Raw genomic sequence first — 47,373 nt, forward strand, 5'->3', positions numbered from 1 at the left:
CATGACGATTCCCGACAGCGCCGACCCGTCGCTCCGGACCTTCCGGGTGGTTCGGCACGAGCGGGCTATCGGCTGACCCGCTCGGGACACCCCTTCGGGTAGGTGGTTGAGCGTCCCGCCTTCGTCTCCTTGGAGGAACGATGTTCAAGCGCGTCGACTACCCGCAGTTCCAGGCCAAGCCGGAGAAGCCGGACGCCATCTCGCCGCCGAACACCAGGAGCTGGTCGGCCGGCCGAAGCCACCGCGCGACACCTACCACGCGCCCGACCAGAGCCACTTCCCCTGCCTCACGGCCGGGCGGCAATGCCGCCCGGTCGTAGCTGCCTTTCCTCGGAACTCGGGCTCGCCGATGATGGGCGGCATGCAACCCAACCGTGGAGCCGATCGTCATCGGGGTGTGAGACGAGACAGAGACGAGCAGTTCCACGATTTCGTGGTGAGCCGGCGACCTCGCCTTCTCCATACGGCGACCCTGCTCACCGCGGGTGACACCCACCTGGCCGAGGATCTGGTCCAGGCGACGCTGACGAAACTGTACGTCGCTTGGCCGGCTTTCCAGCGGGCGGACAACCCCGACGGGTATGTGCGCCGCGTGCTGGTCAACGCGTTGATCGACGAGAAGCGGCGGGTCTGGCGGCACCGGGAGCGCAGTATGGCCGAACTCCCTGACGTCGCCGGTGACGCGCCGGGCGGGGCCGGAGCCGCGGGGGAGGCCGTCAAACAGGCACTGCGTGAGCTTCCGCCCCGGATGCGGGCGGCCGTCGTCTTCCGCTACTTCTACGACCTCGACGTGGCAGCGACGGCGGACGCGCTCAGCTGCTCGGAGGGCAACGTCAAGAGCCAGACAGCGCGCGGTCTGGATCGTCTCCGAGCCGCCCTGCACGGCAGCGCCCGACCCACCTTTCTCAGCCAGGGAGCCACCCCATGAACGACCTGCGTGACCACTTCCAGGAGATCGCCGGTCCGATCTCCGCCCCCTCGAACGACCAGATCGAGGCCGACCTCACCCGCGGCCGTCGCGCCCTGCGCCGCCGCCGGGTCGTCCAGGCCTGCACCGGTTCCGCCTTCGGCGTGGCCGCCCTGGCCGCCGCCATCGCCGTCGCCACCAGCACCAGCGCCCCCACGGCTCCGGAAGACCGCGTCGTCGCCGGCGCCGCAGCCGTCCAGCTCGTCGCCTACAAGGGCGAACAGCCCAAGGGCTTCACCGTCGACAAGGTGCCGGACGGCTGGTTCGTCCAGGCCAGCGAGCTCGGCTACGTGACGATCGCCCCCGACAAGGCCAAGAACCCCGGCCCCGGCGTGAACCCGTCGACCGACCCGGTCTACGACAAGGACTCGTTCGCCGACAAGATCGTCGTCATGCTCGAGTCCAAGGACCAGAGCGGCCCGTCCCGCGACGGCAAGACAGTCAAGGTCGGCGACCACGAGGGCGTGCTGCTCAAGAGCCTTCGCGGCGAAACCCCCGACGGCCCCGCCCCGACCGCCCCCGGCGGCGACACCGGCTGGGAGCTCTGGATCAAGCAGCCCTCCGGCATCAACCTGATCGTCCAGGTCTGGCAGGGCCTCGGCCTTACCGAAGCCCAGATCGTCGAACTCGGCGCCGGCGTCCACGTCCACAAGGACGCCGTCCAGGGCGTCGGCTGACTTTCCTCCCCCGCCGAACGGCCCGCGACCGGTAGGTCGCGGGCCGTTCTGGTCAGCCACCGAGTAGCAGGCGCAGGTTGGTCAGGCTGGTGACCAGCGCGCTCGTGTACCCCATGATCCGGCCTGCCCACTTGACCACGGCCGAGGCGATCTGAGCCGCCACGACCGGAATCGTCACGACCAAAAGCGCTTCGGCGGTCCAGACAATGGCCCGGGCGACCAGATCGGCGATCAGATCACGCACGATGTCGCGGGTGAACTGCACCAGATTTCCCGCTGCCCGAGTAGCAGCCGCCATCGTGGAGGCGAGCACGCTCAGCCCGCCCACACCATCGACGTTGTTCGCCATCAACTGCTGGTAGGAATCGGCAGTCGTGCCCTGCCAGCCCGGCAGATCAGTCGCCAGATCGGCCTGCAGGTCGGAGGCCAGCGCCTGCAGCTCAGAGGCCATGGTGGACCACGTCCCGGCATTCGCCGTGACCTGGTCGGGAATTCCGGCCAGCCGGTCCAGCACCTCGCGCAGCGGTTCGAAGTACTCCATGGCCCAGCTCAGCCCACTGGACAGCAGCGCGCTGAAGGGATCGAGCACGGTCGCCGCCGCCTCGAGTGCGAAGGCGCCACCGGCCAGGGCGCCATCGACCCAGTCTCCGCTCCGCACCGCGTGGTTCAGGCCTTGGAAGCTTTCCGCCAGGCCCACCCCCGCGGTTCCGGTACGAGTCGAGACGACGCTCGCGACCAGAGAGCTGTCCGTCATGGCGAGTCCTCCATGCGCCCGGCGCGGCGGATGCGCCGAGCCGCGGTGTCGTCGGTCTCCGCGTACTCCTGAGTTGTTCGTGTCAGCGCCTCGGCGGCCCGGGCCAGATTCCGCTCGACGTCGGCGAACAGCTGGTTCTGCCGCTGGTGCCGGCGCTCCAGGATCTCGGCCATCCAGGCACACAGGACGCCGTAGGCAGCCTCGTTGTTGCTGATGCTCGCGCTCGCCGACCTGATGGCCGCAGCCCGCTGCCGCAAGGCCTGCAGCTTCGCCGCGTGCGCGCGTATCTCCTCGATGTCGACCGCGAACCCTTCGGGCATCTATCAGGTCACCCCCTCAGTGCCTGAAGCGTGGCGAGCGTCTGGGGGTAGGAGTGGAAATGCACCCCGCTTCGACCGGCGCGTTCGGCGAGGGTGAAGACCAGGCCTCGTACGCGTGGAAGGGCGCCCACGATTTCGCGCACGTTCCCGGGCGTGAAGTCGAACCCGACCAGGAGCGGATGACGGCCGGCGAGCTCGTCGAGGTCGGCGATCTGAAATTCCTCCTCGTACTCGGGTGCGCGGTCGCGCAGAAAGGTCCAGGAGTCGCGGTACTCGGGCAGCACGTCGGCCTGAAAAAAGGAGGCCTCCAGGCCCGGCTCGTCGAGGTAATCGCTGAGAACCCAGGCCGGGTCGTCGTCGTGGGCGATCTCGATACCGCCGTAGACGATGCCGACGCCGGCGTCGTTCAGCCGTGCTCGCACGTCAGCCGGCGGAACCATGCGCCGCACCGGTTGGACCATTCGGGAATGCATGGCGTGGACGATCCGCAGGATTCGATCGGGATCACCCGCGAGATCGAGGACCGGCACCAATGTCGCCCGGGCCAGAGCGCCGTCCATCGCGGTGGCCTGCTCGAGTGAGACCGTTCGGCCGTCGTCGAAGCGCGGATCCGGTGTGAGGTCGACTCCGAGCAGGTCGGCCCCCAGCTTCTCGAGCGTGACGGCCTCCTCGACCGAGCGCACCCGATCCACCTTGATCAACTCATTCGTCATAGCGCACCACGTTTCCGCCCAGCTCGTCAGCGCCTCGGAAGTCCCTCGGGACGACCCAGGTCTTTCCCTGCGTACTCGTGGAGATCTTCCAGTACGGCGAACCCTCCGGCGTGTGCCGCCCGCCGCCGGGATGTACCTGGATGTTGGTGATCTCGGGATGCCCTTGGACGCGTACCTGCTGCGCCCGCTGCGAAGTGCCCCTGCGGGTGCTCTGCTCTACATTCGCCCGGTAGCCCGCCGCGGTGAACTGATCGGCGATGTCCTGCGCCGATCTTCCGGCGACCGACCGCGGATCGCCGACGATGTTGTCAACGAAAGTGTGGGCGCCGTCTGCGTCGGCCCGGGTCGCGCTGAGGGTGACATCGGCGCTGTCACCGGCGGGGCTGTCACCGGCGGGGCTGTTGCTGGTGCCTCGTTCGCCGGCCAGCCCGTCCTGAAGCCGAGCCGCGGCCGCGTTTTCCTGGGCGGCCGCGTTGTCGCCGCCCGATCGAGGCCGGGGCGATGGCGGTGACCCCTCGTCACCTCCGCCGCCCCCGCGCGACCCTCGACGGCGCCATGAGATCCTCCGCCAAGAGATGATCACTGTCGATGTCTCATCGTATTGCCCCATCGCCACCGTTCCCGGGCGCGACATGTTCGAGCTACATTCCGGCCCTATGACGACTGGGGCGGAGCAGCGGGCCGGCGAGATGGTGGCGGCGGTCCGCGACGATCCCGCGCGGCGGTTGGGGCTGGCTGCTGCCTTCTATGAAAGGCCGGACATCCGGTCGTACCGGAGGGCCGAGGTCGCCTTCATGAAATGGCAGATCCGATGTGGAGTGCTTCGGGCGGACGGCGGCAGCCCGTGGTGGCGGGCGGTGAACGAATCCTTGCTGCGGGACGCGGCCGAGGCGGATCTGCTTTTCCGGGGCTCTACCGGCGCGGGCAGTAACCGCAGCGTCGATCCCTGGCTGGCCTTTCTGCGGGCGCCGGGGCCCGAGCGCTGGTATCGCGCGCACAATTCGAGCATCGTCGGCGGCTATCTGCGCCATCGGGATCTGGTCGCGGGTGAGGGCTCGCTCGAGCGGTTCTTCATGGATGTGGCTCTGCTCCGGGTGCTTTATGCCCACTGCCTTCTCGTACGGCCGAAGCTCGCGCTCGGAAGGCTGGCGGTGTTCGGCCGTCTGCTCGGCGACCCCCGCCGTCGCGGCGCCGACCTGTTTCTCTCGCTCAAGGATGTGCTGCCCGACGCGTACCCGTTGGAAAATGTCGGTATCGACAAGGTCTTGGCGGCAGAGAACTACCTGTCGCGCATCGTGGATTACGGCGTCATCGTGCCGCGGATTCCGCAGCTGTACGCCCACGCCGCCGAGGATCTGGGCGAGCCGGAACTGGCGGGGTTGTGCCGCGACGAATTCCCGGTCTACGCGTGGCCCTACGAGGAGCGGCATGTCTGGCGTACGGCTGAATCGCCGTTCGCCATCGCCTTGGCCCGCACGATGACCCGCTCAGATCTCGCGCGATTACCAACTCAGATCTCGCACGATTACCAGCTCAGATCTCGCACGATTGCCAGCTCAGATCGAGTCATGTGCGACGCGCAGGGCGGCCGTACGCGCCCGGTCGGCGCCGGCCCGCCACCTGCCGATCTCTCTGATCGCCGCCTCCAATTGCTGTTGTGATTCGCGCAGTTGCCGATCTCCGGTTCCGCGTACGTCGTCGATCGATGGCGGAGGTTCGCCGACGGCCAGGGCGGCGCGCTCGATCGTCCGGCGCAGCCCCGGCCCTCGCGTGCGCACCTCCTGGATCAGCTCATCGCGCTGACGACGGGCGAATTCGGCCTTGTGCCAGGCGATGCGGTCGTCCTTGGCCCGTCCCACGTCGGGTTTGAGGATGCTTGCGATACCCCTTCGCATCTCTTCGCAGGCGCGCAGAGCCTTGTCGCAGGCCCGCACCGTTTCCACCAGCACCCGGAACTCGGGGTCGTCCCGGACCAGCAACGGGCCGAGCATTCCGTCGACGCGCTCGGCATATCCGGCGTACCTGGATTCGGCTTCCGCCAGCGCTTTCCGCGCGGTTCTGTGCTCGTCGCGGGCCCGCCGATAACGCTGCGTCCGCCCGTCGTCGGCGCTGAACAAACCACCCAGCAGCCGGTCGCGCCAGTCCGTGCCGCCGGCCGATTCGGTCAGCCCCTGCTCGGCCACCTCGAATCTCCGCCGAGCGGTCGCCAGCTCTTTCCGAGCGGCCCGCAACAGCGCGACGTGGGGCGCCAGAAGAGTGCGATCCCGATCGCTCAGCACCCCCTCACGGTATGTCGTATCGTGCCCACGAACCAGGAGGTGTCATGGGTGCCAAGACTGCGCTGCTGGCTTTCACCGACGGCGATCTGAGGCCGGCGTTGCGGGGCGCCACCCGATCCGATCCGAGCGAAGCTGAGGCTCTGGTCCGTCGGGTTCTTCCCGGCTATGACGTCGCGCTGGTCGGCGACAGCAGTCTCTTTCAGACGTATCCGCCCGAAGACATCGCCCATGTGACTGTGCTGCCCGGCGCTGAGCTCGTGTGCGATCAGCGGCTGGTCCTGGATCGTCCATCGGAACTGCCGGAACATCTGCTCCGGGCCGGGGCCGGTCGGCGGATCGTCATGCACGGCATGCATTCGGTGGTGGATTGGCTCTGCTTCGCGGTCTGGGAGGACGGGAAGCTGGTTCGTTCTCTGAGCCTCTCCCCGGGCAGCGGCATCATCGAGAGCATCGGCGAGCCGTACGGGTTCGAGCGCCCGTTCTGGAACGGCCGGCACCCGGTCGAACCGGTTCCCGGCTGGGAGGACCGAGAGCCGTACCCGTTGCCTTTCCACCCGTTGGAACTGGGTGAGGTGGCTCTGAGCGCCTTGTTCGGCTTCGTCATCGAAGGAGACCCCGCTCCGGACGACATCGACGCCGAAGACGTTCCCGTGCACGTCTTCCGCGTCGGCGACCCGTCAGGTCAGGAACAGGCAGCACGCGAGGCGGCGCACGAGCGGGCAAAGCGCGACCTGGGCCCGTTCACGATGTACGAGATGGGTCCGGACGGCACGATGCGGGAGGCCAGCTGGGAAGAGTTCGAGAAGGCCCATCCACCCTTCTCCGACTGATTTCCCGGCACTGGGAAAGCCGGACGGAACCGTGAGCGATCACAACCACTCGGTCTCCTCCCAGGCAGCAGACCCACCGCCGGGCTTCGTCCTGGCAGGCCCGCCTGGCCGTGAGGACGCCGCGTAGCCGGTGAGTTGGCGGCGATGGGCTCGGTGATTCAGCGCGCGCGGCGGTAGTGCATGGCCACCGCGCCGTTGCGGAGCGGCTGCGCCGAGAGCAGCTCGAGCCGGCGCGTGGCAGGCAGCCCGCCCTGGTACAGCGTCGGGCCGTGGCCGGCGATCCTGGGATGGACGAGCAGCTTGTACTCGTCGATCAGGTCCAGCCGGTCGAGTTCGGTCGCGAGCTTGCCGCTTCCGAGAAGGACCCCGTCCGGGGTCGCGTCCTTGAGCTTCTGCACGCCCTCGCGCAGATCGCCCGCGATGTGGTGGCTGTTGGCCCACGGGAAGTCATCGCGCGTCGACGACACCACGTATTTGGGCTTGGCCTGCAGCTTGACCGCCCACTCGCGTACGGCCGGCGGCGCCGCTTCGTCACCGCGAGCGACGGACGGCCAGTAGCTCTCCATCATCTCGTAGGTCACGCGACCCCACAGCATCGCTCCGCCCTCGTCCATGAGACGCGTGAAGAAGACATGCGTCTCGTCGTCGGCGATCCCCTCCTGGTGGTCGACGCAACCGTCCAGGGTGAGGTTCAGGCTGAAGATGAGCGCTCCCATGGCCGCGGAGTCTAACGCCGTTACGGCATCGGCCCAGGCAGGCGGCACGTACACAAGTGAACAAGTCTTCGGCTCGCCGAGAGCGTTCGAGGTCGGCCGAGACCCGCCGAGAATGCGCAGATCTCGCGCGACCAGCGACATCGAGCCGCCTCGCTGCGCACGGGTGCCAATCGGACCAGGCCTATAAAACAAGGCCACAGCACAGAACTGATGGTGCCCCCGGCAGGAGCCGGAACGAATCTGCGACGCGGCATACGCCTGACACGCCGCGTCAGCATTGCCTGATCGGCGGGGAAACCGACAAATTCCGTGTCGAAATTGCCTGGACAACAGCGCTGACTGCCAAAAGGGTTGTTTGGGCAGGTCAGCGTTCGGTACGTGATGTCGGTTGATGACCGTTCAACGCCGTTCACGTCCGTTGAATGCACCCACCAACCGGCCGCGCCGATAGCCAGGTACAGGGAGCATCTAGGAGCGGCAGGACGCCAATGGGCGGAACCAGCATCTTGCGCTCGCCAAGTCCGGCTGCTGCAGGGTCGCCGCCCGACCTGCGAACCCAGGCGCGATCGCTGGTGGTCCCGAACGACCTTCAATGAGCCTTTCCGCGCAACGTGTCGAAGAGCGCGGCCGGGCGGACACCCGCCTGCTGAGCACGGTCAGGGAGGACCACCAGCGAGCCCTGCTGACGGTTCGAACCCTCGGCGCGCTGGTCGAGGCCTCGCTGTGGAGCGAGGCGTGGGATCTCGTCGCCCGGATCGACCCGCACCGTCTCTCGCACAACCTGCGCGAACGCCTGCGCGAGCTGGTCGACCGGCACGACCCGGCGCAGCCGATGTCGCCGCCGCTCCGAGCGATGCTGCCGCGTCTGGGACGGCTCGGCTGACGGGCACCCGATCCGTTGGGCGTGCTGCTGCCGCTCGCCGGGGTGTTTCCCGAGGAGACGCTCGCCCCTGTGCGAGCAGGTGTTGCTGATGGTGACCGGCCCTCGGTACCGGCGCCCGGCCGACCTGATCGGTGCAACTCGCGTCACCTGTTATCGGCTGTGCGAGGTGCCCGCCTCAAGCGGCGCAAGCATCCACCTGGGGCCTGCTGGCGTGTCCTCCACGGCGACGCCGGCGGCGTGCAGGCGTTGCCGGATCCGGTCGGCCTCGGCGTAGTCGTTGCGCTCGCGCGCCCGGCTCCGCTCGTCGAGCATGAGGTCGACCAGCGAGCCGATGACGCTCTCCGAGCGTGAGCCGTCGGATGCGTCGCGGGACCAGATCGTCGAGTGTGGGTCCAGGCCGAGGACGTCGAGCATGGCCTGGACCGAGCTCAGCGCCGCGCCGGCGGTGGTGGCGTCGCCGTCGGCAAGGGCCGCGTTGCCGACCCGGACGACGTCATGCAGCACCGCCATTGCCCGCGGTGTGGCGAGGTCGTCGTTCATGGCGGCGACGAACTCGGGCGGCAGTCGGCGCTCGGCGCGCTCCCGGAGTCCGCCCTGCTCGTGGGCCCGCAGCACGAAGTTCTCCACCCGGCGGAAGGCGACGGCCGCCTCGAGCAGCGCGTCCTCGGTGTATTCGATCACCGATCGGTAGTGCGGGAAGGCCAGGTAGTACCGCAGCTCGATCGGCCGGACCAGGCTGAGGATGTGCGGCAGCCCGATCACGTTGCCTAGCGACTTGCTCATCTTGGACTCGTCGAGGTTCAACAGGCCGTTGTGAACCCAGTAGCGGGCGAACGGTCGGCCGGCCGCGCGGGACTGCGCAATCTCGTTCTCGTGGTGGGGGAAGATGAGCTCGGTCCCGCCGCCGTGGATGTCGAACTCGGCGCCCAGGTAGCGATCCACCATCGCTGAGCACTCCAGATGCCAGCCGGGCCGACCCGGCCCCCACGGGGTGGACCAGGACGCTGCCGCCCCCTCGTCCGGCTTGTGCCGCTTCCAGAGGGCGAAGTCGCGCGGATCCCGCTTCAGCTTGTCGTCCGCGTCGTTCGCGGACTGCATGTCGTCGAGCCGCTGGCCCGACAACGCGCCATACTCCGGGAACGTGCTGACAGCAAAGTAAACATCGCCGCCGGCTGCGTAGGCGTGGCCGCGGTCGATCAGCTCGCGCATCAGCTCGATCATGTCCGGAACGTGTCCGGTCGCGCGCGGGGCCGCGGTCGGCGGCAGGCACCCCAGGGTGTCGTACGCCTGGGCGAAGGCCCGCTCGTTGGCGTAGGCCAGGGCCCACCACGCCTCGCCAACAGCGGGGGCAGCGGCCAGAATCTTGTCGTCGATATCGGTGACATTGCGGACAAGCGTGACGCTGTACTCCGATTTGACCAGCCAGCGTCGCAGCACGTCGAAGTTCACACCAGATCGCATGTGGCCGACGTGCGGGGCCGACTGCACGGTGGCGCCACAGACGTAGATACGGCAGGCACCTGCGGTGACTGGAACAAAGGTTCGGATGGTGCCCGCGAGCGTATCATGCAGCTTGAGTGTCACGTCGCGTGACTATACAGGTCGAGGTCGGTCGCCTAGTTCGTGGCGATGGCCGACCGTACCATGCGGCGAGGGGATGGCTCAGATATAGACAGTAATCACCGTCAGCGTTACGCTCGTCCCCACCATTTGAAGAGGCTGGGGGTCCTCGATGGGTGCCAATGTTGCGGCATACCGCAAACAAGGTTTTCTCCTCCTTGAGGGGTTGTTCGGTTCGGGGGAATTGTCGGCGGCAACGGCGTGGCTCGACGGGGTGGAGTCGTTTCGCGGCCCGCAGGTCGGGGTAACGGACGGCGGCGAGGTCCAGTCGGTTTACGGGGTCCACGAGCTGGAGCCGCGGGTCCTGGACCTGGTGCGCTCCGAGAAGCTGCGCCCGGTTTTGACCGAGCTGCTCGGCGGATCTTTCTATCTGTATCAGTCGCAGCTGCATCTGAAGCCGGCTTCGAGTTCGACCCTGGACTGGCATCAGGACTTCCGGGCATATCACGACTATGACGGGTTGCCGCGGCCCGACGGCGCGATCGTCGGTATTTTTCTGGATCCGATTTCTGAAGACATGGCGCCCGTTCGGGTGATTCCCCGTTCGCACCGGTTCGGTCTTCTCGAAGCCGAGCTCGCCACTCCGGTGCCGCAGCGCGGCCCGACCGGAGTCGCGGCGGCCGGCGATCGCGAGCCGAAGATGGCCTACCGGATTCCCGAGCCCGCGATGCGGACCCTGTTCCAGGAGGATTCGATCGTGCCGCTCGTCGGCGCCGCCGGCACGGTGTTCATCTGCGACATGTGCCTGGTCCACTCCTCCGACCTCAATCATACGGGCCGGCGGCGCGGCATTCTCTACACCAACGTCGCCCGGGTCGGTGTGACGCCGAGCAAGCTCGACCGGCCGCCGTTCGTGGTCGCGCGTGACTACGACGAGCTGTAGGCCCGCGCGATGATGACCGGTCTCAGCGGGAGCGTGGTCGTGGTGACCGGCGCCGGCGGGCTCATCGGCTCGGCCGTCTGCTCGGCGCTGCTGCGGGAAGGGGCGACCGTGGTGGCCCAGTACCGCAACCGGCCGCCGGCCGTGCCGACCCACGTCAGTATTCAGGCCGATCTGACCGATGAGGACCAGGTGCGCAAGATCTTCGCAGAGGCAAGATCGACGGTGGGCGCCCCCGACGGTTGTATCGCCGCGGCCGCCACGTGGCCGCCGAACCGGACGGCGATCGTCGACATGACAACCGCTGAGTGGCACGAACATTTCACGGCCAACGCACTGATGACCTTCCTGACCGTGCGTGAGTTTCTGGCGGATGTCCGGTCCCGCGGTACCGGGTCGCTGGTGCTGATGGGTGCCGCGGCGGCGACCTACGGCCACCCGGGCCGCGCGCACTTCGCCGCCAGCAAATCAGCCGTCACCTTCGGACTGTTGCAGAGTCTGGTGGACGAGATGACCGCACTGGCGCCGCGGGCCAGGGTCAACCTCGTGGCCCCCGGATCGGTCGGCACCGGCGAACCGCCGGTCGTCGACGCCGATGACGACACGGCCCCGCAGTCGTTCCTGGCGCTGCCCGATCCGCCGTCGGCCGACGACGTCGCCAGCGCCGTCGTGTGGCTGCTGTCGCCGCGGCTGTCCGGCGCGGTGACGGGACAGGTCGTGCGGGTCGACGCCGGGCTGGCGGGCCGGTTCCGCCGGAAGGTCGTCCGCGATTCGGACCTCGCCGCGGCCGCTGCCGACGGGACGGCCCGGTCATGACGGCGCGATGCGTGGTCGTCGGGGTCGACGGGTTTACGTTTCGCCACATCCAGCCGCTGCTCGGCCGGGGGCTGATGCCGAACATGGCGTCCCTACTGCGGGGCGGGGCGAGCGCCCGGCTGGTCTCGTCGACGCCATGGCAGACGCCGGTAGGCTGGACCACCTACGCGACTGGGGTCAACCCCGGCCAGCACGGCATCTACGGTTGGTGGTCACCCGACCTGTCGTCGGGCGAGCTGCGGCCGTCCAGCGGGGCGACGGTCGGCAACGCCCGGATCTGGGAGATCCTGTCCGGCGCCGGCCTGCGGGTCGGCGTGGTCAACGTGCCGATGACCTATCCGGCCAGGCCGCTCGACGGTTTCCTCCTCGCCGGCCTGGACTCCCCGTTCGCCACGCCCGAGGTGGACAGCCTGTTCGCATATCCGCGCGGCCTGCGCGAGGAGCTGCTGGCCGAAGGGCTCGACTACCGGGTCACGCCGGACCTGTCGCCCGCCGTGCCCATCGCCGAGATGGCCGCCCGGTGGGCTGAGGTCGAGCGGGCCCGGGTCGGCGCGAGCGAGCTGCTCTACGAGCGGTTCCAGCCCGACTTCCTGCAGGTGAACCTGTTCCTGACCGACTACATCGCGCACCGGAGCCGGCCGGCCGAAGCGAGCTTCGAGACGGCCTACCGGACCGGCGACGAGCTGATCGGGCGGCTGCGTCGGCTGGCCGGGCCGGAGACCACGTTCATCATCGTGTCCGACCACGGCTCGCTGGAGATCGACAAGTTCATCATGATCCACAACGTCCTGCGCGACTGCGGCCTGCTGCACTTCGGCCCATGGCTGGCCGACGAGCACGTGCCGGGGATCCTTGGCCTGCCGGCGTCCGCGCCTCAGGTCCGGTCCATGGTGGAGATGCTGCGCAGCAAGGGAGTCGAGTACCGCGAGTCGGCCTACCGGGATGTGCAGGCCGAGCACGCGGGCGCGAACATCGGCTTCAGCACCATCGACTGGGACCGCACGAAGGCGTTCTGCACCTCCGACTACGGCCAGGTGACCGTGAACCGCAGCCGGGGCCGCGCGGCCGTCACCAGCGCCGACGAGGCCGCGCGGGTGCTGGTCCAGGTCCGGGCCGCGCTCCTCGCGCTCGACGACGGCCAGGGTCCACTGGTGAGCCACATTATCGACCGCGACGGCCTCTACTGGGGGCACCAGGCACCCAAGGGCCCCGACCTGACCCCGGTGCTGGCCGACCACAGGTACTACTTCTGCCAGGTCTACAGCTTCTACCGGCACCCGGAGAGCCGTCTGATCGCGCCGGTGGCTGACGTCGTCGATCCCGTCGCGACCGGCTGTGTCGGCGACCACGACCCCTACGGCGTCCTGGTCATGGCCGGCCCCGACGTGCCGGCGGGGGTCAGACTGCCGGACGCGTCTATTGTGGACCTGGCCCCGACGATCCTGCAGCGGTACGGGCTCGATCCGTTGCCTGAGTTCGACGGCGTCGCGCTGCTGGACTTCCTCGGTGGGGTCCGGCCGGCCTCGGCGAGCGCGTCCCCGGCCGAGCCTGCGGACGCGTCGGGCCTGGCTCAGCGCCTGCGCGACCTCGGCTACCGGATCTGAGCGTCACTCCTTCAGCGGCGGCAGCGGCTTCCCGCCGACCTCAAGGCTCCCGCGCGCGGCGGCGTAGAAGTCGTCTCCGGCCTGGGCGGCCTCGGCAACGGCGAGCTCCCACCCGTTTGGATCGGCCTCGTGCCGGGCGATCAAGCTGCATCTGCCAGATGGCCTCGCGCCGGGCCGCCGCCACCGTGGCCGCGTCGCTCAGGAGCAGCACGGACTCCCACGCAAGGGCGCGCTCGACGTCGGCCTCCACGAGCAGCTTCAGGCCCGGCCTCCCGCTCGATGGGGTGCGTCGCGGCGCCCGGCCGGTCCTCGGCCGAGATACCCGCGGCCAGATAGCGGAGCCGCTTGATCGCGCGCGCATAGTCGGCGTAAGCCTCCGCGCGCCGGGCATCCCAGCGTGCGTCGCGCTCCCGTCGCCACCGCGCCCGGTCCGTCACGACCGCGGTCAGCAGCGTCCCTGCCGTGCCTATGGCCATGCCGACCAGGGCGGGCAACTGATCCGACACGGCGGACACGCCGCCAGTACGCGGCAGCGGTGCGGACCCGGTCGGATCCGGCGATCATTCAGCGGGTTCGAGTGGCCAGCCGGGAACGTCCGAGTCGTCGTAGCGGATCGAGACCCGGGTCAGGCGCGTGCAGCCCTCGATCGCGGTCTCCCCGGAACCGCTGCCCAGGCCGCTGTGCTTGTGTCCCTCGAACGGGAATGCCGGGTGGTAGACGCGGGTCGTGTTGCCCCAGACCGTGCCGACCTGCAGCTGGCTCGCCATGCGCAGCATCCGACCTGTGTCGTGCGTCCAGACGGTCGCGGTCAGCCCGAGGTCGACGTCGTTGGCCAGCGCGACCGCTTCCTCCTCCGTATCGAAGGTCAGCACCGCCAGCACGGGCCCGAATATCTCCTCCCGCGCGATGGTCGCGGTCGGCTCCACGCCGGTGAACACGGTGGGCTCGACGAAGTATCCGCGCCCGTCGACGTCGGCTGGCCGCCCGCCGCCGGCCACGAGCGTTGCCTCGGACCGTCCGGTCGCGATGTAGCCGCAGACGCGGTCGTACTGCACCCGGGACGCAATTGGTCCTATATGGACGGACGAGTTCAGGGGATCGCCGGCCCGCACGCGACCCGCCAGCTCGGCCACGCGGGCGGTGAACTCGTCGGCGATACGCGCGTCGACTAGCAGCCGGGTGCCGGCACTGCAGGCCTGGCCGGTGTTGGCGAACACGCTCCACACCGACGCGCGCAGTGCCCGGTCGAGATCGGCGTCGGCAAAGATGATGTTCGGCGACTTGCCGCCCATCTCCAGGACGACCTTCTTGAAGGTTTCCGATGCTGCCACGTTGACGCGTCGGCCGGTGGCGACGCTGCCGGTGAACGAAATGGCGCCGACACCGGGATGGCGGGCCAGGGCGTCGCCCACCGCGCCGTCGCCGGTCACCACGTTGATCAGCCCGCGCGGCAGGCCTGCGTGGTCGGCCAGCTCGGCCAGCCGCAGCGCCGAGTGCGGCGAGACCTCCGAGGGCTTCACGACCGCAGCGTTCCCGCCGGCGAGCGCGACCGCGACCGCCCCGACGAACGACGGCAGCGGGTCGTTCCACGGCAGGATGACGCCGGCCACACCGACCGGCTGCCGGACCGTGTAGGACAGGTGGCCGGGGAGCGCCGGGATCTGCTGCCCCCACAACCGGGTCGCCACCCCGCTCCAGTACCGCAGGCACCCCACCGCTCCGGGCACCTGAGCCCGCGACTCCCGAACCGGCCGTCCCATGTCGACAGTGTCGTGCAACGCCAACTGCTCGACGTCCTGCGCGATGAGCCGGCCCCACTGCTCCAGCCCGGCGGCCCGATCGTCCGGCGCCATCCGCCACCACGCCCGCTGCGCGTCCGCAGCCGCAGCGACGGCCGCGTCCACCTGCCGGGCGTCCGCCTGGACGACGTCGGCCACCGGCTCTTCGGTGGCGGGATTAACGGTGGTAAATACGCTGGCGCCTGACGTGTCCGCTCGACCGGCGATAAACGGGTAAGTTGCCCGACGGGTGGCCATCTGCCGTCCTCCCGCGTGGCCACGCATCCACCCCGCGGCCCCAACAAAACGATGAACATCACTTTATCACGAGTGCCGGGATCGGCCGTCCCGTGGCGCTACAACACTACGCTCACCATGCGACCGGCGACAACGATGACCTTCTTCGGCTCCCGGCCCCCCAGGGCGTCGGCCACCTCGGCCAGCGCCGCGGCGCGGACCTCTTCCTCACCCGCTTCGACGGCGACCTCGATCCGGCCGCGGACCTTCCCGCCCACCTGCACCGGGTAGGTCACGGACTCCGCGACCAGCAGCGCGGCATCGGCCACCGGAAAGTCCGCATAGGTCAGTGACTCGCGGTGGCCCAGGCGCTCCCAGAGCTCCTCGGCAAGGTGCGGGGCAAACGGGGCGAGCATCAGGATCAGCGACTCCGCGAGGACGCGCGGGGTGCTGTCGGCCGCGATGGCGGTCGCCCAGTTCGTCAGTTCGATCAGCTTCGCGATCGCGGTGTTGAAGCGCAGGCCCTCCAAGTCGGACCGCACGCCGTCGATGGTGCGGTGCAACAGCCGCTCGGTCTCGGCGTCCAGGCCGGCGTCAACGACCCGGGTGGCACCGGTCTCCTCGTCGATGACCAGCCGCCACACCCGCCGCAGGAACCGCTGCGATCCGACCACGGCCCGGGTCTCCCACGGCCGGGACATGTCCAGCGGGCCCATCGACATCTCGTAGACCCGGAACGTGTCGGCGCCGTACATGGCGCACATGTCGTCGGGCGTCACCACGTTCTTGAGCGACTTGCCCATCTTGCCGTACTCCCGGTTGACCTGCTCGTCGCCGAGCCAGAAGGTGCCGTCGCGCTGGACGACCTCCTCGGCCGGCACGTAGAAGCCACGGCTGTCGGTGTAGGCGTACGCCTGGATGTAGCCCTGGTTGTAGAGGCGCCGGAACGGTTCGAACGAGGACACGTGGCCGAGGTCGTAGAGGACCTTGTGCCAGAACCGGGCGTACAGCAGGTGCAGCACGGCGTGCTCGACGCCGCCGACGTACAGGTCCACCCCGCCGGAGTCGCCGTCGTGCTTAGGGCCCATCCAGTACCGCTCGTTGGCCGGGTCGACCATCACCTCGTCGTTGCCCGGATCGAGGTACCGCAGCTCGTACCAGCAGGAGCCCGCCCACTGCGGCATCGTGTTGGTCTCCCGGTGGTACCGCTTCGGGCCGTCGCCCAGGTCCAGCGTCACCTCGACCCAGTCCTGCGCCCGCGACAGCGGCGCCTCCGGCTCGCTGTCCGCGTCCTCGGGATCGAACGTGCGCGGCGAAAAGTCGTCGATCTCGGGCAGTTCGAGCGGCAGCATGGACTCGGGGAGCGCCACCGGGAGCCCGGCCTCGTCGTAGAGGATCGGAAAGGGCTCGCCCCAGTAGCGCTGCCGGCTGAACAACCAGTCGCGCAGCCGATAGGTCACGGTGCGCTCGCCGTAGCCCTCGGCGATCAGCCACTCGATGGTCTTCGCCTTGGCGTCGCTGACGTTCAGCCCGTCCAGGCTGAACCCCGTCTCAGGGTTGGCGGAGTTGACGGCGGGCCCGTCCGCCGTGTATGCCTTGCCGTCGAAGTCCGCCGTCGGCCGGACGGTCCGGACGATCGGCAGGTCGAACACCTCGGCGAAGTCCCAGTCCCGCTCGTCCTGCCCGGGCACAGCCATGATCGCGCCGGTGCCGTAGGTAGCCAGGACGTAGTCGGCGACGAAGATCGGGATTCTGGCCCCGTTGGCTGGGTTGGTCGCGTAGGCGCCGATGAAGACCCCGGTCTTCGTCCGGGACTCGGCGGTGCGTTGCGCCTCCGTCTCGCGGGCCACGGCCGCCCGGTATGCGCTCACCGCATCGGCTGGCGTGCGGTGGCCCCCGGTCCACTGCGGCTTGGCACCCTCCGGCCAGGCGGCCGGCACCAGCTTGTCGACGATCGCGTGCTCCGGGGCGACCACCAGGTAGGTAGCGCCGAAGATGGTGTCCGGCCTGGTGGTGAAGACCCGCACGGCGCGGTCGCCGACCGGAAAGCCGATGTATGCGCCGGTGGACCGGCCGATCCAGTGCCGCTGCATCTGCTTGACCGACTCCGGCCAGTCCAGCGCGTCCAGATCCTCCAGTAGCCGGTCCCCGTAGGCGGTGATCCGCAGCATCCACTGCTTCAAGGTGCGCGAGTACACCGGGAAGTTGCCGCGCTCGCTGCGCCCGTCGGACGTGACCTCCTCGTTGGCCAGCACCGTGCCCAGGCCGGGGCACCAGTTCACCGGCGCCTCGGAGATAAACGCCAACCGGTGGTTGTCGACGATCTGTCGCCGCTGCGCCGTGGAGAGCTCCGCCCACGGCCGGCCTGCCGGGGTGGGCCGCTCGTTGCGCTCGTATTCGGTGATCAGCTCGGCGATCGGCCGGGCCCGGCGCTGTTCGGAGTCGAACCAGGAGTTGAAGATCTGCAGGAAGATCCACTGGGTCCAACGGTAGAAGCTCACGTCGGTGGTGGCGACCGAGCGCCGAGTGTCGTAGGCCAGCCCCAGCCGGCGCATCTGCAGCCGGTAACGCTCGACGTTCTCCTCGGTGGTCACCCGCGGGTATTTTCCTGTCTGTACCGCGTATTGCTCCGCCGGCAGCCCGAACGCGTCGAAGCCCATAGCGTGCAGCACGTTTCGGCCGATCATCCGCTGGAAGCGGCCGTAGCAGTCGGTCCCGATGTAGCCCAGCGGATGCCCGACGTGCAGCCCGGCGCCGGAGGGGTAGGGGAACATGTCCAGCACGAACAGCTTCTCCGCGCCCGCCCGGGGGTGCTTCGGGTCGGCCAGCGCACCGACGGGGTTGGCCGCATAGAAGGTGCCGTCCTCGTCCCAGCGGTCCTGCCACCGCTCCTCGATCTCGTTCGCCATGGCAGCGGTGTAGCGGTGCGGCGGAATGTCCCCCGCGGGCGCATCGCTAGCTTCCGGCGTCGCCGAAGCGTTCACCTTGTTCATGGGTTACCTCACCTTGCCGGTGCTGGTGTCTGTGGGCGTGCAAAATCCAAAGAAGCAAGCTCTCCGGGCACGCTGGGCATTTTACTGCCTCGGTATGGGCCGAATGGCCGCCGCATTGCCAATCGGGCCCGCGGCCCGCGGCTGGTCAACCGAAGAGTTCACCCGATAGGGCACGCGATACGAAGCCGTCGGGCCCGACGGGCAAATCCCCAACCAGGGTGATCCGCTCGACCACCCGGTCGACCTGCCAGCCTTCGAGATCGACCGGACCGACGTGGGCCGTGGCGCGATTGTCCCAGAAGGCCACGCTGTGTGGTTCCCACCGGAAACGCACGGTGCAGTCCGGGCGGAACGCAACATGGTACAGAAGATTGAGGATCTCCTGGCTTTCGTGGTTGGACAGCCCGGCGATGTGCGTCGTGAAGTAGGGGTTGACGAAGAGCGCCCGCTCACCTGTCTCCGGATGGACCCGCACCACCGGGTGCACGGCCGTGCGCGGCGACTCGACCGCGGGGCGGCCCGCGTCGCCCGAGAACCCCCGCCAGCGGTGCACGGCCTGCAGTCCGTCCACCAGCCGCCGGACCGGCGGGGAGAGGGCCTCGTAGGCCGCGACCACGTTGCTGAACATGGTGTCCCCGCCATATGGCGGGACCGTGATCGCACGGAGGATCGAGGCCATCGGCGGGTTGGGCAGGAAGGTGAGATCGGTGTGCCAGCGCCTGGTCAGGTCCAGAGATTCCGATGTGGATGCATTGAGGTTGCCGGACCCGGACGGCGGGGCCGCAACCTCGTGCTCGAGCCGGAGGATCTCGCGGTGGCCGTGCGCGCCGTCGGGCGCGACCACCGGGTGGGCCGGCGTCACGGCGCCGAACCGCCGGCCGAACTCGAGCTGCTGCTCGGGAGTGAGGCGCTGGTCGCGGAAGAACACTACCTTCCACCGCAGCAGCGCGGCTCGGATCTCCGCGACAGTGGCGGTGTCCAGCGGGGCCGACAGATCGGCGCCGACGACCTCGGCGCCCACGACCGTGGTCATGGGCACCACCCGGAGCATCGATGCCGACGAGGACATATCCCACGTCTTCTCTCTGTCTCGCAATTGCCCGCCCGAACGGCTGAGTATACGGCATCGCCACGTATCATGGACAACCGCCGATGCCTCACGGTAGAGTCCACGCACAGGAGCCTCGATGAGGTGGGGGCCGAATGAACGCTCGGGATGTGGCTCGTCTTCCGAACATTCTCTTCGTCTCGCTCGATACGGTGCGGGCCGACGTCGCTTTCTCGGGAAAGCTCCCCGGTGTCGAACGATTGCGACAGCAAGGCACCACGTTTCGGGAGGCCGTGTCCTCGTGCCCGTTGACACCGGTGAGCCACGCGACCGTCTTCACCGGCCTCCAACCGACCCGGCACGGCGTGCGCCACCTGTTCCGCGAGCAGCTGCGGACCGATGTCCCGACGCTTGCCGAGTGTCTGCGCGCGGCTGGCTATGCGACGGGCGCGGTCGTGTCCTGCCCCGGTCTCGATGCGTGGTACGGCATCAACCGCGGCTTCGACCTCTACGACTACGAGATCCCGCTGCTGCCCGACGGCCGGGATCCGCTGCGGGTCAACGACGTCAAGCTGCGCGGCCTGGCGCTGAAGCGGGCGCCGGTCGTGGTCGAGCGGGCGAGCGCCTGGCTCGCCGAGCAGACGCGGCCGTTCTTTCTCTTCGCCCATTTCTTCGATGCGCACTGGCCGTACGAGCCGCCGGAGGACGTCGGCGTCCCGGTCGACAATCCCTATGAGGGCGAGGTCGCGTACAGCGACTTCTACCTGCAGCGCCTGCTGGACACCGTGCAGGGCATGGGGACGTCACCCGACTCTTTGCTGACCGTGTGTTTCTCGGATCACGGCGAAGATCTTGGCGGTTGGTACCCCAACGACCACGCCAACGGACGGGGTTATCCCTACGAGGAGGGCCACGGCTGCCTGCTGTTCGATGCGACGCAGCACGTGCCGCTCATCATGAGCGGGCACGGCGTGCCGGTCGGTCGCGAGGTGCACCAGCAGGTGCGCCTCGTCGACATCCTGCCCACCGTGCTCGACCTGCTCGGCCTGGACACGCCGGCAAGCGACGGAGCCTCCCTGACCGAGTTTTTCGGCGGCGGCGGCCGGTCGCGCCCGGCGTACTCGGAGACGCATTTCCCGGAGGAGCTGGCTGCTTCCTCGGGGTACAGCGGGCTGAGCCCGCTCGCGTCGGTGCGGATGCGGGACGACGCTGGGGCCCGCACCAAGCTCGTGTGGCAGCTCGGCGGTTCCGGTGTCACGTTCTACGATCTCGCGGCGGACCCCAATGAGGAGCACGGCGTTCCGATGACCGGGTGTCCGGCGACCTCGCCGGTCGACACCGTCGTCAGAACCGAGCCCACAGTTGCCGCTGCGCCGGGTCCAACCGAATAAGACCGCCGTAGGGCAGGCAGATCTGCGGGTCGGTGTGCCCGAAGTCGACGTTCTGGACCACCGGCACCGTGGGGTTGTACTGGCGAATCGTGTGCAGGGTCGTCCGCCGCTGCTCGGCCCGGTATGCCCGGCGGGCATCGGCGTCGCGCTGGTTGTCGAACTCCCACGCCTTCGGCCGGCCGACCACAACGGCCCGCACTTGGGCCAGGATGCCACGCTCGCCAAGCGCCCGGTAGACGCGGTGCACGACCGGCGCGGGCGGAAGGTCCTCCGAGGTCTCCGTGACCAGGACGATGGACGCGAACTCCTCCAGCGACGGCAGCCGCTGGCCGTGCCGCATCAGCTCGTCCACCGACTCCAGACAGCCTCCCCACGAGATCCCGCTGGCCGCGCCCTCGCCGTCCCAGTACCACCCGTCGTTGGGCTCGTAGGCCCGCCGCGTCGCGAGCAGCGACGGATCGTTCCAGGTCAGCCCGATGTCGTTGAACTCCTCGCTCGGCTGCAGCGCGCACTCGCCCCGGTGGAACAGCGCCGTCGTCAGGTAGTCCAGCGTGAACTTGTCCATCTCGCCGTGCATGCCGAACTGCGCGATGATGTGTCCGCCGTAGAAGGACGGCACGCGGCAGTGCCACAGATGATTGGCGAAATGCGTATTGTCGCTGAAGCCGAAGAAGGGCTTGGGATTCCGGCGGAACGGGTCGACCGGCAGATGCTTGACATACGTTATCTGGTCGTCGCCGCCGAGGCTCGCGAAGACCGCCTTGATGCTGTCATCGGCAAACGCGGCGATGAGATCGTTGGCCCGCTCCGCGGCCGTCGCCCCGAGTCGACGGGTCGTCGGGTATTCCACGGGCTCCAGCCCGAGGTGCTCGGAGAGCCGGTTCAGCCCCAGCTCGAATACGGCCGGCCAGCGCGCGGGAGCCGCCATCGACGGCGACACGATCGCAACACGATCCCCTTTGGCGAGCGTCGGCAGGGGCTGAAACGAAAGTGGATCCGTCTGCACGGGAGGACCCTAACAGAATCCGATCAGCGGACGTCCCGACGCATGGAAGGAAAGAGCACCACGTCGCGGAGATTCGGCGCGTCGGTGATCAGCGCGATGAACCGGTCGATGCCGATGCCCAGCCCGGACATCGGCGGCATGCCATACTCCATCGCCTCGATGAAGTCCTCCTCGGCCATCGTCGCCGCCGGCGGCGCGCATCGTCGCTTGCTCCACGAGGCGGTTGCGCTGGTCGACCGGGTCGACGAGCTCCGAGTAGGCCTTGAGCAGCTCTCACGAGTGCACCACGACCTGGAACATGTCGAGGTGGTTCGAATCCTCGTCGCTGCGCCGGGCCAGCGGCGCAAGCTCAACCGGATGGTGCACGAGGAAGCACGGCTGGATCAGGCTCGGCCGCACCGTGCGCTGTAGAGCAGATCTAGATTCAGCCCGGTCGGCCGTAGGTGCCGACGTCGGTCGGGTCCGGGTCGGGGGCCCGCTCCGGCTCTCCCGGCCGGCGGGCGTAGGCGCCGCCCGGGTCCTGCGCGGGGTAGACGGTGGGATCGTCCAGCGGAACCTTCAGCCACGACAGGATCTGGCGGAGCTGGTGGTATGCGGCCAACCGCTGCTCGTCCAGGCCGGACGCCTCGGCCGCGGCGATCGGCTCCCACAGGCGGCGCACCATGACCGGGCCGATCTCCAGCAGGCCTGCGCTCCCCCCGGTCGCCCAACGGGCCAGCACGTAACGGGCGATCACGCCGACCGGGATGCCGAGATTCCTTGACATCCCACGGATCGTGTGCAGCGGGTCGAGCAGGCCGTAGAGCTTGACCTCCGCCTTGAAGTTGGCGTGCTGATCACTCTCGGGCCACGTCCCGTGCCACCGTTCAAGCCTGATGACCGGCGCCTCCGCCGCTTCGTGCGGCTCTTCCATCGCCGTCGACTCCTTCGCGGGTGAGGTACGAGCTCAACTTGCGCAGCGACTCGGTCAGCACGCCCGGATGGCGGGCGCTCGTGATCCGCACCCAGCCGCCGCCAAGGCAAAACGTCAGGATACCCGGGAGCACCGCGACGCCCGCGGCGTCGAGCACGTCGCGGAAGGTGCGGTAGCCGTCGGGGTCGTCGCCCAGCGCGACCGCCAGGTTCATCGAGTAGCGCGCGGCCACCACCTGGGCCCCGGCCGCGGCGAGCGCCTCGGCGGCCTGCTGGCGCTGCCGGATCAGGATCGCCGAACGCTGGCACCGGTCGGCCTGGAACGCGTGCCAGGCCGCAGTCAGGGACGCCATCGTCAGCCCGTAGTCGCCGTCGAACATCGCCAGCTCGCGTCGCGCCGGCGTGATGCCCAGCAGCAGCATCCGTTCGAGCCGGGCCGCCACCTCGACCAGCGTGTAATAGAACGACGGCGGTCCGCCATATGATGACGATGCATACTCGTAGAACTCGGCGATGAATGCCGAGCTGGCGACGATCCAGCCGACCTTCAATCCGGGAATGGCGAATCCCTTGGACATACTGTTGATGCGAATGACCCGCGGGTCGGCCCGGCTGGCGCTGCGGATCTGCTCGGGACCGAGGCATTCATGGCACTCGTCCAGGATGATCATGGTGTCGGGTCCGGCCGCCGCGATCAGCTCGGCCAGCTCCGTTTCGTCGACCGTCGTTCCGGTCGGGTTGGTCACCGTCTGCAGCAGTACCGCGGGCGTGCGCTGCAGCAGGGCACCGATCAGCGGCTTCAGCGACGTGCGGCCCTCGGCGCAGTTCAGCGCCACGAGCCGGACCGGGTGCCGGCGGGCTACGGCCTCGACCAGCGGCGGATAGTTGGGCATCGCACACAGCGCCGGCTCCGGGCTGGTCGAGCCGTCGAGCACGAAGTCGGCCACCGCGCTCACCGCGAACGTGCCACCCATCGAGATCGCCACGTGCTCCGCACCGTACGGAGCACCGGCGATCCTCGCATTCTCCAGCTCGGCGATCGCCTCCCGGGCCGGACCGCGCCCGCGCGAGTCGGAGTAGCCGTACCAGTCGCGGTCCAGCGCATAGACGAGGGTCTGCTTGAGGACGGACGGCAGCCCGAACTGTTCCTCGTCGACGGAGCCGCTGGACAGGATCAGATGATCGGCGGACCGCAGCGACCCGTAGAGATCGTCCCTGAAGTACCAGTTGAACAGCTCCTTGATGAAGCGCGGGGTGCTCCGGGCGGTCAGGATCGTCTCGTCGTCGACCTCGCGCCGCACCCGGCACGCCCGCCAGGCCGCCGAGAACTCGGGCCGGGTCGACGCCGCGCCGCGCTCCGCCTCCACACGCCCCAGGAAGAGATTGCGCAACGCCATCGGATCGTCGGGGTTGACGGCTCGCCGGTAGATCTCGCGGAATCGGTCGTCCGGTGCACTCGACAACGAAGCACCCGCGAATGTGGCGCCGGCGTGAGTGACAATCTTGTCGGCCGGCCTGGGCCGGTCGCGACCGGCCGTGAGATTTCCGAACAAAACGGGCCGAGGCCCGACCGAATCCAATTGCGCCTCCTCATAACGGATACAATTGACGCTGGACTATACCGTGATTCACGGTCGCTCGGGGAGATCGGAGAACGTCAATTTTATGCGGCGGCCTGCAGCGAGTACAGCTCGGCGTAGACTCCGTTGGGCGCTATCAGCTGCGCATGGTTGCCAGCCTCCACGAGGCGGCCGCCGTCCATGACCACGATCAGATCGGCCATCCGGACCGTCGAGAACCTGCGCAACACGAGGATGATGATCGCACCCGTCCGGCGGCCCACTCGCCGGGCGTTCGCCGCATACCGCTCGAACAGCGCATGGTCCGCCTCGGCGTCCAGTTCCGACGTCAGCTCGTCGATCCCGACCGTTTCCCGGGCCCGTAGCTCGAAGCGGACGACGTCCTGGAAGCCGGCCGCGATGCGCCGGCGCCACCCATCCAGCGGGAAGCGCCGGATGTCGATGCTGTCGACCATGATCTCGCCCGCCGTCGCCTCGTAGAACCGGCACAGTAGCTTGACCAGGGTGGTCTTGCCCGCCCCGTTCTCGCCGACGACCGCGACCGTCGCCCCGGCCAGCAGCAGCAGGCCGACGTCCGTCATCACCGGCTTCTCGGTGCCGGGGTAGGTGAACTCGAGGCCGCGCAGCTCGATGCCGTGCCGGAGGAGGTCGGGCACGGTCAGGTCGGCGCCGGTCGGCTGCTGGCTGCGGATGAGCGCGCGCATCCAGCGCAGCCGGGTGAGGCTCCGCGCCATCCGCTGCAACTGCTGCAGCAGCTGCAGGGCGGCGCCGATCTGCTGGTTGACCTGGATCGCCCGGGTCATCACGAGCACCACGTCGCCGACCCGCCCGGCACCGGAGACCGCCTGGCGCAGCACCAGCAGCACGGCGACGACGACGAGCTGGCCCGACGCGACCAGCACGGCCGCGCGCCGGTCACCGGACCACAGCACGGCCCCGGCCCGTTCCCACAGCGCTCGATCGATCTGTCCGGCGATTACGCGGCGTTCGGCCGCCCCACCGTGATCTCGAATAGCATCCGGTCGACGATCCGGCCGTCGGTCAGCTGCACCGCGTGCAGCTCCAGTATGGCTGGGGAAGCGTTGCGGTACACCTGCCGGATCGCCTCCCGGGCTTCCTCGTCGATGGCGCCGTTGTCGGACCAGACGTCGACGTCCTCGACCGACACGTAGCGGCGGGTCTCCAGGTCGGTGCAGCCCGCCTCGCGCAGGAGCGCCGCCAGGTCGCCCGGCATGAAGAAGTGCCGCCGGACCGGGTTGCGCAGGCGCAAAATCTCGAACCACTCGTCCCGGTCCTGCGGCCCGTACGCGCACAGGTTGATGAGCGCGACCCGCCCGCCCGGCCGGGTCACCCGGACCATCTCGCGCACCGCGTCCGGCAGCCGCATGAACTGGATGCCCTGGCGGCAGATGGTCACGTCGAAGGCGCCGTCGGGAAACGGCAGCGACTCGGCCGGCGCGAGGACGAGGTCGTCGAGATAGGGCCGCGCCTGCACCGCCATCGCGGTCGTGATGTCGACGCCGACCAGCCGCTGCACGCGGCCGGCGAACAACCGGGAGACCAGCCCCGTGCCGCAGGCGACATCGAGAACGTGGTGGTGGGGCTGTGGCTCGGTGAGGCTGAGGACGAGGTTGTGGAGCTCGTCGTCGGTGCACCAGGAACTGGACCGGTCATAGCCGCCGGCCCGGGCGGTGAAGTGGGCAACGACGTCGTGGTCGGCGGTTGGCACGGCGCTCCCCGGGGTCGATTCGAAGCGGTTAGATCGGCGACTGGTGATCAATTTCGGATGCCCTGGAATATTGATGGACCACTCTAGACATTCGATCGCTGAGCCGTCTACAGTCGCGGCGGGCGGCCTGGAATAGGCACCACCTTTCCGTGTCGGCCCGATGCCGACGATGAGCACATAGACCTACTGGTCCTGCGGGCGCGCTGCACCGCGGCAGCGGGGGTCGATCCGCATCGTAGCCCTGGCTTCCGCAACCGGGCCGCGGCAAATATTTCCGGTGTGTATCGGGAGGGAACAACGGGATGACCGGTCTCACTGAAGAATTGTTTGAACAGCTTCGCGCGGCATTTGTTGCCGAGGCTTCCACAGTTGTGCGGTTCCGCTACTTTGCGCAGATCGCTGAGATCGAGGGCTCCCTCGAAGCGGCCCGGTTGTTCACCGAACTCGCGGAGAGCGCGGCGTGCGTCGCGCACGGACACCTGGACATCCTGCAGACCGTGACCGACCCGGCCACGGATCGGCCCATCGACGACACCGAGCTGAACCTTGCCGACGCGGTCAGCAGCGAGATGGAGGCGGCCACCGCCGTCTATCCGGCGCTGGGCCGGGAGGCGCAGGCCGAGGGGCTCGCCGACCTCACGAGTTGGTTCGAGACGCTCACCGCGCTCAAGCAGGCGCACCTGGTCAAGCTGACCGCCGCCCGTGAGGTCCTGCTCGGCGGGGCGCCGGCCGCGGCGGTACAGGACAAGTCAACCTCAGAAGGGTAAGGCTGTCGATGGAGTCCCCTTACGACGCGGCCACGATCGTCGTGCTCTCCGGCCTTGAGGGCGTGCGCCGGCATCCGTCGATGTACATCGGATCCGTCGGCGCGGCCGGCTGGCACCATCTGGTCGGCGAGCTCGTGGACAACGCGGTGGACGAGGCGGAGGCCGGCCACTGCCGCACCATCGAGGTCGTCCTGCACCGGGACGGCTCCTGCTCGGTCACAGACGACGGCCGCGGCATCCCGGTCGACCCCCACCCCGACAGCCGGCGGCCGGCCGCCGAGGTGCTGCTCACGACGCTGCACTCGGGCAGCAAGTTCCAGCCCGGCACCTACCGCACATCCGCCGGCCTGCACGGCGTCGGGCTGTCCTGCGTCAACGCGCTGTCGGCCTGGCTCGACCTGGACGTGTGGCGCGACGGTGGGCACTACCGCCAGTCCTACGCCCAGGGCGTGCCCACCGCCGAACTGCAACGCGTCGGCGACCCGGACCGACGCGGCACGCGGATCCGCTTCCTGCCCGACGAGACTGTCCTGGAGCCGGTGCAGTTCTCGGCCGACGTCGTATGCAGCCGGCTCGAAGAGGTCGCGTTCCTGCATCCCGCGCTGACCCTGCACCTGCGCAACGAGCGCACCGGCGAGCATGTGCAGCTGTCCTACCAGTCGGGCGTCGGCGGGCTCCTGCGGCACCGGCACCGCGAAGCGGTCTGGGTCCATCAGGAACCGATCACCGTCCGGCACGAGGCGGAGGACTTCGCGCTCGAAGCGGCGTTCTGCTGGACCGACGGCTACACCGAGGACATCCACAGCTTCGTCAACAGCGTCCGCACCGAGCACGGCGGCGCCCACGTGGACGGGCTCCGCGCCGCTCTGGCCGAGGTGATCAACGAGTACGCGCGATCGCGCGGGCTGCTCGACGCGGCTATGGGTGAGCGGATCACCACGGTCGACATCCTGGAGGGCCTGGCCGCGGTGGTGGCGGTCCGGATGAGCAACCCCCGCTTCGACGGCCAGACGAAGAAGCGGCTGCAGAGCGGCCAGGTAACCGGGTCCGTCCGCGCTGCGGTGGCGGCAGCGCTGGACCGTCAGCTCGCCCTGGACGACGATCTCGGCCAGCGGCTGGTCAAGCGGACGCTCGACTCGGCCCGGGCGCGGCTCGCGGCCCGGCTGGCCAGCCGGGCCGCGGTCGTCCGGCACCGCACGATCGAGATCGACTACGCCGTGTACCAGCGCCAGTTCGGCATCCGCTCGCGCAACTGGCACGACTCGTGCTCCTGGCTTACCGACGAGGGCCTGCTCGCGCGGCACGCCGACCTGTGCGACGTCGCACCGGACGCGCGGATGCTGGACGTCTGCTGCGGCAGCGGCGTGGTGGGCAACGCCTTCCGCGGTCGCGTCGGCGAGATGGTCGGCCTGGACATCACGCCGGAGATGGTGGCTCTCGCCTCGCGCCGTCTGGACAAGGTCTACCAGGGCACTGTCTACGATCTGCCGTTTCCGGACGCGAGCTTCGACCTCGTGGTCAACCGCGAGGTGCTGCACCTGCTGCCCAACCCGGAGAAGCCCGTTTCGGAGGTCTTCCGGGTGCTCAAGCCCGGCGGCCAATTTATCGTCGGCCAGATCATGCCGTACGGCGACGAGGACGCCTACTGGATGTTCCGGATCTTCAAGAAGAAGCAGCCGCTGCTGTTCCAGATGTTCCGCGAGCCCGACTTCCGCCGGCTCCTGCTAAGCGCGAGGTTCACCGGCCTGGAGATGGACGAGTACCTGCTGTGGGAGTCGATCGACAAGTGGATCGACACCCACGAGACGACGCCCGCCCACCGGCAGGAGATCTACCGCCTCTTCTACGACGCCCCGGCGCACGTCCGGGCGGTGCACCCGTTCGAGGTGGGCGCCGACGGCTCGGTGCGGGACCAGTGGCGCTGGTGTGTCTACTCGGTGCGGAAGCCGTGTTGAGCGGAACCCTCGATGGACTGACCGGCAGCGACCTGTTCGCGGACCGGCTGGCCGCGCTGCGGGTGCGGCGGCGGCCGATCGTCAGCGGCTTCACCCGCCGGGTCCAGGACGTGGTGCTGCTCGTGTGCAGCTCGCGCAGCGGCTCCAGCATGCTCGCCGAGATGCTCCGCCGGACGTCGGCGCTGCTGCACCTGCGGGCGGAGTTCAACCCCTACCTGCGGCTGGCCGGGCTGGCCTACCCGGACAGCGGGACCGGCTCGGACCAGCTCGACGCCCGGCACCTGGCGGCGCTGACGCCCGGGCAGCGGCTCGTCTTCGAGGAGGAGTTGTCCCTCGACGTCGGCCGGCCGGACCCCGCCGTCGACGACGAGCAGTTCCTGCTAGACGCCGCCTGGCGGTTCGCGGTGCAGTGGCCGGCCATGCGGTTCGACCTCGCCGACTGGCTCGACACCGGCCGTCGGGTGCTGGCCGCCGTGCGGACCCGGCAGCACGACTGGAACCCCGCCCATCCGGCCGACGTCGCCCGGTTCCAGACCCTGCTCTTCGAGGCCCTCGCGGCCTGTGGCCTGCCAGTCCGGCTGGCGTACTACGACCTGCCGCACGCGAGTCGGCGCCCGGGGCCGGACGACGCGCGCGGTGCGCCGGGCGACGTGCTCGTCGAGGAACCGCCGTTCGTGCTGAGCCTCGGCTGGCGCTATGCCGACGAGCGGGACCTCGCGACCCGGCCGCTCGTGATCAAGACCCCGAGCAACGCGTACCGGCTGGGCTTCCTGCGGGCGCTGTTCCCCAATGCCCGCACCTGGGTCCTGCACCTGACCCGCAACCCAGCCGCGTCCATCAACGGGTTGTACGACGGGTGGCTGCACCACGGGTTCCACGCGCACCGCATGGAGCGGCCGCTGTCGATCCAGTCGTACGGCGTGGACCGGCCTGAGGACCGCTGGTGGTGGAAGTTCGACCTGCCGCCGGGCTGGCAGGAGTATACCGGCGCGACCCTGCCGTGCGTATGCGCCCTGCAGTGGCGCTCGTGCCATCGTGCGATCCTCGAGTATGTCGCCGGATCCGGCCTGCCGTACCTGCGGGTGCACTTCGAGGACCTGATGCACTCGCCGCAACGGCGCGCCGCGGTCCTCGCCGGGATCACCGGCTGGCTCGGCGTGCCGATGGACGAGGCGCTGCGCGAGATCGCCCGCCACGGGCTGCGGGAGCCGGTCGCGGCCACAGTACCGCCGGGGCTCGGCCGATGGCGGCGGCGGGCGGAGATGGTGCAGGCCGCGGTCGGGCCGCAGGAACTGGAGCTGGCGGAGGAACTCGGCTATGCCGACGACGACGTCTGGGTCTGAGCTGGCAGCCGCGGTGGCGCCGGTCCCCAGCACACTCGGTGGCGCCGGCTGGTCCGCCCGCGTCGCCGGCCACGCCGAGGAGGTGCGCGCGGGCCTGCTCTGGACCCGGTGTGGCTACCGGTCCGAGTCGGCGCCGCTGCTCGCGGTCATGCTCGGCTGGCCGCCCGACAGCATCGCCGCGATCGCCGAACCGGCCGCGGCGCTGATGACCGGGGCCGTGGACCTGGGCGCGATGCGCGCCGAAACCGAGGCGGTCGCCGCAGCGTTCGAGAGCGCCGGGGTGCGGGTGCTGATCGCGCGGCCGGATGCCGGCACCCGACCCAATTTCGTCTTCATGCGGGACCTGTTCGTCACCACGCCGGACGGGATCGTGCTTGGCCGGGTCGCGTCGCGGCAGCGGGCCGGCGAGGAGCGGTACGCGGCCGCTGCACTGGCCGCCGCCGGCTATCCAATCCTGGCGACCGCCGCCGGCCACGCCACGCTGGAGGGCGCCGACGCGCTGTGGCTGGACCGGAACACGGTCATGGTCGGGATCGGCTTCCGCACCAACGCGGCCGGCGCCGAGTGCCTGCGTCGCGTCCTCGGCGACCAGGGGGTCGCGGTCGTCACGACCACGCTCGGCCGGGGCGTGCAGCACCTGCTCGGCGCGGTGACGTTCCTCGACGAGCGGCTGGCGGCGCTGCACGGCGGCGCCGCGACCGGCGAGCTGCGGGCGCTACTGCGCTCGCGCGGCATAGAGGTGGTGGAGCTGGCGCCGGACGACGAGGTGCGGGCCCGCCGGGCCATGAACCTGGTGGCGCTGGGGCCGCGGCGGGTTCTCATGCCGGCGGGCGCGCCGGGCGTCCGGCGTCGCCTGGAGCGCTCGGGCGTAGAGGTGGCCGAGATCCGGGTCGATCAGCACATTCGGGCCGCCGGCGCGCTGGGCTGCATGACTGGCATCCTGCGCCGCGACGAAGGGAAGCCTGGCAGTATCGAAAAAGGTCGATAGAAAGACGAGAGAGGGGTCCCACCCATGCCACGTCAACTCTCATTGGCTCCAGAACTCTACACCAACGCGGACAGCTCGGTCGACGCACGCTACATCCAGCAGATGCGGGGCCAGGATCACACCCCGGTGCCGACGGACCCGACGCTGCCGCGGTTCACGCTGGTCGTCGGCCCCTCGCCGTTCACCATGCCGCGCGGCTGGGAGTTCTTCCTGACCTCCCCGTACGAGGGGGCGTCCTACATCTCCACGGTCCTGCACAACGCCGGCTACCCGGTCCGGATCGTCGACGTCCGCTACACGCCGGACCCGTTGCAGGCCGCCTACGACCAGATCATTGGGCAGACCGACGTGCTCGGCGTTTGTACCTTCGAGGACAACTACCCCTTCTGCAATGAGCTGATGTCGCAGGTGCGCGAGAACGCGCCGGAGATCCCCATCATCTGCGGCGGATCGCTGGTCACCTCGGCGCCCCATTTGTTCATGGAGCACACCGCCTGCGACGTCGCCGTCATCAGCGAGGGTGAGATCACCATCCTCGAGCTTATGGAGAGCTACGTCGCCGGACGCTGGGCGCAGGAGCTTTCCACCATCAACGGCATCCTGTACCGCGGGCCCGAGGGCGAGGTGAAGCGCACCCGGCCGCGCGGTCAGATGATGGACCTCGACGCGCTGCCGCGCATGCGCCTGGAGCTGTGGCCGCAGTCGCAGAGCCCGATGGGGCTGCAGCCGCAGATTATCTCCTCGTACAGCCGCGGCTGTAAGATGGACTGCTCGTTTTGCTACCGCACCACCCCGCAGGTGCGCGCCAAGTCGCCGGAGAAGATGAACGCCGACCTGTCGTGGCTCAAGAGCCGCTACGGCATCGAGTTCACCTTCTTCGTCGACCTGACGTTCAGCTCGCACCGCGGCCAGACAATCGAAATGTGCGACGTCATCAAGGACCACGACCTGCGCTGGACGTGCCTCACCAGGTGCGCGGACATGGACAAGCCGCGCATCGACGCGATGCGCGAGGCAGGCGCCGACATCATCCTGTACGGCGTCGAGTCGCTCGGCTCCGACGTGCTGCGGGAGGCCCGCAAGGGCAACTCGGAGAACATCACCGTGCGCGCCATGCGGACCACGTTCGACGGCGGCGTCCGCTTCGGCTCCCTGCTCATCGTCGGGCTGCCCAACGAGAGCGAGGAGTCGCTCAACCACATGGTCAAGTTCGCCGAGACGTACAACCACGTGACCCGCGTGAAGTACCTCTCCGCGATGCCCGGCACCACCGTGTACCAGCAGGCGTTGCAGCAGGGCCTGATGCGCAGCGAGCTGGACCACATCAACTGGCTGTCCATCGAGCAGGCGCTGCACGAGGACGAGTTCCTCAACGTCAGCGGCCTGCCTGAGCGCGCCTGCCGGGACGCCTACAAGCGCATCTACGACGCCTACCAGCCCGGGCCGGTGATGGAGTTCCGCCACTGGCCGGAGCACTTCGAGATGTTCCACCCGCAGCCCTACGACGGCCTCGAGCGCTCGACCTCGTACGCCGGCCAGGGCTGGCGGGCCCGGTCCAGCTCGGCGGCGGCGCCGCTGGTGCCGGGCTCGGAGCGGTTCACCCTCGACCGCGTCGCGAGCCCGGACGTGGCGGCGGCGGGCAGCAGCCTGATGGCCTGCGGGGCCAAGAAGCTGGCCGGCGGGTTGGTCGGCACGGGCACCGTGTGACGGTGAACGCCCGACCGGAGGATGGCGCCAGGCGAAGCGAGGGGCCGGACGGACCGGTGCTGATCATCGGCACCGAGCGCTCCGGCTCCAACCTGCTCCGCCTGGTGCTCAACTCGCACTCCCGCATCGCCGTGCCACATCCGCCACACTTCATGCGGTACCTGGCCCCGGTCGCCGACGCCTACGGTGACCTCACCGTTGAGGACAACCGCCGGCGCCTGGTGCGCGACGCGGGCCTGCTGCTGGAGCGGCATATCTCGCCCTGGCCGCACCGGATCGACCGCGATCTGGCCGTGGCCCGGGCGGCGCCCTCGCTCTTCGGCGTGGTCGCCGAGTTCTACGAACAGTACCGGCAGGCCGAGGGTAAGGCCCGCTGGGGCTGCAAGAGCACCTTCATGGTCGACCATGTCGCGGACGTCCTCGCGCAGTATCCGGCGGCCCGGTTCATCTGGCTCGTGCGGGATCCCCGCGACGTGGCCGCATCCGCGCGCCGGGCGGTGTTCGGGCACTGCCATCCGTACCTCACGGCGGTGCTCTGGACGCGGCAGCAGCGCACGGCGTCGGCGGCGCTGGCCCGCTACGGCCCCGAGGTCGTGCACCGGCTGCGGTACGAGGACCTGGTCCAGGAGCCCGTCGCGGCGATCACGCGGATGTGCGGGTGGCTGGGGGAGAGCCCGGAGCCGGCCATGTTCGCGCACGACCGGACCCCACAGGCCCAGGCGCTCGCCAGCCTGTCCGAGTCGTGGCGCAACGCCGCCCGGCCGGTGACCGCGGCCAGCGTCGGCACCTGGCGCGGCCGCCTCGGCCCGCCGGAGGTCGCGCAGGTGCAGGCGGTCGCCGGGCCGATGATGGCCAAGCTGGGCTACACGGCCGCGACCGGGCTGCCGGCTGCGGCCGTGCCGCCGGCGCTGCTGCGGCTGCGGGAAGGCACGCTGCGGGCCGGCGTGGAGTACCGCTCGCTGCGGCGTGACCGCAACACGCTGCGGCGTTGGTGGCGCGACGCGACCGTGCACTACATCCGCGCCCGGGCGCGGAGGTTGTAACTGCCGAGAATGTCATCCGGGCAGGGCATCGCGAACGGCCGGCCGCTGGTCCGCTACCCGGGCCGATCACGGACCCGCACCGCCTCGCCCACCTTGAACATCCACCGCCGTGACCACCTCGGCGGCATCCTCCACGAATACGATCATGCCGCCTGACAGAGATGATGTTGATGAGCACCTCCCGCCCAGGGTCTGACCCACCGCCTGACTGACTTCGGATCTTCAACGGGATCTGTCGGCCTCGGTCGGAAGGTGCTCGTGCACTCATCGGACGTGGCGTTGCGACTTCATAGGAGCCTGGCCAGAGGCCCATCTCTGTCTTGTCCGCGTTTCCCGGCTGGTGCGTGCCACCCTGCCCCAGTCACGAACGACAGGACGACGATGCCTCCTATTACACCTGACCCAGCCGCGATCGAGGTCGCCGGTGGAGTCGACACCCACCTGGACACCCACACTGCGGCGGTGATCGACCCGCCGTGGGGGGGGGGGGGGGGGGGGGGCCCCCCCCCCCCCCCCCCCCCCCCCGGGCGGCCGGTTACGCCGCGCTGCTGGCCTGGATGCGCGGGTCCGGCCGAGTAGGGCGGGACGGGGTCGAGGGCACCGGCGTCTACGGCGCAGGACTCGCCCGCTGCCTACACGGCGAAGGCGTCGAGGTGATCGAGGTCGACCGACCGGACCGTAAGACCCGCCGGTTCCAGGGCAAGTCCGACCCGATCGACGCGATCGCGGCGGCCAAGACGGCCCTGGCCGACGAACGCACCGGTACCCCAAGCACCGCGAGGGCCGTGTCGAAGCGTTGCGTAACCTGCGGCTGGCCCGCCGCAGCGCCATCGACCAGCGCGCGATGCCCAACGACAGATCAAGGCCCTGATCGTCACCGCCCCCGACGGGTTACGCACCCAGCTGCGCGGCCTGGCCGTCAAAGAGCTGATCGTCGCCTGCGCGAATCTGCGGCCCGACCGGGCCGACGCCGCGACCCGTCCACCGCCGCGAGGATCGCCCTACGCTCGCTGGCCCGCCGCCACCAGCAGCTCAGCACCGAGATCGCCGACCTTGACGAACTCCTCGAACCGCTGATGGCCGCGATCAACCCCGCCCTGCTGGCCGGCGACGTCGGCGCCGACGTCGCGTCGTGCTCTGCCGCCTGCACTGGAACCCCCGCACCCGCGTACGCCGAACGCCGCACCAAAGAAGGCCTGTCCAAGAAAGAAATCATCCGATGCCTCAAGCGCTACGTCGCCCGCGCGCTCAACCAACTCATCACATCAAACGATCTTGAACTGGCCGCTTGACATCCATAGGAGCATCCTGCCCGAATGATATTCTCGGCAGTCACAGGCGGAAGTCCCGGCGCCGGATCGAGCCGCTGGTCGCGTCGTGGGATCACGAGTCCGGCTTCCCGCTGTCGGTCGAGTCTCAGGGCACCATGGACTACTCGCCCTGGCTGGCCGCGCCGCGCTCACGTCGCAGCGAGCGCGGCGACGCGGCGACGCACCTCGGCCGGGCCCATCGCCGACGCCACCGCGTACAAGTCGGGGCTTCGGGTGCTCCCGGTGAGCGCCACCCGGATGATCTGCGAGGCCTCCCGGATCGAACCGTGGTAGAGGTCCGGCCTGGCCTTGTGCTCCTTCGGCGTGGCCGCGAAGCCGTTTTCGGCCGCGAGGGACCGGATCTGCCCGAACCACTCCTGCGCGTCTGGCAGCGGCTGGTAGGTCGCCGAGAAACTATCGGCCATCGCTCGGACCACCTCGGCAGGCAGGTTTTCCAGCGGGCCGCCGTGCAGGCTGGTGACGGGCGTGAACAGCTGTGGAAAGAAGAAGCCGTAGACCGCGCGGAAGTCCGACCATTTGCGCAGGTCCTTGCGAGGTTTGTCCACGCCGTCGCGCTCGACGGCGAGGGCGCGCACGGCGAGATCCGGTTCTGCCGCGAGGACCTCGGCCAACTCGGGGTCGTACTGGCGGGCCCACTCGGTCACCGCCGCGAGGATCTCGACGCCGGACATGGCCGCGACGTGGTCGGCGGAAATGCCCTCGAGCTTGACCATGTCGACCAGCGAGCCCGACACACCGCACTCGTCGAGCCGGATCGGGGCGGCCAGCGCCTCGGCCTCGGGGATGTCCGCCAACCGCCCGTTGATCAGGCCGCGCAGGTAGGCGAGGACGGGCTCGGGCGGATATCCAGCGCGCAGGTAGAAGTCGACCGACGCCTCGGGGTCCTTACGCTTGGATAGCTTGCGCTTGTTGCCGCGGTCGAGTTTGAGCAGCGGCGCGATGTGCGCGTACTGCAGCCGGTCGAAGCCCAGAGCGTCGAAGAGCTGGAGGTGAAGCGGAACCGAGGAGAGCCACTCGTCGGCCCGCAGCACCAGGTTTACCCGCATGAGGTGATCGTCGACGGTGTGCGCGAGGTGATAGGTCGGCAACGGCAGCGGCTGATCCGAGCTCTTGAGGATCACCACGTCGTTGCGGTTGGCATCGAACTCGATGCGGCCGCGGATGGCGTCCACGTACGAGATCCGCTCGCCGGGCGCCACCTCGCTGCGGAAGCGGACGACGTACGGGCGGCCCACGGCGAGCGCCTCGCCGACCTTGCTCTGCGGCGCGTCGCGCCAGATCGCCCACCGGCCGTAGTACCCGGTCGGCACCTTCGCGGCCTGCTGCGCGGCGGTCTGCTCGGCCAGTTCTTCGCGGGTGGCGAAACAGAGGTAGGCATGCCCGCGGCGCATCAGGTCGCGGACGTAGCTGAGGTAGATCTCCGCCCGGCGTGACTGCAGGTAGGGACCGTAAGCGCCGCCGATCACGTCGGACTCATCGGGCGGCAGCCCGAAATAGGTGAACGCGCGCTCGAACTGATCGCGGACGCCCGGTACCTCGCGGGCCTGGTCGGTGTCCTCCACCCGGAGCAGATAGCGACCGCGGGCGGCGTCGGCGAGGCTGCGGTCGATGAGCGCGACGTAGATGCCGCCGATGTGCAGCGGCCCCGTCGGACTGGGGCAGAAGCGCGTCACCATCGCGTCCGGCGGCAGTCCGCGCGGCGGGTACCGCTGCTCCCAGTGGGAAGGCTCCGGCAGATCCGCGGGAAACAGCGAGTCGACAAAGGAAACGCTCGGCATTCGTGCTCCCGCTCGAGTGGGCCTGGGCACCGATCACGCCTCCACATTGCCGGTCGAGGCCCGGGACGGCCGGTTCACTGACTGACTGGCATTCTATGCCTCAAGCCAGTCGGCGCTGCCGCTTGGGCGGAGAGGCCCTTAGCCACGCGAATCGGGCAAAGTTTCACCAATTACCGGGATGGGTCAGCCAGGGGCGTCCGAAAGCATTTCGGCAGACACGCGGTCGACGGCGGTCACGGGCAACCGCGTCGCAGGTACAAGCGCCTCCTCGACCACCAAGACCCCTCCAATGTCGCGCCAGCAACGCTCTCCCTGCAGTTCAGAAGGCACGTCGAGCAGCGCAGGGTGAGCGTTCAGTCGAGGGCTCGAATGCTCGGCAGGAGCCCAAACAAATCTGCGACGCCCGATCCGGCTAGCGCGCCGCATCAGCATTGCCTGACCGCCAACTGGTAGCGCCCCGACCGGGGCGGCGTCGGCGAGGCTACGCAGGTTCGCCGAACGCATTCCGCCAGCCCGGCTGTTCCACGCAAGCAAGATGGACGGCCCGGGATAGGCTGTCGACCGTCGTCGAGTACATGGATAGATGTGATCACACAAGACGAGCTCTCTGACTGGATCCTCATCGCCCTCGGTGAACTTGACGGCAGCGCGCGCCGCGATCGCGTCCTTCGCGTAATGGAAGGTTCACTCGGGGGTCGACTTACGGCCGACGATCACGCGCCGCGCACCAATGGCGAAGCAGCGTGGAGGAACAACGCCTCCTTTGCGCGAAAAGAGTTGGTTGCAGAGAAGCTGCTCCTGTCGACGGCGCAGGCCGGGCACGGCATGTGGACGTTGACACCGAGGGGAGCGCGCCGATCTCGTGCCTTGCGGTCACGCCAAGACGCATCACTTTGCCCCGCGTTCCGATCAATCGCCGCAAGGGTCGCCTGGTCGACCACTGCCGGACGGTCTGTCGGGCTCGTCCCGGTCGAGCCCACGTTTACCGATAACGCCCTACTCAAGCTCGCCACCCAGCACCGAGACCGGGTCAAGATTCAGCGCTTCACCGCCCATGAGGAGGCTCAAAACGGCGCCGACTGGGAGTGGTGGATCCGCGACCATCACCGCTACACCGGGTTCCGGATTCAAGCCAAGCGCGCCAATCCACGCACAGGACGAGTAGCCCTCGATCAACCGGCGGCAGGCGGGGCGCCCTTCGACAAACAGGTCGAGGCATTCGTCAATCGATGCCGGGCTGACGGCGTCCCTGGCCTGTACTGCGTCTACAGCGACTGGCAACCCAGGAGCGCCGGCATCTCCGGGCCAGGGCCCTGCCCTCACGGACCCGCCGACGCCGCCCAATGGGGTTGTACCGTCCTGCTCGCTGAGACAGCGCATCGCCTCGCGACTTGGAAACGGTGTGACGCCGAGACGGTCCTGGCCGCCGGTATGCCGTGGTACCACCTGGTTTGCGACCCGAGCGAAAGCCTTATCGTCGGAGTTCACCGCGTCTTCAAACGCCTGATGGAGCCTGAAATTGCGATCCGCGGCGACAACGACCAGGCGCCATGGCGCGACTTCCTGCCCCCTGCTACGCAACCGCCGTCCCAGGTGACAGCATTCTTCGAGCAGGGCGCCCAGGTCTTGGAACCGTGGAGCGACATTGCGGGCGTCGTGCTGATCAACGCCTCGTCCGCCGGCGCATCCAGCATCACAGACTCATGACCACGACCCAACGCACCCATCGCCCGGTCGGCTGAGCCCGCGGCTTCCTACTCAAGTCGATCTAGGGATTGAGGACATCCCAGCGTTGATGCCACTGTCCAATGCGTTCAACCGTAATGACGGTGTGGTCACTCGTGGGACTGCGCGGACGCTCACCGCCAACGCTGGCCAACCATGCATCGTGGTGCTGACGGACATCGCGGTCTACCCAATCCGTCGGCGCCAGATAGAAGTCCGGCGTCTCGCCTGTGAGGTCGACGAAGATCACGGCGTGAGCGTTCTCCACCGTCGGCGCGCTCACCTTCGCCTGCCAGGGCGCCCCTGCCTGCCGGCGCGACAACACCTGAACAGTACGGCCGTCGACAGAAAGCCGGGTACGAGCGCCAACCACCTCGACCTGGTAGCCGTGCGAAGCGACGGCCGCGGCAGCGTAAAATCGCGCGACTTGGTGTACCTGATGGTTGTTGAGGTGTCCAAGATCCATCACCAGTCCTCCTGCCTAACGCGCGGGTCCATGAGGATGGCCCAGGTGTAGGGCGCACCTTGCCGCCCCGCAAGTTGCCCCGGCCCAGCCGCGGGCAGGCGTGGTAGAGCTTTGGCGAAATTGGTACGGGATAGGTTCCGGTTCGTGCGGTCGACGCGCAAATAGTTGCCGGGAACCTGGTAGGTGAAGGGCAAGCCGCTTACCGTCCGGAACTCTTGTCCGGCACAGTCGCGTATGCGCTCCCATACCAGCTCGATCGTCGTCACCGCACTATCTTGCGCAACTCGCCCGCGCCTGCGAAAGAGCCCGGTCACTTCCGCTGGCCAGCCAGTCACTCCCGCGCCGGCCCTAACGTCGTCTCTGGAGTGGCTACCATGCGCGGATGCACGCCAGCGTCCTGCTCGATATGGTCCGTGGTCCTGAAGCCGAGCGGACTCTACGGTGGTACTTCGCCGAAGACCGGGTTCAGCGCTACACCGGGCGCCGATTCGAGGCATGGCACGGCGGTGGTAACCGCGCCGCCACCCGCGATGTGATCACCGACGATGACCTCATCGCCGTACAGATGCTCAATGTGAGAGTGCCGGCCGAGGTGGCAATCGGTCTCCTCGACGGCGACCTTGGGCGGAAGATCAGCCAGCTGCTGGCTGACATCGACACCAGGATCGAGATGGGCACCCCGGCAGCATCCGACCTGATCACCGAAGAATCCCCCGCCCACCGTGCTTGGCAGTTGCTGAAACAGCAGCACGGCGTCGACTACGTGATCGCCGGCAAGTTGCTCGCCCGGAAACGACCAGCATTGATCCCGGTGTACGACAGCGTGATCCGCTGCCAACTCGGGGCGCCGCCGCGGATGTGGCAGGCACTACACGATCGACTCGCCGCAGACAACGGTCGGCTACGTCAACAGCTGGCCGCGCTACGCGCACATTCGGATATCCCAGTCACGGTAAGCCTGCTGCGCGTCCTCGACGTGGTGCTGTGGATGCGACACCACAGCCAGCACAGGAAACGGAACTGCCCTGCCTTCGGCACCGTGCCGCTGAACTAAGAGAACGTTCACCGAGCACGGCGGTCACCGTACAACCACGTCGCAGGTACAAGTGCCCTGCCCGGCTTCTACCGACTCGCCAACCCGCGCCAGCAGCAGTCTTCCCGCAGGTCAAACCCCACGTCGGGAGGCGTAGGGGCGAGCGTTCAGTCGAGGGCTCGAACCCTCGGCAGGAGCCCAAACATATCTGCGACGTCCGGTGCGGCTAGCACACCGCATCAGCATTCATTGAGGGCACGCATCTCGTGGCGCTGCCACCCGATCAGGTCCTGACCGGGCATACCGCTCCGCGAGGCGTTCCTGCAAGAACTGGTGCCTGAACTGGAAGCTCGGCCCGTTCTGCCGCAGGATCCCGCGGTCATACGCCTCGTTCAGGAACGTCATCATCCGCCACGGCAGCTTCCCTTGCATCGCATAGATGAGCCGCCACAACGAATACGCGCCGTATCGCGACTGGGCTACAGCGATCAGCAGGCCCGCCGTCGCGCCGTAGGTGAACGTGGTGCTCAGCGCCGCGACAACACCAACGTAAGCAGCCGTGTCCTGCGCCGCGGTGCGAATGCCAGCCGCCAGGCCCACCGCGACTGCGATGATCATCAGCGCGGCCAAGAACGTGCGCCGATCCTGATGCAGCAGCCTCTGGGGGGACATCACCAGGTCACCGGGCAGTGCGTGGCCTTCGGCACCGAAAGCGATCGCAGCGGCCACGCCGCTGGTCAACGCGATCGGAATCAGCCAACCGGCGGGGATACCGCTGAATCCGGCTGCGACCGCAACCACGACGCCCAGGATGGCGCCGCCGAGGGTGCCGAGCCAGGTGAGCCCGCGCGAGTGCGATGGGAACTGCCTCCGTGACACGTCCCTCGAAACCTGTACGGCGAGCCCAAACGTGACGCCGAACATCAACCCGTAGGCGAATCCGGCGGCGATCCCTACCACGACGATCGCGAACATTCCGGCGTCGAGCGGGCTGACGAAAAGCGATCCACGGGTCGCGCCGGGCCGGCGACGCAGGGTATGCAGCGCATACGCCACAATCAGCCCGGTGCTCAGACCGGTGATCGGTCCTCGCGTCCACCCGGCGGACCACGCATCCAAGCCCCCGGTCACGACGGCCAGCAGCAGGGCACAAGTCCAGATGCCGAATCTGCCTCCGGCGTTCCGGTGAAGTGGCGCGAGCCGGTCTGGATGCTGGACGAACCAGATGGCGACTGCGACTCCGAGTGCTTCCGCTACTGCCCGGGTCCAGGGATTCGACATGTCGGCCCGCGCGCTGTACCCCATCCCGTTGAGACCGAGAGTAACCACTCCGACAACGGCCGCTGTGAACCAGGCCCGCCATACCTTCCGCTTCCGTTCGTACAGCGGGATGCCTTGCCCTGCCGGATGAGCCCGCCACGCGGCGAGCCAGGTCATTGCACACCAGACTGCTATCCCGACCGCCCAGCCGTCAGCCGGTCCGATCCTCCAGCCGTCGGTGACGTCCGGGCGGGCGTCGTCGGTCAGACTGTCGAGAATCCCGACGAGAAGTCCGGCGATCACGGCGCAGGCGATCGGCCTGACATGACCCGGCCTCGTCGGGGCGGCACCGTCCTCGCGCGGGGTGAGACGTACAACGGACCACAGGAGCAAGCCGGCCACCAGGGCTGACAGGAGCCAACCGTTGACGATTTCGTCTCCGCGGCTGGCCCAGCCGTCTACGAACCCGGCGCCGAAGCCTTGGGTCCACGGGGTGCCGGTCAGTGAACCGGTTGACGGGGTGGTGGCCTGGATGAACGCTCCGGCCGTGGCCACGACGCATGCGAAGGCGGGGAAATGCCACCACTGGGGGCGTCGGACGGCGAGCGGGCGCCAGGCGAATCCGCCGGCGATCGCTGCGCCGACGGCAAGGTCGTAGCTGGCGCTGACGGTGCCTGCAATGTAGGCGCCGAGTGCGGCGAGCAGGCCGGCCCGCGGGTTCCTCGTCAGCGCCGCTATCGAGACGAAGCAGATCGCGGCCGCCGCGGCGACCCGCCCACCGGCCACCAGTCCTAATTCGAGTTGCTGGTAAATCCATCCGTTGAAGATGGCTGCCGACAGAAATGTCCAGATCGCGATCCCGGCCAGCGCCGCGAGGTACGCCCAGAGCCGGTGGCCGCCACGCTTGGCGGTTGGCGCGGGCCGGAGGTCCCACCAGGTCAGGTCAGCGGAGTTCGGTCGCGCGCTCAACGCCGAGGCGAGGAAGCCGAGCCACCGGTCGATCTCCTCCGGATACCACCGGTGCTCGTCGCGGAACCGCACCTCGACATAGCTGTCCAGCAGATGCTGCTCGACCGCCTTTACCTCCGTGAACGCCAGCAGTTCGTCCGGGTCGGGCTGTCGCTCCGAGTTCTCCGGATCAGGTTTCCCGCCCGTGGCGGCGTTGTAGACCGTGTCTGCCAGCATCGCCATCAGCGGCGTTTCAAGGACAGCGGCGAGCGGCCCCCCTTCTCGATCGAGGCCGCGACCCCGTCCCACCGGCCAGGCCCCGACTTGAGCCGCAAAAACCCGACGACGTCGCCAGTACGCTGCGGGAGCAGCCGCACACCAGCCGCCCCGTCCAGCCGAATCGACTCCTGATCCAGCGCGAGTCGCGCATACTCCACCGGGCGGCTGGTCAGCAGCAGCATTCGCTGCGGCCGGTCGTCGTTGCCGTCGTGGTTGAGCCACTGGAGGAACCGTTTCCGATTGTCCGGCGGGAGTTCATCGAAGCCGTCGAGGATGACAGCGATGCGGTTGTTCCGCAGGAGCTCACGCGCGTAGGACCCGGCTCCATCCCCGGGCGCCGTACGCCCCAGAAACCGGTAATTCCGGACGAGCCACCGCTCCAGCCATGCCTCCACGTCGCCGAAGTCCCACGAGGCCACGGGGACCAGAGCGGGAACCACGTCGCCGAAATCGGCCCGACGGTCGAGAAGAACCAGTAGGGTCCTGACCATCAGCTCGGACTTGCCTGCCCCGGCGTCGCCAAGCACGATGAGCCGACGGGACGGTGCACGCGTCAACCAGACGTCAACCAGGTCCAGGTCGGCCCCGGCGAGATCCTCGTCCGATGCGGCCCAACGCTCTCCGCGGCTCGCGCGCGCCCCCGGGCTGTGGGCGATTGTCCACTCTCGGGACGCCGCCACGCTGCTACATACACCCGCAGCGGCCCGACTCCAACCGACCGGCAATCGGTGCCCACCGCTTACCTCCAGCCGAGCGGCCTCCGAAGACCACTGCTTCTGAATTGTCTTCGCGAGACGCTCGGCCACCTCGGCTACCGAGGCACGCGGCCCGCGCCCGAACAAGTAGAAGTTCCAGATGCGAGGCTCATGGTGAACATCGCCGAAAACTTGGCCGGTGTTCGCGAAACCCCCACCAACCGCCGATGCGTCCCCTGAACCGCTGACCTCGCCGCCCTCCGACGGCGACTCGGACGAGCTCACGACCGGGGCCGGCGCCGCACGCCCGTGTTGGACACCGAACTCTTGCCGTCGGCGCGAGCATCTCCGGATCGGCGGACCTGCGCCGGCCGAGCGTCCCCCTCGACATCGACGCCGGTATTGGCCAAGCCGCCCCCGGATGCCTCGGCCTTTCCACTGTTCTCCACGCGATCTGCAGCGCCCTGCGCCGGATCAGGTTCGCCCTTCCCTGTCGGCAGAAGATACGGCGCGACCAGCGCGATCAACGCCACCACCGCGCCGATACTGCTAGCCAGTTTGTCGGCGCGTTCCAACCCGGACGCCACCAGATAGACCACCAAGCCGACAACGATCACCAGAAAGACGGCACGCCCGACCCATACCAGGCGTGCACTGCGACGAGGCACCAAAACACCGCCCACTCAGGCCCTGCGGCACCCCGGAAGGGGGAGCCGACTCCCGAATCAAGCGGCCAGCATAGAACCTAGTGTCAACAAGGAGTGATCAAGAGAAGACAAGTAGTGATCATGGGGGCGCTTTCGGGTAGTACCTCGTTCAACACCCGGCGTCGAAACCTGAGCCGCCATGCCGACCGCTCGCATCCACTCGACCGGAAGACCGGCGGACCGCATCCCGGGGCGGCAGTCGAGGTCGGCGTGACGGCGAGCGTGGCAGATAGGTTCAGGCACTAAAGAGTCACCTCGTTGCCAGCCGAATACGGACCCGCTCGAAGCCGCTACGCGCATTGGGCCAACAGCGGCACCGGTCGACCATGTCGCAGGTGCAAGTGCCCTCCTCGGCCACCAACAGCCCGCCGACGCCGTGTAAGCGGCGGTCTTTCCGCAGGCCAGGCCCTCGTGGAGAGGGGTGGGGGCGAGTGTTCAGTCGAGGGCTCGAACCCTCGGCAGGAGCCCGAACGCATCTGCGACGCCCAGTCCGGCTGACCCGGCGTATCAGCATCACCTGACATCGATGGATTCCGACCGCGCGGTTGCCGACTGACTATATCCTCGTACGCCGGGCGGAGGTCAGAATTCAGAGGGCCGGCGATGACCGTTCGCAGCAGAGTAAGAAGGGTTGGGCTGTTGGTTGCTGTGTCACATCGGCAACGCGGTCTGCTTCCGGCAACTGGGTGTCCTTGGCCGCGCGGGCCGCTGGGGAGGAACTATGGTCCACGCCCGAGCCCCAGGGGATCGGCCACAAATTAATCATGGCTGGAACCCGCCAGAGGAGGAACGCGAGTGATCGGCCCGGCAGCCCGGCAACTGAGCCACACCTCCACCACCACCTCGGCGACCGTGCGGTATCTCCCCAGCGGCGACAACACCGTGCTGCGCGACGCCCTCTACGAAGCCTGGGGACGCAGATGCCACGTATGCCTACGGCCTAAGGCGTTCCAAGAAATTCAGATCGATCACCTCATCGCGCACACCACGGCCGCCGCCGACCTCCAGCGGTTGAAGCAGCAGCATGGCCTGCCCGACGACTTCGACCTCCACGCCCCGGCCAACCTCGCTCCCGCCTGCGGGGACTGCAACGGACAGAAGGGGATCCACGTCCTCGGCCCCGGGCTGCTCGACATCCGACTCCGGAAGGCCGCCACCCGTGAGTCCGAGGTCAGTGCTGCCGTGCAGAGTTTCGCCACCACCCACGCGGTCGGCCGCAGCCTGCGGGTGCTCCGGACGCTCGATCTCAGCGATCCTGCGGCCCGGGCCGCATTCGAACAACACGCGCCCGCCGTCGTGCAGGAGTTGGCGCTGCTGGACGAGAGCAAGGCTGACTACCTGGTCACCCGCAGCCTCGACCTCATCCGCAGCGTCAACGTGGATCTCAGCTACGCCGACCTCGCCGTCGATCTGATCCTGGACGCCCGGGGTCGTACCAGCGCGGCCATAATCGAGGAGATCGGCGGGTGCCCGCTCGCGACTGCCTTGGGACCCGCCGTTGACGGCCTGGCCGTGCAGGTCCGCAGCCACGCCCGAGCCGGGTTGGAAGCTCCTGACGTCGAGGTGGTGTGCTTCATCGCACCGGTGGTCGATGGCGTCGCACTGAGCGTCGCTCACCTGAACTGCATAGATCTGCGGCTAACCATCGAAACGGTGAACGTCGAACGCGACGGCGCGACCCTCTGCGCCAACTTCGGCGGTCGCTTCAGGTGCGGGTTCAGAGGCTCGGTGGTGCGATCCACCTTGTCTGGACACTCGGAAGAATGGAATGGTGAAGTCGGGACGGCCGGTCAGCTACGGATCAACTGCGGCTGGGATCTGACCGCCGGGCTTGGGAGCCCGCAGACCCTGACCATCGAAATCACCGGCTGGGACCACTTCAAAGCCCTGGTGTGGGCGGCGCGACCCAAGCTGCTCAGCACACACAAGAATTGGAATGGGTGAGGGAACGTGAGCTACGACAGTCAGCGCATCGTCAAGGGATAGGGCGGTCACGGACCGTAGCCAGTGGCCCGGCTCCATCAGTTGCCGACAGCACGACGAGCCAGTAGATCACCCCGAGTAGGTGACAGAGGCGGTACGGACCCCGGCCCTCATGGACCCGGGTGTGGTGCGCCGATCCTGCTGCGAGATGCTGCTGCCGTGGATTTTCCCGACGAACCCACGTGGGACGTAGTAGATCGCCTGGCGAGCGGTGGCGCGTTGTCGGCGAGCGGGCACCGTGTCGTCCGGGATCTGTTGACGGACATGAGGTCGATCTTGGGTGCGGACTTCCCTGCCAGGACGTTTCGAAAGTTCCGAGGACTGCCGCCAGAGTTCCTGCTAGCAGCGGGCCACCGGTCCGTTCTCCCGATGTTCCTGGCGTTCGCGCTTCATCTGCGTGATGCTGCATCCGAACCGACGTTTCGCCCCGTAGTCAACGGGGCGGTCGACGGCGTCGATGTCCCGGCCTGGTACCACCTACGGCTACAGCTCGAAACCGCGCGGGCTTGCAGGGAGATGAGCGACTCTGTCACCTTCGAGCCGGACATCCCAGGAACGGACCGGAAGGCGGACCTAAAAGTCGACGCCGACCGTTCACCGTGGTTAGTGGAGACCACCGCCGTCCTCCGCGGAGACGCCGACAAGTCCTGGGAACAATACGAAGACGCGATCGAGCACGCCGTCCGCGCCATCGAGCATCGCCATAACGTGGACTGTGTAGTCTCGCTCGACGACCATCCACCGGACGCCGCCGACGGTGGCGGCCTCGGCCACACCACTGAGGTATGGCTTGCGACCGCTGAGCGCGCAGCCGCAGTGGCACGGACCACCCTGACACCGCAGATCGTGCGCGCTGACCACGGATGGATCGCCGTCTATCCGGAATCTGTCCCGGTCGGCACCACCACTTTCAGCGGGGCGATACAGGAACGCGATGGTTGGAAGCGGTTGCGCCGCGCGCTCGCCGGCAAGGCACGGCAGATTGAGGGGCCGCTTCCGGTATGGGTGCGCATTGATTGCCGCGACGGCTTGTTTCAGTTCACCGACTGGCCTCGCATGCCGCCTCCAGAGCGGATCGCTGCCATGGCAGACGCCATCCGCACCGAGGTGTCGTGGCCAGGCTGTGCGCAGGGTGTTGTCCTGTCCAGCGGCTACGCGACGTCCCTCGGCTCGAACGCCCCGGAAGCCGAGAACGTCACAGCCGACACCGACCGGGGAACATTCCTTCGACGACTAATCGCCCCAGGTTTGGTCCGGGACACCGTGATCCTTCCGTTCGGGCCGGCCGCAGACAGCACCGCGCAGCAGTGGCGCGAGGCCTACGACACGGAGCCACAATGGCTGGACACCGACCTGGCAGCAGCAGGAATGCCCCTGCTCGCGGACTTCTGGATACACGGTCCCTCAGAAGACCACCACGACTCATAGCCTCACGCCACGACGCCTACGACACTCGAAGCCTGGCCTCACGCGCTCAGCCTCTACGTCGATCAGGCATCGCAACGGCGCTCGGCGGCGGATTGAGCGACGCCAGAGGGCGTGGCTTCCCCCTGTACAGGGCGTTCGCAAGGTCGAGATATGACCGTTTTAAGTGAGTCCAAGGAGTTGCAGGGATCGGTGGGGGTCTCGGCT

General features: G+C 68.5%; 45 protein-coding genes (1 of these 45 cut by a window edge). 22 read left to right on the top strand and 23 right to left on the bottom strand.

Annotated features, from left to right (window positions below; translation table 11 throughout):
• The 3 genes from LXN57_RS38810 to LXN57_RS38825 form a co-directional block, all read left to right on the top strand.
• A protein-coding gene (locus LXN57_RS38810) for an aminotransferase class I/II-fold pyridoxal phosphate-dependent enzyme (RefSeq protein WP_285904718.1) crosses the window boundary here: on the top strand, window positions 1-76 show its final stretch. It extends 1,364 nt beyond the left edge of the window; the window shows 76 of its 1,440 coding nt (coding positions 1,365-1,440); its start codon lies beyond the left edge, outside the window; it ends in the stop codon at window positions 74-76.
• Window positions 77-397: 321 nt separating this feature from the next.
• Complete coding sequence (locus tag LXN57_RS38820) at window positions 398-928, top strand: SigE family RNA polymerase sigma factor (protein WP_251803216.1); 531 nt, start codon at window positions 398-400, stop codon at window positions 926-928.
• Window positions 925-1,644 carry a hypothetical protein gene (locus tag LXN57_RS38825; RefSeq protein ID WP_251803217.1) on the top strand — a complete coding sequence of 240 codons (720 nt, stop codon included), beginning with the start codon at window positions 925-927 and terminating at the stop codon, window positions 1,642-1,644. The genes LXN57_RS38820 and LXN57_RS38825 overlap by 4 nt, the downstream gene beginning before the upstream one ends.
• Window positions 1,645-1,696: 52 nt before the next feature.
• Here the strand turns inward: LXN57_RS38825 and LXN57_RS38830 are convergent, their stop codons facing one another.
• The 4 genes from LXN57_RS38830 to LXN57_RS38845 are packed head-to-tail and all read right to left on the bottom strand — an operon-like array spanning window position 1,697 to window position 4,014.
• Window positions 1,697-2,398, bottom strand: a complete 702-nt coding sequence (locus LXN57_RS38830) for a WXG100 family type VII secretion target (RefSeq protein ID WP_251803218.1) — start codon at window positions 2,396-2,398, stop codon at window positions 1,697-1,699.
• Window positions 2,395-2,718 (bottom strand): type VII secretion target, encoded by a 324-nt coding sequence (locus tag LXN57_RS38835; protein WP_251803219.1) that lies wholly within the window; start codon window positions 2,716-2,718, stop codon window positions 2,395-2,397. The genes LXN57_RS38830 and LXN57_RS38835 overlap by 4 nt, the downstream gene beginning before the upstream one ends.
• A gap of 8 nt (window positions 2,719-2,726) precedes the next feature.
• On the bottom strand, window positions 2,727-3,431 hold the full coding sequence (locus tag LXN57_RS38840; protein ID WP_251803220.1) for a beta/alpha barrel domain-containing protein: 705 nt from the start codon (window positions 3,429-3,431) through the stop codon (window positions 2,727-2,729).
• A complete protein-coding gene (locus tag LXN57_RS38845) occupies window positions 3,421-4,014 on the bottom strand; it encodes a hypothetical protein (RefSeq protein WP_251803221.1) in 594 nt (197 codons plus the stop codon). The genes LXN57_RS38840 and LXN57_RS38845 overlap by 11 nt, the downstream gene beginning before the upstream one ends.
• Between LXN57_RS38845 and LXN57_RS38850 the strand changes: the two genes are divergently transcribed.
• Window positions 4,007-5,092, top strand: a complete 1,086-nt coding sequence (locus tag LXN57_RS38850) for a hypothetical protein (protein ID WP_251803222.1) — start codon at window positions 4,007-4,009, stop codon at window positions 5,090-5,092. The genes LXN57_RS38845 and LXN57_RS38850 overlap by 8 nt on opposite strands.
• Here the strand turns inward: LXN57_RS38850 and LXN57_RS38855 are convergent.
• Window positions 4,988-5,710, bottom strand: coding sequence for a hypothetical protein (locus LXN57_RS38855; RefSeq protein ID WP_251803223.1), 723 nt, complete (start codon window positions 5,708-5,710; stop codon window positions 4,988-4,990). The genes LXN57_RS38850 and LXN57_RS38855 overlap by 105 nt on opposite strands.
• 44 nt (window positions 5,711-5,754) lie before the next feature.
• Here LXN57_RS38855 and LXN57_RS38860 point away from each other — a divergent pair, with 44 nt between their 5' ends.
• Window positions 5,755-6,540, top strand: coding sequence for a DUF6928 family protein (locus LXN57_RS38860; RefSeq protein ID WP_251803224.1), 786 nt, complete (start codon window positions 5,755-5,757; stop codon window positions 6,538-6,540).
• A 158-nt stretch (window positions 6,541-6,698) separates the two neighbouring features.
• Here the strand turns inward: LXN57_RS38860 and LXN57_RS38865 are convergent, their stop codons facing one another.
• Window positions 6,699-7,256, bottom strand: a complete 558-nt coding sequence (locus LXN57_RS38865) for a dihydrofolate reductase family protein (protein WP_251803259.1) — start codon at window positions 7,254-7,256, stop codon at window positions 6,699-6,701.
• 592 nt (window positions 7,257-7,848) lie between these two features.
• On the opposite strand from LXN57_RS38865, the gene LXN57_RS38870 reads away from it, so the two are divergent.
• Window positions 7,849-8,139 (top strand): hypothetical protein, encoded by a 291-nt coding sequence (locus LXN57_RS38870; RefSeq protein ID WP_251803225.1) that lies wholly within the window; start codon window positions 7,849-7,851, stop codon window positions 8,137-8,139.
• Window positions 8,140-8,289: 150 nt separating this feature from the next.
• On the opposite strand, the gene cysS is transcribed toward LXN57_RS38870, so the two are convergent.
• Window positions 8,290-9,723, bottom strand: a complete 1,434-nt coding sequence (cysS, locus tag LXN57_RS38875) for a cysteine--tRNA ligase (RefSeq protein ID WP_251803226.1) — start codon at window positions 9,721-9,723, stop codon at window positions 8,290-8,292.
• A 148-nt stretch (window positions 9,724-9,871) separates the two neighbouring features.
• Between cysS and LXN57_RS38880 the strand changes: the two genes are divergently transcribed.
• From LXN57_RS38880 to LXN57_RS38890, 3 genes are read left to right on the top strand one after another with little or no spacing between them, the layout of a single operon-like run.
• A complete protein-coding gene (locus tag LXN57_RS38880; RefSeq protein ID WP_251803227.1) occupies window positions 9,872-10,642 on the top strand; it encodes a phytanoyl-CoA dioxygenase family protein in 771 nt (256 codons plus the stop codon).
• Between the two features lie 9 nt (window positions 10,643-10,651).
• Window positions 10,652-11,455: an SDR family NAD(P)-dependent oxidoreductase gene (locus tag LXN57_RS38885; RefSeq protein WP_251803228.1), complete on the top strand. Its 804-nt coding sequence runs from the start codon at window positions 10,652-10,654 to the stop codon at window positions 11,453-11,455.
• A complete protein-coding gene (locus LXN57_RS38890; protein WP_251803229.1) occupies window positions 11,452-13,059 on the top strand; it encodes an alkaline phosphatase family protein in 1,608 nt (535 codons plus the stop codon). The genes LXN57_RS38885 and LXN57_RS38890 overlap by 4 nt, the downstream gene beginning before the upstream one ends.
• A 3-nt stretch (window positions 13,060-13,062) precedes the next feature.
• Here the strand turns inward: LXN57_RS38890 and LXN57_RS38895 are convergent, their stop codons facing one another.
• The 4 genes from LXN57_RS38895 to LXN57_RS38910 all read right to left on the bottom strand — a co-directional run bounded on the left by LXN57_RS38895 (window position 13,063) and on the right by LXN57_RS38910 (window position 19,100).
• Window positions 13,063-13,203: a hypothetical protein gene (locus tag LXN57_RS38895; protein ID WP_251803230.1), complete on the bottom strand. Its 141-nt coding sequence runs from the start codon at window positions 13,201-13,203 to the stop codon at window positions 13,063-13,065.
• Between the two features lie 416 nt (window positions 13,204-13,619).
• Window positions 13,620-15,122 (bottom strand): aldehyde dehydrogenase family protein, encoded by a 1,503-nt coding sequence (locus LXN57_RS38900; protein WP_308206691.1) that lies wholly within the window; start codon window positions 15,120-15,122, stop codon window positions 13,620-13,622.
• A 71-nt stretch (window positions 15,123-15,193) separates the two neighbouring features.
• A complete protein-coding gene (gene leuS, locus LXN57_RS38905; RefSeq protein WP_251803232.1) occupies window positions 15,194-18,067 on the bottom strand; it encodes a leucine--tRNA ligase in 2,874 nt (957 codons plus the stop codon).
• A 145-nt stretch (window positions 18,068-18,212) separates the two neighbouring features.
• Window positions 18,213-19,100 carry a TauD/TfdA dioxygenase family protein gene (locus LXN57_RS38910; RefSeq protein WP_251803233.1) on the bottom strand — a complete coding sequence of 296 codons (888 nt, stop codon included), beginning with the start codon at window positions 19,098-19,100 and terminating at the stop codon, window positions 18,213-18,215.
• A gap of 170 nt (window positions 19,101-19,270) precedes the next feature.
• Here LXN57_RS38910 and LXN57_RS38915 point away from each other — a divergent pair, with 170 nt between their 5' ends.
• On the top strand, window positions 19,271-20,506 hold the full coding sequence (locus tag LXN57_RS38915) for a sulfatase (protein ID WP_285904720.1): 1,236 nt from the start codon (window positions 19,271-19,273) through the stop codon (window positions 20,504-20,506).
• On the opposite strand, the gene LXN57_RS38920 is transcribed toward LXN57_RS38915, so the two are convergent.
• The gene (locus tag LXN57_RS38920) at window positions 20,460-21,512 is read right to left on the bottom strand and encodes a S66 family peptidase (RefSeq protein WP_251803235.1); all 1,053 of its coding nucleotides are present in this window, start codon (window positions 21,510-21,512) and stop codon (window positions 20,460-20,462) included. The genes LXN57_RS38915 and LXN57_RS38920 overlap by 47 nt on opposite strands.
• Before the next feature lie 23 nt (window positions 21,513-21,535).
• A complete protein-coding gene (locus tag LXN57_RS38925) occupies window positions 21,536-21,691 on the bottom strand; it encodes an amino acid--tRNA ligase-related protein (RefSeq protein WP_251803236.1) in 156 nt (51 codons plus the stop codon).
• Here LXN57_RS38925 and LXN57_RS38930 point away from each other — a divergent pair.
• A complete protein-coding gene (locus tag LXN57_RS38930) occupies window positions 21,672-21,923 on the top strand; it encodes a hypothetical protein (RefSeq protein ID WP_251803237.1) in 252 nt (83 codons plus the stop codon). The two genes, LXN57_RS38925 and LXN57_RS38930, sit on opposite strands and share 20 nt — an antisense overlap.
• A 13-nt stretch (window positions 21,924-21,936) precedes the next feature.
• Here the strand turns inward: LXN57_RS38930 and LXN57_RS38935 are convergent, their stop codons facing one another.
• From LXN57_RS38935 to LXN57_RS38950, 4 genes are all read right to left on the bottom strand, one after another.
• Window positions 21,937-22,425 (bottom strand): DUF6027 family protein, encoded by a 489-nt coding sequence (locus LXN57_RS38935; RefSeq protein ID WP_251803238.1) that lies wholly within the window; start codon window positions 22,423-22,425, stop codon window positions 21,937-21,939.
• Window positions 22,379-23,887 carry a pyridoxal phosphate-dependent aminotransferase gene (locus tag LXN57_RS38940; RefSeq protein ID WP_251803239.1) on the bottom strand — a complete coding sequence of 503 codons (1,509 nt, stop codon included), beginning with the start codon at window positions 23,885-23,887 and terminating at the stop codon, window positions 22,379-22,381. The genes LXN57_RS38935 and LXN57_RS38940 overlap by 47 nt, the downstream gene beginning before the upstream one ends.
• A 200-nt stretch (window positions 23,888-24,087) precedes the next feature.
• Window positions 24,088-24,936, bottom strand: a complete 849-nt coding sequence (locus tag LXN57_RS38945; protein WP_251803240.1) for an ATP-binding cassette domain-containing protein — start codon at window positions 24,934-24,936, stop codon at window positions 24,088-24,090.
• A 44-nt stretch (window positions 24,937-24,980) separates the two neighbouring features.
• A complete protein-coding gene (locus LXN57_RS38950) occupies window positions 24,981-25,733 on the bottom strand; it encodes a class I SAM-dependent methyltransferase (RefSeq protein WP_251803241.1) in 753 nt (250 codons plus the stop codon).
• 302 nt (window positions 25,734-26,035) lie between these two features.
• Between LXN57_RS38950 and LXN57_RS38955 the strand changes: the two genes are divergently transcribed.
• The 7 genes from LXN57_RS38955 (at window position 26,036) to LXN57_RS38985 (ending at window position 34,828) form a co-directional block, all read left to right on the top strand.
• A complete protein-coding gene (locus tag LXN57_RS38955) occupies window positions 26,036-26,500 on the top strand; it encodes a ferritin family protein (RefSeq protein WP_251803242.1) in 465 nt (154 codons plus the stop codon).
• An 8-nt stretch (window positions 26,501-26,508) separates the two neighbouring features.
• Window positions 26,509-28,455 (top strand): methyltransferase domain-containing protein, encoded by a 1,947-nt coding sequence (locus LXN57_RS38960; protein ID WP_251803243.1) that lies wholly within the window; start codon window positions 26,509-26,511, stop codon window positions 28,453-28,455.
• The gene (locus LXN57_RS38965; RefSeq protein WP_251803244.1) at window positions 28,449-29,798 is read left to right on the top strand and encodes a sulfotransferase; all 1,350 of its coding nucleotides are present in this window, start codon (window positions 28,449-28,451) and stop codon (window positions 29,796-29,798) included. Before LXN57_RS38960 ends, LXN57_RS38965 begins: the two co-directional genes overlap by 7 nt.
• Window positions 29,773-30,786: a dimethylarginine dimethylaminohydrolase family protein gene (locus LXN57_RS38970; RefSeq protein WP_251803245.1), complete on the top strand. Its 1,014-nt coding sequence runs from the start codon at window positions 29,773-29,775 to the stop codon at window positions 30,784-30,786. The genes LXN57_RS38965 and LXN57_RS38970 overlap by 26 nt, the downstream gene beginning before the upstream one ends.
• A gap of 24 nt (window positions 30,787-30,810) precedes the next feature.
• Window positions 30,811-32,493 carry a B12-binding domain-containing radical SAM protein gene (locus tag LXN57_RS38975; RefSeq protein WP_251803246.1) on the top strand — a complete coding sequence of 561 codons (1,683 nt, stop codon included), beginning with the start codon at window positions 30,811-30,813 and terminating at the stop codon, window positions 32,491-32,493.
• A 2-nt stretch (window positions 32,494-32,495) separates the two neighbouring features.
• Window positions 32,496-33,536, top strand: a complete 1,041-nt coding sequence (locus LXN57_RS38980; protein WP_251803247.1) for a sulfotransferase family protein — start codon at window positions 32,496-32,498, stop codon at window positions 33,534-33,536.
• Window positions 33,537-34,189: 653 nt separating this feature from the next.
• Entirely contained in the window at window positions 34,190-34,828 is a 639-nt protein-coding gene (locus LXN57_RS38985; RefSeq protein ID WP_251803248.1) for a hypothetical protein, read from the top strand.
• Window positions 34,829-34,995: 167 nt separating this feature from the next.
• On the opposite strand, the gene LXN57_RS38990 is transcribed toward LXN57_RS38985, so the two are convergent.
• Window positions 34,996-36,645, bottom strand: a complete 1,650-nt coding sequence (locus LXN57_RS38990) for a glutamate--tRNA ligase (protein WP_251803249.1) — start codon at window positions 36,643-36,645, stop codon at window positions 34,996-34,998.
• A gap of 585 nt (window positions 36,646-37,230) precedes the next feature.
• Between LXN57_RS38990 and LXN57_RS38995 the strand changes: the two genes are divergently transcribed.
• Window positions 37,231-38,352 carry a DUF6615 family protein gene (locus LXN57_RS38995; protein ID WP_251803250.1) on the top strand — a complete coding sequence of 374 codons (1,122 nt, stop codon included), beginning with the start codon at window positions 37,231-37,233 and terminating at the stop codon, window positions 38,350-38,352.
• Window positions 38,353-38,413: 61 nt separating this feature from the next.
• On the opposite strand, the gene LXN57_RS39000 is transcribed toward LXN57_RS38995, so the two are convergent.
• Both LXN57_RS39000 and LXN57_RS39005 read right to left on the bottom strand, forming a co-directional pair.
• Entirely contained in the window at window positions 38,414-38,839 is a 426-nt protein-coding gene (locus tag LXN57_RS39000) for a hypothetical protein (RefSeq protein WP_251803251.1), read from the bottom strand.
• Window positions 38,836-39,102 carry a hypothetical protein gene (locus tag LXN57_RS39005; RefSeq protein WP_251803252.1) on the bottom strand — a complete coding sequence of 89 codons (267 nt, stop codon included), beginning with the start codon at window positions 39,100-39,102 and terminating at the stop codon, window positions 38,836-38,838. The genes LXN57_RS39000 and LXN57_RS39005 overlap by 4 nt, the downstream gene beginning before the upstream one ends.
• A 116-nt stretch (window positions 39,103-39,218) precedes the next feature.
• On the opposite strand from LXN57_RS39005, the gene LXN57_RS39010 reads away from it, so the two are divergent.
• Window positions 39,219-39,890 carry a DUF6308 family protein gene (locus tag LXN57_RS39010; RefSeq protein ID WP_251803253.1) on the top strand — a complete coding sequence of 224 codons (672 nt, stop codon included), beginning with the start codon at window positions 39,219-39,221 and terminating at the stop codon, window positions 39,888-39,890.
• 225 nt (window positions 39,891-40,115) lie between these two features.
• Here the strand turns inward: LXN57_RS39010 and LXN57_RS39015 are convergent, their stop codons facing one another.
• The 3 genes from LXN57_RS39015 to LXN57_RS39025 all read right to left on the bottom strand — a co-directional run bounded on the left by LXN57_RS39015 (window position 40,116) and on the right by LXN57_RS39025 (window position 43,668).
• Window positions 40,116-42,320: a diacylglycerol/polyprenol kinase family protein gene (locus LXN57_RS39015; protein WP_251803254.1), complete on the bottom strand. Its 2,205-nt coding sequence runs from the start codon at window positions 42,318-42,320 to the stop codon at window positions 40,116-40,118.
• Window positions 42,320-43,036, bottom strand: a complete 717-nt coding sequence (locus LXN57_RS39020; RefSeq protein ID WP_251803255.1) for an NACHT domain-containing protein — start codon at window positions 43,034-43,036, stop codon at window positions 42,320-42,322. The genes LXN57_RS39015 and LXN57_RS39020 overlap by 1 nt, the downstream gene beginning before the upstream one ends.
• 296 nt (window positions 43,037-43,332) lie before the next feature.
• Window positions 43,333-43,668 (bottom strand): hypothetical protein, encoded by a 336-nt coding sequence (locus LXN57_RS39025; protein ID WP_251803256.1) that lies wholly within the window; start codon window positions 43,666-43,668, stop codon window positions 43,333-43,335.
• A gap of 885 nt (window positions 43,669-44,553) precedes the next feature.
• On the opposite strand from LXN57_RS39025, the gene LXN57_RS39030 reads away from it, so the two are divergent.
• Both LXN57_RS39030 and LXN57_RS39035 read left to right on the top strand, forming a co-directional pair.
• On the top strand, window positions 44,554-45,702 hold the full coding sequence (locus LXN57_RS39030) for an HNH endonuclease (protein ID WP_251803257.1): 1,149 nt from the start codon (window positions 44,554-44,556) through the stop codon (window positions 45,700-45,702).
• Between the two features lie 408 nt (window positions 45,703-46,110).
• Complete coding sequence (locus LXN57_RS39035; protein WP_251803258.1) at window positions 46,111-47,169, top strand: hypothetical protein; 1,059 nt, start codon at window positions 46,111-46,113, stop codon at window positions 47,167-47,169.
• Window positions 47,170-47,373: the final 204 nt, after the last annotated feature.

Source organism: Paractinoplanes hotanensis (assembly GCF_023717965.1).
GTDB classification, from domain to species: domain Bacteria; phylum Actinomycetota; class Actinomycetes; order Mycobacteriales; family Micromonosporaceae; genus Actinoplanes; species Actinoplanes polyasparticus.

What these genes read in the sequence shown, in the direction of transcription:
- LXN57_RS38970 (WP_251803245.1), top strand. Translation starts at nt 29,773, where the DNA reads ATGCCGACGACGACGTCTGGGTCTGAGCTGGCAGCCGCGGTGGCGCCG.
- LXN57_RS39035 (WP_251803258.1), top strand. Translation starts at nt 46,111, where the DNA reads ATGTTCCTGGCGTTCGCGCTTCATCTGCGTGATGCTGCATCCGAACCG.
- LXN57_RS38990 (WP_251803249.1), bottom strand. Translation starts at nt 36,645, where the DNA reads ATGCCGAGCGTTTCCTTTGTCGACTCGCTGTTTCCCGCGGATCTGCCG.
- LXN57_RS38930 (WP_251803237.1), top strand. Translation starts at nt 21,672, where the DNA reads ATGAAGTCCTCCTCGGCCATCGTCGCCGCCGGCGGCGCGCATCGTCGC.
- LXN57_RS38925 (WP_251803236.1), bottom strand. Translation starts at nt 21,691, where the DNA reads ATGGCCGAGGAGGACTTCATCGAGGCGATGGAGTATGGCATGCCGCCG.
- LXN57_RS38960 (WP_251803243.1), top strand. Translation starts at nt 26,509, where the DNA reads ATGGAGTCCCCTTACGACGCGGCCACGATCGTCGTGCTCTCCGGCCTT.
- LXN57_RS38900 (WP_308206691.1), bottom strand. Translation starts at nt 15,122, where the DNA reads ATGCGTGGCCACGCGGGAGGACGGCAGATGGCCACCCGTCGGGCAACT.
- leuS (WP_251803232.1), bottom strand. Translation starts at nt 18,067, where the DNA reads ATGAACAAGGTGAACGCTTCGGCGACGCCGGAAGCTAGCGATGCGCCC.
- LXN57_RS38935 (WP_251803238.1), bottom strand. Translation starts at nt 22,425, where the DNA reads ATGGAAGAGCCGCACGAAGCGGCGGAGGCGCCGGTCATCAGGCTTGAA.
- LXN57_RS38830 (WP_251803218.1), bottom strand. Translation starts at nt 2,398, where the DNA reads ATGACGGACAGCTCTCTGGTCGCGAGCGTCGTCTCGACTCGTACCGGA.
- LXN57_RS38915 (WP_285904720.1), top strand. Translation starts at nt 19,271, where the DNA reads ATGAACGCTCGGGATGTGGCTCGTCTTCCGAACATTCTCTTCGTCTCG.
- LXN57_RS39010 (WP_251803253.1), top strand. Translation starts at nt 39,219, where the DNA reads ATGCACGCCAGCGTCCTGCTCGATATGGTCCGTGGTCCTGAAGCCGAG.
- LXN57_RS38885 (WP_251803228.1), top strand. Translation starts at nt 10,652, where the DNA reads ATGATGACCGGTCTCAGCGGGAGCGTGGTCGTGGTGACCGGCGCCGGC.
- LXN57_RS38910 (WP_251803233.1), bottom strand. Translation starts at nt 19,100, where the DNA reads ATGACCACGGTCGTGGGCGCCGAGGTCGTCGGCGCCGATCTGTCGGCC.
- LXN57_RS38850 (WP_251803222.1), top strand. Translation starts at nt 4,007, where the DNA reads ATGATCACTGTCGATGTCTCATCGTATTGCCCCATCGCCACCGTTCCC.
- LXN57_RS38870 (WP_251803225.1), top strand. Translation starts at nt 7,849, where the DNA reads ATGAGCCTTTCCGCGCAACGTGTCGAAGAGCGCGGCCGGGCGGACACC.
- LXN57_RS38835 (WP_251803219.1), bottom strand. Translation starts at nt 2,718, where the DNA reads ATGCCCGAAGGGTTCGCGGTCGACATCGAGGAGATACGCGCGCACGCG.
- LXN57_RS38825 (WP_251803217.1), top strand. Translation starts at nt 925, where the DNA reads ATGAACGACCTGCGTGACCACTTCCAGGAGATCGCCGGTCCGATCTCC.
- LXN57_RS39015 (WP_251803254.1), bottom strand. Translation starts at nt 42,320, where the DNA reads ATGGCGATGCTGGCAGACACGGTCTACAACGCCGCCACGGGCGGGAAA.
- LXN57_RS38865 (WP_251803259.1), bottom strand. Translation starts at nt 7,256, where the DNA reads ATGGGAGCGCTCATCTTCAGCCTGAACCTCACCCTGGACGGTTGCGTC.
- LXN57_RS38955 (WP_251803242.1), top strand. Translation starts at nt 26,036, where the DNA reads ATGACCGGTCTCACTGAAGAATTGTTTGAACAGCTTCGCGCGGCATTT.
- LXN57_RS38890 (WP_251803229.1), top strand. Translation starts at nt 11,452, where the DNA reads ATGACGGCGCGATGCGTGGTCGTCGGGGTCGACGGGTTTACGTTTCGC.
- LXN57_RS38840 (WP_251803220.1), bottom strand. Translation starts at nt 3,431, where the DNA reads ATGACGAATGAGTTGATCAAGGTGGATCGGGTGCGCTCGGTCGAGGAG.
- LXN57_RS38860 (WP_251803224.1), top strand. Translation starts at nt 5,755, where the DNA reads ATGGGTGCCAAGACTGCGCTGCTGGCTTTCACCGACGGCGATCTGAGG.
- LXN57_RS38975 (WP_251803246.1), top strand. Translation starts at nt 30,811, where the DNA reads ATGCCACGTCAACTCTCATTGGCTCCAGAACTCTACACCAACGCGGAC.
- LXN57_RS38880 (WP_251803227.1), top strand. Translation starts at nt 9,872, where the DNA reads ATGGGTGCCAATGTTGCGGCATACCGCAAACAAGGTTTTCTCCTCCTT.